This is a genomic window from Anaeromyxobacter sp. SG17, assembly GCF_022690695.1.
GTDB classification, from domain to species: domain Bacteria; phylum Myxococcota; class Myxococcia; order Myxococcales; family Anaeromyxobacteraceae; genus Anaeromyxobacter; species Anaeromyxobacter soli.
Genome location: NZ_JALCYX010000021.1, coordinates 1 through 57,671 on the forward strand (window position 1 = coordinate 1; position 57,671 = coordinate 57,671).

A 57,671-nucleotide genomic window follows, 5' to 3' on the forward strand; every position below is an offset into this window, starting at 1 on the left:
GGCAGCGCGGAGACGGCGAGCTGGCCGGCGACCCAGCGCCGCCGCGGGCCGCCGGGCGCGGGGCGCACGAGCGCGGCGACGAGGCCGGGCAGCGCGCGCCGGTGCTCGCCCCCCGCGATCGCGCGCGCGCTCGCCGTGAGCGGCACGCTCCGCTCGGACTCGGGCGGCATGGGCGCGAGGGAAGGCTTGAGCTTCGCCATCACGACGACGTACGCGATGTAGAGCCCCGCGAGCATGAGGCCGGGGAAGAATGCGCCGGCGTAGAGCTGCACCACCGACACCCCCGCCGTGGCTCCATAGAGGATGAGCATCACCGACGGCGGGATGAGGATGCCGAGGCAGCCGCCGGCCGTGATCGCCCCCGCGGAGAGCTTGATGTCGTAGCCGGAGCGGAGCATCGCGGGGAACGCGAGCAGGCCCATGAGCGTGACCACCGCGCCGACGATCCCGGTGGCGGTGGCGAAGAGCGCGCAGGTGGCGAGCGTCGCGACGGCGAGCGAGCCGGGGATGAACGACATCGCGAGGTGCAGGCTCTTGAAGAGCTTCTCGATGAGGTTCGCCCGCTCGACCATGTAGCCCATGAAGACGAAGAGCGGCACCGCGATGAGGACGTCGTTCGTCATCGTCGCGTAGGTGCGCTGGACCATGAGGTCGAGCGTCTGCTGGACCGCGAGGTCGGGGTTCGTCCAGCGGTAGGCGAGCCACGCGAAGAGGACGCCCATCCCCATGAGCGTGAAGGCGGTGGGGAAGCCCAGCATGATGGCGACCACCACGAGCGAGAGCATGAGCAGCCCGAGGTGGCCCTGCGTCCACTGCGACGGCGGCGGCATCACCACGACCGTCGCGAGGACGAGGAGCCCCATGAGCGTGAGGCCGAAGACGAGCTCCTTCCTCACGGGCGCACCTCCTCGTGCTCCTTGCGGGCCACCACCTCGTCGAGCGCGGCGAGGTCCTCGTCCTTCACGTGGACCATCTCCTTCAGCTTCTCGACGTCCACCTCCTCTACGTCCTCCTGGCGCTGCGGCCACGCCCCGTCCCGGAGCGCGACGACGCAGCGGGCGATCTCGACGAGGCCCTGAAGCAGGAGGAGCGCCCCCGCGACCGGGATGAAGGCCTTGAACGGATAGAGGGGCGGGCCGTCGACCGTGATGGTCGAGTGCTCGCGGATGAGCCAGGACTCCCGCGCGTAGTCCCAGCCCGCCCACACCATCGCGACCGCGCCCGGCAGGAAGAACGCGAGGTAGAGGACGAGGTCGATGGTCGCCTGCAGGCGCACGGGGAAGAAGCCGTAGAGCACGTCGCCCCGCACGTGGCCCCGCTTCGCCAGGGTGTACGCGCCCGCCATCATGAAGAGGACGCCGTACCCCATGATCTGCGCGTCGAACGCCCAGGCGTGCGGAGCGTCGAGGAGCTTCCGCGAGAGCACCTCCCAGGTGATGAGCCCCGTGAGCGCGACGATGAGCCAGGCGAAGAGCTGGCCGACCCGGGTGGAGAGCTTGTCGACCGTGAGGAGGAGCCGCTGCATGAGGGCGCCCTAGCCCTTCTTCGCGGCCTGCTTGCCGAAGAAGTGGTTGTAGGCCATGCGGAAGTCGACGTTGGTGTCGGCCTGCCAGCGGGCGGCGCGCTGCGCGAACTTGCGCTGCGACTCGAGCACCTTCTTGAACATCGGGTTCTCGGCGGCGCGCTTGTCCATCACCTCGTTCCAGATCTCGAGCTGCCGCTTCAGGACCGCGTCGGGCGTCTTGTAGAACTTCACGGCCTGCTTCTGCTGCATCTCCAGGTAGTCCGCGGAGTAGCGGTCGATCGCCTTCCACGACATGTCCGCCGAGGCGGCCTGGACGGCGTAGGAGACGATGTTGCGGAGGTCCTGCGGGAGCGCCTTGTACTTGGCGCCGTTGAACAGGACCTCGAACTGCTCCGAGCACTGATGGAAGCTCTGGAGCATGCAGATCTTGGAGACGTCGGGGAACCCGAGCGCCCGGTCCGACGAGGCGTTGTTGAACTCGGCCGCGTCGAGCAGGCCACGGTCCATCGCGGGCACGATCTCGGCGCCGGGCAGCGCGTTCACCGCCGCGCCCAGCCCGGTGAAGATGTCGATGGAGAGGCCGACCGTCCGGAACTTCAGCCCCTTCATGTCGTCGACCTTGGCGACCGGCTTCTTGAACCAGCCGAGCGGCTGCGTGGGCATCGGCCCGTACAGCATGGAGACGACGTCGAGGTTCAGGGACTTGTAGACCTCCTCCATGAGGTCCTTGCCGCCGCCGTAGTAGTGCCAGGCGAGCAGCATGTTCGGATCCATCCCGAACGCCGGGCCCGAGCCCCACAGCGCGAGGGCGGTGTTCTTCCCGTACCAGTAGGCGACGACGCCGTGGCCGCCGTCGAGCGTGCCCTTCCCGACGGCGTCGAGCAGGTCGAACGCCTTCACCACGGCGCCCGCGGGCAGCACCTCGATCTTGAGGCGGCCTCCCGACATCTCGTTCACCTTCTTCGCGAAGTCGAGGGCGTACTCGTGGAAGATGTCCTTCGTCGGCCACGTGCTCTGGAACCGCAGCGTGGTCGGAGCCTGCGCGACGTGGATGGTCGGGCCGGCCGCGACCGCCGCTCCGGCCGCGCCGAGCGCCGCCCTCCGGAGGAAGTCACGCCGCGTACGCTGCACCTTCGCCTCGGGCGCCGAGCCCTTCGCGTTCTTCTTCATGCCTGCGCTCCTTCTGCCGTGAGCCGGGGTAGGTGGGCTGCTGCAGAGGACTTCGTTGGAAGCGCGTCGAGCGGGCGGCAAGGCATCGGCGGGGCGTGCTGAACGGATTCCGTGCCGCGGCGCGGCCGGCTCCGGATGTGACGGCGAGCGCACATCCACGGCTTGCCGACGACACGGTGCGTCAGGTCATCGACACCACCGGGCGCCCCGACCTAGGCCCGAGCGGAAGAACCTCGGCGCGTCCATCGTTGAGCGGGAGTGCGGGCGTTCGCGGGTTCCGGAGGCCCTCAGCCGGAGCGCGCGGCGCGCGGCGTTTTGCCGCGCAAACGGTGGGGCCGACGCCCTGGCGTCCGCCCCCGCGAAGGAGTGGCGTGATAGCTTCCGGCCGCATGCTCCGCACCCGCTTCCACGCCCGGGCGATCGCAGCCGCGCTGCTCTTCTCGGCGGCGTGCGGCACCACCGAGGTCGCCTCACCTCCCTCCCCCACCACGCCCGGAACGCCGACGAGCGAGGGCACCGGCGGCTCGGTGGGCACGGTCGGGGGCAGCGTGACCGCGCGGGGCGGCGGCCTCGTCGTGGCGGTCCCGGCGGGCGCGATCGGGTCCCCGCTCGACATCACCATCACCGAGATCACGAACCACGCGCCGCACGGCACGGGGACGGCCTACCGGCTCGGCCCCGAGGGCACGAAGTTCTCCGCCCCCGTGGCGCTCATCTTCAAGGTCGATCCCGACGTCTCGGTGTTCGACCTCGGCATCGCGACGCAGGACGCGTCGGGCTACTGGGTCAAGGTCCCCGGCGTCCGCCGCGACCCGGTCGCGCACACCCTCGTCGCCACCACCACGCACTTCAGCGACTGGGCGGTCGTCCCCGCCCCCTCGACGCGCGATCTCTCCGGCGTCTACAACATCACGTCCACCCGCGACGGCGTCACCGCCCACGGCATCTCGCAGCTCCACTTCGAGGACGGCAGCGCGAGCGCGAGCTACTACCTGCAGACCGGCCGGATCACCGCCGACTCGCCCATCACCATCCCGGGCGCCACCTGCAGCCCGACGACCGCGACGCAGGACGTCGGGCCGAACATCACGGAGATCCTCTCGAGCCCCGCGAGCTTCCGCTGGGGCGCGAGCGCCGTCTGGGACACCGCGTGCACGACGGGCACCGGCAGCCAGGTGCCGGGCTTCTCGTACGTCGTCTTCGACAGCTTCGGGATCAACTATCTCCAGTGCGGGCGGTCGTACCTCGAGACGCCCCTCATCCAGACCGACGAGGTGCGCGGGCGGTACCGCATCGACTGCGGCAGCCAGGGCACCATCGACGCCGACTGGCACTTCCAGCGCTGCTACGCCGGGGAGACCTGCCAGACCGCGAACCCCTGCAAGACCGCCGCGATCAGCTGCGACGCGGGCCTCCCCCAGTGCATCGAGAACGGCAACGTCACGAACGGCACGGTCTGCGACGTCAATCCGACCGCGCCTTACGAGGTCTGCGGCGACGGCGTCTGCAACGTCTGCCGGCTCGACTCGGCCTGCACGCCGACCAACCCGTGCCACGTGGGCCGGATCACCTGTGACACGGGTTTCGAGGTCTGCACGGACACCCTGGCGCTCGTCGCGAACGGCACGACGTGCGACGTGAATCCGTCCGCCCCGGAGGTCTGCTACCAGGGCTCCTGCGTCGCCTGCACCGCGGGCGTGGTCTGCGCGACGAACCCGAACAAGTGCGTCGCCGGCACGACCTCCTGCGCCACCGGCCAGGAGGTCTGCGTCGACACGACGACCGCGATCGCCAACGGGACGACCTGCGGGACGAACCAGGTCTGCTTCAACTCCACGTGCGTGGCCTGCACGGCCGGCACGGCCTGCGCGACGAACCCCAACAAGTGCGTCGCCGGCACGACCTCCTGCGCCACCGGCCAGGAGGTCTGCGTCGACACGGCGACCGCGATCGCCAACGGGACGACCTGCGGGACGAACCAGGTCTGCTACAACTCCGCGTGCGTCGCCTGCACGGCCGGCACGGCCTGCGCGACGAACCCCAACAAGTGCGTCGCCGGCACGACCTCCTGCGCCACGGGCCAGGAGGTCTGCGTCGACACCACCACGACCATCGCGAACGGCACGACCTGCGGCACGGATCAGGTCTGCTTCAGCGGCACGTGCACCGCCTGCGCGGCGGGCGGCGCCTGCACGACGAACCCGAACCCCTGCGTCACCGGCGCGTTCTCCTGCGCCACCGGGCAGCAGACCTGCGAGAACACGGCGACGAGCATCGCCGCGGGCACGACCTGCGGCACGAACCAGGTGTGCAACGGCAGCGGCACCTGCATCGCCTGCACGGCGAGCCTGGCCTGCTCGACCAACGCGAACCCCTGCGTCGCTGGCACGACCTCGTGCTCGACGGGCGCGCAGACCTGCGAGAACACCGCCACGAACCTGGCGAACGGCACCGCCTGCGGCACGAACCAGGTCTGCAACGGGGGGACGTGCACCGCCTGCACCGCGGGCACCGCCTGCTCGGATAACCCGAACAAGTGCGTCGCGGGCGTGACCGACTGCTCGACCGGAACCCGCGCCTGCATCGACACGACGACGATCATCGCGAACGGCACGACCTGCGACGTGAACCCGAGCGTCCCGGAGGTCTGCTTCAACGGGACGTGCAGCGCCTGCACCGCGGGCCTCGCCTGCACGGCGAACCCGGGCGCGGCGTGCCTCACGGGCGTGACGTCCTGCTCGACCGGCACCGAAACCTGCGTCGACTCGACGCCCAAGACGAACGGGACGATCTGCGGCACGGATCTCGTCTGCAACGGGGGCACCTGCGTCGCCTGCGCCGCCGGCGGCGCGTGCTCGACGAACCCGGACGTGGCCTGCCACGACGGCGTCTTCTCGTGCAGCACGGGCACGCAGGCCTGCGTCGACGGCGCGGCCAAGGCGAACGGCACGACCTGCGGCACGAACCTGGTCTGCAACGGCGGGGCGTGCTCCGCCTGCACCGCCGGCACCGCCTGCGTCGGGAACCCGGATCCCGCCTGCCACGACGGCGTCACCTCCTGCGCCACCGGCGCCTCGGCGTGCGTCGACGGAGCGGCGAAGGCGAACGGCACCTCCTGCGGCACGAACCTCGTGTGCAGCGCCGGCGTGTGCTCGGCCTGCACGGCAAGCCTCGCCTGCACCACCAACCCGGACCCGGCCTGCCACGACGGCGTCACCTCGTGCGCCACCGGCACCCAGACCTGCATCGACGGCGCCGCGAAGACGAACGGCACCACGTGCGGCTCGAACCTGGTCTGCAACGGCGGGGCGTGCAGCGCCTGCACGGCCAACGCCGCCTGCAACTACAACCCGAGCTCCGCGTGCCTCACGGGCATCACCTCCTGCTCGACGGGGAGCGAGACCTGCCTCGACTCGACGGCCAAGCCCAACGGGACGAGCTGCGGCACGAACCAGGTGTGCAACGGCGGCGTGTGCGCCTCCTGCACGGCGGGCCTCTCCTGCAGCACGAACCCGACGCCGTGCATCCTCGGCGTGACCTCCTGCGCGACGGGCGTGCAGACGTGCGACGACACCGCTCCGGCCCAGCCCGCCCCGAACGGCACCACCTGCGACGTGAACACGAGCGTGCCCGAGGTCTGCCTGAACGGAACGTGCAACGCCTGCACGGCCGGCAGCGCCTGCTCGACGAACTCGAACCCCTGCGTCACCGGCGTCACCTCGTGTGCGACGGGCCAGCAGACCTGTGAGAACACCACCACGCCGATCGCGAACGGCACGACCTGCGGGACGAACCAGGTCTGCAACGCCGGCGCCTGCACCGCCTGCACCGCCGGCACCGCCTGCACCTCGAACCCCGGCGCCGCGTGCCTCACGGGCGTCACCTCCTGCTCGACGGGGACCTCGACCTGCGTCGACTCGACGCCGAAGACGGACGGCACGAGCTGCGGGACGAACATGGTCTGCTCGGGCGGCGTGTGCGGCACCTGCACCGCGGGCCTCGACTGCACGACGAACCCGAGCCCGTGCCTCGGTGGGACGACCTCCTGCTCGACCGGCACGCAGGCCTGCCTGGACGATCCGACGAAGCCGAAGGCGAACGGCCTCGTCTGCGGCGCGAACCAGGTCTGCAGCGGCGGCGTGTGCTCCGCGTGCACCGCGGGGCTCTCCTGCTCCGGGAACCCGAACGCCTGCCTCGCCGGCACGACCTCCTGCTCCACCGGGACGTCCACCTGCGTGGACTCGACGACGGTCCTCGCGAACGGGACGAGCTGCGGCACGAACCTCTTCTGCAGCGCGGGCGTCTGCTCGCCCTGCACCGCGGGCGTCGCCTGCACGACGAACCCGGACCCGTGCCTCACCGGCACGACCTCGTGCTCCACGGGGACGTCCACCTGCGTGAACACGGCCACCGCCGAGCCGAACGGCACGCTCTGCGGCACGAACCTCGTCTGCAACGGCGGCGCCTGCACCGCGTGCACGGCGAACCAAACCTGCGCGACGAACCCCAACAGGTGCCGGGCCGGCACGACCTCCTGCACCACCGGCACCGAGGCCTGCGTCGACAGCGCGACCGTCCTCGCGAACGGGACGACCTGCGGCGTGAACGAGGTGTGCAACGGCGGCGTCTGCTCGACCTGCACGGCGAACCTGCCCTGCGGCACGAACCCGAACCCGTGCGTCGACGGCACGACCTCCTGCTCGACCGGCACCCAGAGCTGCGTGGACACCGCGACGCCGAAGTCGAACGGGACGACCTGCGGCACGAACCTCGTCTGCAACGGCGGCGTGTGCAGCTCGTGCGTCGCCGGCACCGACTGCACGCCCGCGGGCGCCTGCGTCGTGTCGCAGACCTCCTGCTCGACCGGCACCCAGACCTGCGTCGCGACCCCCACGCAGCTCGCGAACGGCACGACCTGCGGCACGAACCAGGTCTGCAGCGGCGGCACCTGCACCGCGTGCACCGCCGGGGCGGCCTGCTCGACCAACACGAACTCGTGCGTCGCGGGCACGACGTCGTGCTCGACCGGCAGCCAGACCTGCGAGAACAGCACGACGAACCTCGCGAACGGCACGAGCTGCGGCACGAACCAGGTCTGCAACGCGGGCGCCTGCGTGGCCTGCGCCGCTGGCGGCGCGTGCTCCACGAACCCGAACCCCTGCGTCGACGGCACCGAGTCCTGCGCGACGGGGGCCCTGACCTGCGCCGACACGAGCACCGTGAAGGCGAACGGCACCTCCTGCGGCACCGACAAGGTGTGCAGCGCAGGGAGCTGCGTGGCGTGCGTCGCGGGCGCCGCGTGCACCACCAACTCGAACGTCTGCGTCGCCGGCGTCACCTCGTGCGCGACGGGCAGCCAGACCTGCGAGAACGGCACGGTCGCGACGAACGAGGGCGCCGCCTGCGGGACGGATCTCGTCTGCAAGGCGGGAGCGTGCCTCCGCGTCGTCACCGGCACGCGGCTCGTGACGCGCTGGACCACCGGCGCCGGCTGCTCGGTCGCCTCCCCGTGCCAGACCACGACGGTCGCGCCCGACGTGGTCTCGCTCACCGCGCAGGTCGAGGCCATCGGGCCGGACGGCACCCGCTACCCCGGCTCGTTCTCGCCGTCGGGCTCGTTCTCCATCTCGGGCGTGCCCCCCGGCGCCTACACCCTCGCGTTCACGGACGGCGCCGGCGTCACGCACTTCTACGAGACGTCGGCCACCTCCTTCGACCTCGGCTACGACGTGCTCGGCCGCGAGGCCACCGCCGCGAGCGCCCCGACCCCCGTGACCCTCACCGTGTCCGGTCTCTCCGGCTGGATCGACAGCGACGAGGTGCAGCTCGCCGCGCCCGACGTCGACGTCTGGGACGCGCCGATCTCCGGCACGGAGCTCGTCGCCGGCGAGGTCGGCGGGAGCGTCGTGGAGGACTGGTCTTCGAGCTCGATCGGGCGAGCCCTGAACCTCGTCGGCGCGACGGACGCCGTGTGGGTGCACCAGCTCGCGACGTCCACGGTGACGAGCGGGATCCGCGCGTTCGCCTACCAGGCCATGACCCGCTACGGCGCGACGACCTTCGGCGCCGACCTGACGAACGGCGTCGCCGCGAGCCTCACCGCGCCGCTCGGCACGACCACGCAGACGGGGACGCTCACGATCGACTGGCGCACGAGCCAGTTCGAGGCGCTGCTCGCGTCCATGGGCCCGGGCGCCCAGCCTGCCGCGAACCCGCACGCGCTCCTGGTCCGCACGCACCCCTACGCCCTCGCGAGCCCCGCCCCGGTCGCCGCCGGCGGCGTGCTCGAGCTGTTCCGCCTCGTCCAGCCCGCCGCCACCGCCGACGTGGATCTCACGGCGCTCACGCCGCCCATCGTCTACGGCCGGTACCTGGACCCGGCGCTCTGGTCGGAGTCGCGGGTGGCCTCGTTCACGGCGCGCGTGAGCTACACCGCCCCCGGCGCGGCCACCTCGCTCGACGCGCTCGCGACGGTGTCCCGGCGCGAGCCCATGCTGCCCGCGCCTCCCTCGCCCATCGTCCCCGCGGTCGGCCCCGTCCAGGCGCCGCTCGTGAACGGGCTCGACGCGCTCGGCACCCTCGGCGCCGTCGGCGCGACGCCGACGATCGGGTGGTCCGCCCCGCTGGTGGGCACGCCCTCGAGCTACGGCGTCACGCTCCGTGAGCTCTACGCGAGCGGTACTGCGAGCGCCACGCGCGTCGTCGCGACGTGGGCCGTCGCCGGTCGCTCGATCACGCTCCCGGCCGGCCTCCTCGTCGCGAACCGGACGTACTACGTCGAGATCACCGCCTTCGCGCGCACCGCCGAGCAGTTCGACACCGCGCCCAACCGCTCCTCCAACGTGGGGAGCGACGCGACGACGCTGACCTCGACGTTCTCGCCGTAAACGGCCGATCAAGCTTCGCGAACAGGCGAGCGAACGGGTGAGCATCACCGGCGGAAGTGGGGCGTAGGGGTTCGGAGGCCGGGAGCACGCGAGCGGCGAGCGTCGCTCTCGCCGCGCGGGCATGCGAACCGGACCTCCGGTTTGATGTTCGGCTAACTCCGGGCCGCCGTAGCGTCACGACGCCCACATCCCCAGCTGCATGACGGGACGCAGAGGCGCCACGTCGGTGCGCGAGAGCGATGTCGGCCCGTCGCCCGCATCGCGGCGAAAGCGGTCCATGTGTTCGCGCCCAAAGGTTTTCTCAGCGTGAAGCAGGTTGTGAGCTCGGCAGGCGAGCCGGAGGTTGTCGATCGTCGACAGTCCCCCGAGGGCGGCGGGTTGGATGTGGTCGAGCTCGAGCCTCCAGCGGCTGTTGCAGCGACAGCCGTCCGGGCCGACCCACGCGCAGCGCCCGCCATCGCGCGTCCACACCGCGCGGCGCACTATCGCCGGGATCGTGGTCCTCGCAGCCGGCGGCTTCGCCGCGGTCTTCTTCGTCGCGGCGGCATTCGTCGTCCCGGCCTGCTTCGCTTCCTTCGTCTTCCGCTCCGGCGCGACAGCGCCTTTGCGCTTGCCGTGCTTTTCGATCGCGCAGCGGATCGCCTCGTGGAGCACCGCCGCGAGGTCGCCGTCCGGGACCTTGTGCGACAGAAGCGACCGGAGCGTCTCGAGGTCCTCCTTGCAGGCGCGGTCGAGGGTGACCCGGAGCGACCAGTGGCTCTCCGAGACGGCGAGCGTCTCGGCCTTGCGCTTCGGCTGTGCGACGGGGGGCGGTGGCGCCGGCAGCGCGCCGGCCGCGGGTCCCGGTTCGAGGGTCGGCTTCGCGGTGCCGGGCTCGGTCGCCGTCTCGGCCTGCCCTGCATCGGAAGCCGGGAGCTGCAGCGCTGCGCTTCCCGCGGCGGGCGCGCGCTCGGCCAGCTTGCGGAGGCCAGCGCGCGGAGCGGTTCGCGCCTGGATGGAGACGACGAGCTGCTCGACCTCGGCGCGCGTCCGGAAGGCGGCGCGAGCGAGGAGGTCGTCCACGTTCTCCTCGGTGAGCACCTGGCCGAGAAGCGCCACCGTGGATAGGCACAAGCGCCCATCGCGCAGCGGAGCCTCGAGGCTCGGGAAGCGGCGCAAGACCCGCATGGCCTGGATGCGCCGGCCGGCGGCGCCTTCCCGCAGGTGGAGCGCCTCCAGGCAATAGGCCCAGAGGGACGCATGGCCGACCTCGACGAAGGCGCGGCGCCGATCAAACTCGTCGAGGTGCAGGAGAAAGTCGACCTGGACGTTCCGTTCCTCTCCGGCGAGCTCGCGCAGGCGCAGGGCGAGGGCGTTCGATTCGAGAGCAGCGGGGGCGAGCGCGGACATGGGGTGACCTCCAGTACACCCTTCGTAACACGCGATTTCCGGAGCTCCGGAGACGCTCCAGGCTCGCGCCTGCGCGGCGTTCTCCGCTGCGCCCTCGTCGGAGCCTCAAACCGATCGGCGCGCGCTTCCCGCGCGAGGTACGTGCGCGAGAGCGACCCTCCCGCGCCTACTCATATGCCGAGCGCGATCGAGGCGAGAAGGCGTCAATGGGAATGTTTCACCCACCGCAACTGGGACGCCGCCCTGAGCGCGAGCGACGCTGCGAAGTTCCGGTGGACTATCGCTGGCGATAGTTGTGACTCTACGTGAACTGCGCGGCGACTCACGCGACGTCCCGGTCCGTGCGCCGGCGCGATCTCCGGAACATGGCCGAAACGCGTGAGTCGCGGCACCGAAGGGGGATCGCGAATCACGGACTGTCGTTTACGCGCGATGCGACCGCCGGCCGCGTGCCCCTCCGGGCCGGCGTCCGCACGGGGGCTCGCACGGACGTCCGCCCCGCTCCCACCTTGGCTCCATGCCGTGGGAGCTCCTCCTCGCCGTCGCGTGCCTCTCGTCGGGACTCGCCTGGGCCTCGCTGGCGGCGCGCCGGGCGGGGGAGATCCGGGGTCTGGCACTTCACTCCCTGTTCGGCGGCGCCGCGGCGTTCGGCTTCGCCGTGATCGCCTACGACCTCCTGGACGGGGCGGGCGTGCGGCTCGAGTGGGAGCGGCTCTCCCACGCCGGGCTCGCCTCCGCCGCGCCCCTCGCGGGGGTCATCGGCCTCGTGGAGGAGGGCGCGAAGCTCGCGGGGCTGCTGCTCGTCGTGGAGCGCGGCTGGCGAACGCGGAGCGTGATGGGCGCCGCGGTCGGCGTCTCGGCCGGGTTCGCGGCGCTCGAGGCGCTCACCACGCTCCAGGGCTGGGACTCGCCGGTCGCGCTCGCGAGGGTGGCGCTCGGCCCGGCCGCGCACGCGCTGCTCGCGCTCCCCCTCGCCCTCGGCGTCGCTGCGTTCGCGCGCGACGCGCGCCGCGCCTGGGGCTCCCTCGCGGGCGGGCTCGCCCTGTCCGCGGCGCTGCACGCGGCGGGAGACCTCAGCCTCGCGTCCGACGCGGGGAAGCTCGGCTACGGCGCGGCGCTCCTCGCGGCGCCGCTGTGGCTCTACCTCCGCGCGCGCCTCCCGCCGCGCGCCGCCCAGGCGCCGGTGCCGGTCGCGCGCTGAACGACGAAGCGGGGGCTGCGCTCACTGCCCGGCGGCCACGTAGGCCGCGACCTCTCGCCAGACGTGCTCGAACTGCGGCCGGTCGAACCCGCTGCCGCTCGTGAGCCAGTCGAAGTGCGGCGGCACGCGCGTCGGGTGGTGGAAGTGGCCGATGACGTCGAGGTGATCGGCCCAGGCCGCGTGGATGACGTCGCCTCGGACCTGGCTCAGGGTCGGGACCATCCCGTCGTTCGCGCGCGCGTCGGTGCGCCACCCGTACGCGCGGCGCAGGACGGCGGCCTGGGCGCGGGTGAGCCGCGGCTGGTGGGCGGCGGGCGTGCGGGAGGCGACGCGGTAGAGCGCCACGTACACCGCGTGCGTCGTCTGGGCGTACGGATCGAGGCCCGCGCCGAGGGCGGAGCGGATCCCCGGCGGCCGCGCCCGGGTCACCACGCAGCCGTAGCGCACCCCCGGGCGGTCGTGCGTCGCCGCGTTGAACACGTCCATCGCGCCGGGGGTGATCTGGCCCACCAGGTCCTGATCCTTGCCGAGGCTCGCGAAGAACGACTCGATCTCCTCGCGGCGATCGCGCGAGAAGTCCGCGAGGAGATCCTTCAGGAGCTGGTCGACGAGGCTGCCCGGCGCCGCGTCGCGACGCCGGAGGATCCGGGCGACGCGCAGCCCGAGGCCGATGGGGAGCCGGCCCGCCCGGATCACGTAGATGGTCAGGACGGAGAGGAGCCGCAGCAGCTGCTGGCCGAGGAGGCTGTTGAAGAGGTGCGCGACCGGCGTGCCGTGGTGCGGGGCCGACACGGTCACGACGGTGCGGATCGCGCGCGCGCAGCGCTCGACGTCGACGGGCGACGGGAGCGACACGTCGGGCGTGACGACGAGGCGCGCGTCGAGGCCGCCGCTCGAGTGGCCGATCACGCTGACGCTGCCGCCCTTCTCGTCGAGGAGCTCGTCGATGGACTCGACGAGCCGGGCCGCCCGGACCCGCAGGGAGGCGGTGGGGATCGTCCTCACCACCCGGACCTCGCCGCGGACCCCGAGGGCGGGCCCGATCTCGGACAGGTACTCGCGGACGTGGCCGAAGTAGGCGAAGTCGCCGAGGCTCGCGAACCCGAAGAAGCCCGGGACCAGCATGAGGTGATGCGGCCCGTTCACCGGGGAAATCTAGCCCCCGCGCGGCCGCCTCCGGACTCCCAGGCGTGGTGCGGCGCGAGCGCACGGGACGAAGCCCCGATCGAGCCGGGCCCGTCACGCACAGACACACCGGACCCACGCGAGCGGCTCCAGCTGCACGCGCTCCGCTCCAGGAGGCCTCGAGCTCGTCTCGCGCGACCGACTTCACGTGACTCGGCGCGCGGCTCGACGAGCCTCTCGCGGGCGGAGGTCCGCGAGAGTCAGACGAGCACGTCGCGCAGCGAGGCGTCGCGATCGAAGACGGCGCGCGCGTACGGGCAGATCGGCACGAAGCGCGTCCCGCTCGCGCGCGCCCAGCTCACGGCCGCGTCCACGAGCTTCCGGGCCACCCCCTGCCCCCGCAGCGCGTCGTTCACCTCGGTGTGCTCGATCACGGCGCGATCTCCGCCCTCGCGCGCGTACGAGAGCTCCGCCATGCGCCGCCCGCCCTGCTCGACGTAGAACGCGCCGCGGCCGCCCTGCTCCTCGTGCCGCACGTCGAGCCCGCCCGCCTCGAGGTTCTCCTCGCTCATGCAGGTGGAGCGTAAGGAGCGATCCGGACGGATGCACGCCGGGAAACGGGGACACGGGCGAGCGGCCCGCGGGCACGAGCTCCCCCGCCCACGAGGCCCCGCGGCGCGCCGCTCTCCGTGGCGGGATCTCACGCCGCCGACGTGACCAATCACCGCGGCAGGACCGCCTCGACCCGCGAGCCGCGATGCCACGCGCGATGCCTGGAGCCGCCACGTCTCATGATCAGCGCACGCCCCAGATTCGCGGGACGGCACGGAATGTGACGGGGACCCACCCCCCGGGTATCATCCGCCCTACACCTGGAGCGGAGGTGTTCCGACGTGCGCAGCGATGGGGGCACCGCAGCGGACGGACTCGTGGACGCGCTCTTCGAGCAGGCCGGGGTCGGCCTGTGCCTCGTGAGCGCCGCGGGCAAGGTGGTCCGCACCAACCCGGAGTGGCTCCGCGTCACCGGCCACCTCGCCGACGAGGCGATCGGGCGCGAGGTGGCGGAGCTCCTCCCCTGGGACCGCGCGCTCACGCGGGCGCTGTGCGAGCCGCTCGCCGCGGGCGAGCGGCGGGAGCTGCCGCGCCGCCCGCGCATCGTGAACGGCCGCGAGGCGTGGTGGGAGGGGCGCGTCACCGCGGTCCCGCTCGAGGGCGGTACCGGCCGGCTCCTCGCGCTGCGCGACGTCACCGCCGAGGCGGCGCCGGGACCCGGCCGCGACGGCGCCCGCTACCGTCGCCTCTTCGACGAGCTGCGCGAGCACGTCCTCATCTACACGGTGGTGCGGGACGGGGCGGGCCGCGTCCTCGACTGGGTGCTCTCGGACGCGAACCGCGAGGCGCTCCGGCTCCTCGGCGCGCCGCTCCAGGAGGTCACCGGCCGGCGCGCGAGCGAACTCTTCGGCGCGGACGTGATCGCGGACGTCCTCGAGGCCTCGCGGGAGGTCATGACGAGCGGCCGCGGCAGCTCGTTCGAGCGCCGCTTCGCGTGGGACGGGCGCCACTACCTCACCTCGCTCTTCCCGCTCGACCACTGGCACCTCGTCCAGGCCGGCGTCGACACCACGGAGCGCGTCGCCGCCGAGGAGGCGCTCCGCGCGGAGGACCGGCGCAAGAGCGAGTTCATCGCGATGCTCTCCCACGAGCTGCGCAACCCGCTCGCGCCGGTGCGCACCGCGCTCGCCGTCCTCGATCGCGCCGTGCCGGGAGGCCCGGAGGCCACCCGCGCGCGCGAGGTCATCCGCCGGCAGAGCGATCACCTCTCGAGGCTCGTGGACGATCTCCTCGACGTGACGCGCGTCGCGCACGGGAAGATCCAGCTCCGGCGCGAGCGCGTCGACCTCGCGGCGCTCGCGCGCCAGACCGCGGCCGATCACGCGGACCTGCTCGCCGCGCACGGCGTCGCGCTCCGGATCGACGGCGGCCACGCGCCGCTCCACGTGGACGGCGATCCGACCCGCCTCGCCCAGGCGATCGGGAACCTGCTCGCGAACGCGGAGAAGTTCACTCACGGCGGCGGCAGCGTGACGGTGGCGCTGCGGCGCGAGGCCGACCGGGCGCTCCTCTCGATCTCCGACGACGGCGAGGGCATCGACCCGGCGCTCCTGCCGCGCCTGTTCGTCCCGTTCGTGCAGGCGGACGGCGGGCTCGACCGCGCGCGCGGCGGGCTCGGGCTCGGGCTCTACCTCGTGCGATCACTCGTCGAGCTGCACGGCGGATCGGTCGAGGTCACGAGCGCCGGCGCGGGGCGCGGGGCGCAGTTCACCCTGGCGCTGCCGCTCGCGGCCGAGGACGCCCCCAGGGCGGAGCCTCGGCGCGACCCGCTCGCGCTCGGCCGGCCACGGCGCGTGCTCGTCATCGAGGACAACGCCGACGCGGCCGAGATGCTGCGCGACCTGCTCTCGGGCGCGGCCCACGAGGTCGCGGTCGCGCCGGATGGGCGGGCCGGCATCGCGCTGGCTCGCGCGACCCGGCCGGATCTCGTCCTGTGCGACATCGGCCTGCCGCTCGTGGACGGCTACGAGGTGGCCCGCGCGCTGCGCGGGGATCCGGAGCTCGCCACGACGCTCCTCGTCGCCCTCTCCGGCTACGCGCTGCCGGACGACGTCGAGAAGGCGGCGCGGGCCGGGTTCGACCGCCACCTCGCGAAGCCCGTCTCGCTCGAGGATCTCGGCGCGGTCCTCGCCGCCTCCGCGCGCGGCGCCTGAGGAGCCCCGCCCGACGGCGCGGCGGGCTCCTCCCGCCCGGCCGCCCGGCCGCTCCAGGCGGGTCGCGCGCGAGGAGAGGCGTCCCACCCGGAAATCGGTTAAACCGGGGGCCCGAACCGTTCGAGGGTCCCCATGAACGTCGCCTTCACCGAGCACCTCCGCGCCCAGCTCCGCCAGCTCGAGGCCGACGGCCTCCTCAAGCGCGAGCGGGTCATCACCACGCCGCAGGGCGCCTGGGTCGAGGCGGACGGCCGGCGCGTCGTGAACCTCTGCGCCAACAACTACCTCGGCCTCGCCGGCCGGCCCGAGCTCGTGAAGGCCGCCCAGGAGGCGCTGCCGCGCCACGGCTTCGGCCTCTCCTCCGTCCGCTTCATCTGCGGCACGCAGGACGTGCACAAGGAGCTCGAGGGGCGCATCGCCCGGTTCCTCGGCTTCGAGGACGCCATCCTGTTCTCGTCGTGCTTCGACGCGAACGGCGGCGTGTTCGAGGCGCTGCTCGGCGAGGAGGACGCGGTCGTCTCGGACGCGCTCAACCACGCCTCCATCATCGACGGCATCCGCCTGTGCAAGGCCCGCCGCTACCGCTACGCGAACGGCGACATGGCGGATCTCGAGGCGAAGCTCGCCGAGGCCGAGGCCGGGGGCGCGCGCTTCAAGCTCGTCGTGACCGACGGCGTGTTCTCGATGGACGGATACCTCGCGAAGCTGCCGGCGATCTGCGAGGCCGCCGAGCGGCACGGCGCGCTCGTCATGGTCGACGACAGCCACGCGGTGGGGTTCATCGGCGAGAAGGGGCGCGGCACGCCCGAGCACTTCGGCGTGATGGGCCGGGTGGACCTCGTCACCGGCACGCTCGGCAAGGCGCTCGGCGGCGCGTCGGGCGGGTACGTGGCCGGCACGCGCGAGGTGGTGGAGTGGCTCCGCCAGAAGGCGCGGCCGTACCTCTTCTCGAACACGCTCGCGCCGGTGATCGCGGCGGTGAGCCTCGAGGTGCTCGACCTCGTGGAGCGGAGCGACGATCTCCGCCGCCGGCTCCGCGAGAACGCCGCGTACTTCCGCGCCGAGCTGACGAGGCTCGGCTTCGAGCTCCTCCCGGGCGAGCACCCGATCATCCCGGTGATGCTGCACGAGGCGCCGCTGGCGCAGGAGTTCGCGCGCCGCCTGCTCGACGAGGGGGTCTACGCGATCGGCTTCTTCTTCCCGGTCGTCCCGAAGGGCCAGGCGCGCATCCGCACGCAGATGAGCGCCGCGCACTCGCGGGACGACCTCGACTTCGCCGTCCGCGCGTTCGCGAAGGTCGGTCGCGCGCTCGGCGTCATCCGCGGCTGAGGGCAAGGGGTAGACATCGATGAAGGCGCTGGTGAAGTCGAAGCGGGCCGAGGGCATCTGGATGGTGCAGGACGCGCCCGTGCCGGAGGTGGGCGTCCACGACGTGCGCATCCGCGTCCGCAAGAGCGCGATCTGCGGGACCGACGTCCACATCTACAACTGGGACGAGTGGAGCCAGCGCACGGTCCCGGTGCCGATGATCGTCGGACACGAGTACGTGGGCGTGGTGGACGCGGTGGGCGCCGAGATCGAGGCGTTCAAGCCGGGCGACCGCGTCTCCGGCGAGGGGCACGTCACCTGCGGGTTCTGCCGGAACTGCCGCGCCGGCCGGCGCCACCTCTGCCGGCACACCGTCGGCGTCGGCGTGAACCGGCCCGGCTCGTTCGCCGAGTACGTGGTGATCCCGGCGAGCAACGTCTACCGGATCCCGGACGACATCCCGGACGAGGTGGCCGCGATCTTCGATCCCTACGGCAACGCCACCCACACCGCGCTCTCGTTCGACCTCGTGGGCGAGGACGTGCTCGTCACGGGCGCCGGCCCCATCGGCGTGATGGCGGTCGCGATCGCGCGCCACGTCGGCGCCCGCCACGTCGTCGTCACCGACGTGAACGACTACCGGCTCGAGCTCGCGCGGAAGATGGGCGCGACGCGGGCGGTGAACGTCGCGCGCGAGGAGCTGCGCGGCGTGATGAAGGACCTCGGGATGAAGGAGGGGTTCGACGTCGGGCTCGAGATGAGCGGCAACGGGCGCGCGTTCCGGCAGATGCTCGAGGTGATGAACCACGGCGCCCGGCTCGCGCTCCTCGGGATCATGCCCGGGGAGGAGGCCATCGACTGGAGCCAGGTCGTCTTCAAGGGGCTCGTGCTGAAGGGCATCTACGGCCGGGAGATGTTCGAGACCTGGTACAAGATGGTCGCGATGCTGCAGAGCGGGCTCGACATCTCGCCCGTCGTCACGCACCGCTTCCCCATCGACGAGTTCCAGCGCGGCTTCGACGTGATGCGGAGCGGGCAGTCCGGCAAGGTCGTGCTCGACTGGGCCGGGTGAGGGCGCGACCGGCTCCGGGGCTTCACTCCTCGGAGCCGGCGACCACCGCCTCGAACGTCAGCGGGCGCTAGCCCGCCAGGGGATCCTCGCCCTCCGTCCACGACGGCAGGACGCGGTCCTCGAGCTGGAAGTTCTCGCCGTCGTGCTCGGTGTACACGACGTAGACGCTGCGCTTCGGCACGCGCCAGATCCGCTCGAGCTCGTCCATGATCGCGAGGGCGAGCCGCCGCTTCTGGTCGGCGGTCCGCCCGCGCCGGATGTCCGCGTCGAGGAAGGCGATGCCCCTCTCCGGCTGCTCCGCGCGCCCGAACACGAGGTCGTCCCGGCCGTAGGAGCGGAGGGTGAGGCCGATGTGATCGGTGCCGGTGTCCATGATCCTCGCGAAGTGGCCGACGACGGCCTCCGCGAAGCGCCGCTTCTCCTCGGCGGTGGGGGCGAAGTTCAGGTCGAAGGAGAGGTGGGGCATCGGCGCGCTCCGGGTCGAGGGGGACCGCGACCGTTGGGTAACGGGCAGCGGGCGCGGGGCGACGGCCCAGGTGGGAGCGGGGGGTCCCGGTATGCGAGCTAGGTGAACGCGTCGATCCCCGTGGCCGCCCTCCCCAGCGCCAGCGTGTGAACGTCGTGGGTCCCCTCGTACGTGTAGACCGACTCCAGGTTGGCCATGTGCCGCATGGGCGGGTGGTCGTCGACGATGCCGGCGGCGCCCAGGATCTCCCGGCAGGTCCGCGCCGCGTCGCGCGCCATCCGCACGTTCGCGCGCTTCGCCATCGAGATCTGCGCCGCGGTCGCGCCGCCCTGACCCTCGAGCTCGCCGAGCCGGAGCGCGAGGAGCTGGCCCTTCACGATCCCCTCCCACACGTCCACGAGCTTCTCCTGAACGAGCTGGAACGACGCGATCGGCCGCCCGAACTGGATCCGCTCGCGCGCATAGGCGCGCGCCGACTCGAAGCAGGCGATCGCCGCGCCCACCGCGCCCCAGGCGATCCCGTAGCGCGCCTTCGACAGGCACGAGAGCGGGGCCCGGAGCCCGAGCCCCTCGGTCCCCGGGAGCACGCTCTCGGCGGGGACGCGCACGCCGTCGAGGTGCAGCTCCGAGGTGATCGACGCGCGGAGCGAGAGCTTGCCCTCGACGTTTCTGGCGGTGAACCCGGGCGTGCCCGTCTCCACGAGGAAGCCGCGGATGGCGCGGGCGTCGTCGCCGTCCACCTTGGCCCAGACGAGCGCGACGTCGGCGAGGCTCCCGTTCGTGATCCACGCCTTCGCGCCGTCGAGGACGTAGGCGTCGCCGTCGCGCACGGCGCGCGTCCGGAGCCCGCCCGGATCGGAGCCGAAGTCCGGCTCGGTCAGCCCGAAGCAGCCGACGATCTCGCCCCGGGCCATGGCCGGGAGGAACCGGGCGCGCTGCGCCTCGGAGCCGTACGCGTGGATGGGATACATGCAGAGCGCCCCCTGCACCGAGGCGAAGCTGCGGAGCGCCGAGTCGCCGCGCTCGAGCTCCTGCATCGCCGCGCCGTAGGCGATCGCCGAGGCGCCCGCGCAGCCGTAGCCCTGGAGCGTCATCCCGAAGATCCCGAGCGCGCCCATCTCGGGGACGAGCTCGAGGGGGAAGGTCCCGGCGCGGAAGTGGCGCTGCACGACCGGCAGGAACCGCTCGTCCACGAACCGGCTCACCGCGCGGCGAACGAGCCGCTCCTCGTCCGACAGCCGGTCCTCTACCTGGAACAGATCGGCGGGGGCTGGTGTTTGGATCTTCATCCCGGCAGCTTGTCGGGGCGCCACCGCGCCGGTCAAGCGCGGTGTCCCGAACCTCGGGGACCTCCGGAGGCAGACGGCCGGGGCCGGGCCCGGATATCCTGTTCGTTCTCATGTGCGGACCCGACACCGCCGCGCCCCCGCCTGGCGCCGTGCCCACCCCCCTCCCCGACGCGCGCCGCGCGGCGCCGGAGCAGGTCCGCCGCGAGATCGAGGCCGCGCGCCGGAGCCCCGTGGTGACGGCCGTGCTCGAGGCCGCCGACGGGGCGATCTTGGTGCTCAACGCCCAGCGCCAGATCGTCGCGGCGAACCCCCGCGCGCACCTCGCGGGCGGGACCGGAGAGCTCTCGGGCCTGCGGATGGGCGAGGCGCTCGGGTGCGTGAACGCGCACGCCTCCGGGTACTGCGGCGCGTCGCCCGCGTGCCGGCAGTGCGGGGCGCTCGCCGCCATCCTGTGCTCCCAGCGCGAGGCGCGCTCGCTCGAGGCGGAGTGCCTGCTGCGCAGCGAGCTCCCCGGCCGCGCCGCCCTCGAGTTCAACGTCCGCGCGACGCCGCTCCCGGTGGACGGCCACGCCTTCACGGCGGTGTCCCTGCGCGACGTCTCCGCGGAGAAGCGGCGCGACGCCCTCGAGCAGCTCTTCCTGCACGACGTCCTCAACACCGTCGCCGGGCTCCGCGGCTGGGCCGCGCGGCTGCGGCGCGGCACCGTCCAGCCGGCGGCCGCCTTCGAGCGGATGGACCAGCTCACCGCCCAGCTCGAGCGCGAGATCCGCGACCACCGCGCCCTCCTGCTCGCCGAGCGCGGCCTGCTCACCCTCGAGCCCAGGCCGGTGCGCGCCGCGGACCTGCTCGCCGAGCTCGACGCGGTGTTCTCGTTCCACGCCGCGGCGCGCGAGCGGCGGCTCGCGATCGGGGCCACGCCCGGCGACCTCGTCGTGGAGACCGACGCCGCGCTCCTCCTCCGCGTGCTCGTGAACATGGTCGTGAACGGGCTCGAGGCGAGCCCGCCCGGCGGCGAGGTCGGGGTCTCGTGCAGCGCCGCGGGCGGCGAGGCGACGCTAGAGGTCCACAACGCGGGCGTCATCCCGCCCGAGGTGCGGGGGCGGATCTTCCAGCGCTCGTTCAGCACCAAGGCCGCGCGCGGCCGCGGCCTCGGGACCTACGGCATGAAGCTCCTCGGCGAGCAGGTCCTCGGTGGCGCGGTGTCGTTCCGCTCCGACCCGGAGCGCGGGACGGTGTTCGAGATCCGGCTGCCGCTCCGGCGGCGGTGAGCGAGCGAACCACCGCTGGCGATGGCTGCCACCCTGGGTGAACGCGGTCGGCCTCCCGGAAGACGCGCTACCTCGCCCCCGAGCGCCTCCCCTCCCCGCGCGCGTCGGCCGTGCCGCGCAGCGGAACCTCCGGCGCCCACGCGTCCGGCACGGCGATCTCGCTGCCCATCACCTCCATCCGCTGCCCGCCCACGCGCAGGCTCACCGCGCCGGCGAGGTTCCAGGCGAGCGCGAGCGTGAGCGCGTCTCCCTGCGCCCGCCCGGTGCCCGAGCCGAGCGTCGCGTCCACGCGCCCGCGCACGTCCTCCTCGTCGAGGTCGAGCGCGCAGCGCTGGCCCGGGGTGAAGGTGAGCTCGCCCTGCGCGCCCGCGCGGGCGGAGAGCTCGCAGGTCTTCCCGCGCGCGGAGAGCCGCACCCGGACCCGCCCCGCCGAGGCCGGGGCGACGACCGCCCGCGCGTCCTCGCGCACCTCGCGATCCAGCACGCCGCCGGCGTGCACGCGCACCGTGGCCGCGACGCGGTAGTCGCCCGCGGGCGGCGCGGCCGCCGCGACGGCGGGGAGGACCGCGCAGAGGGCGGCGACGAAGATCTCGAGGGACGTGCTCCGCATGTTCACCTCACCGTGTACCCTGGCCTCGCCCGCCGCCTCGCCTTCCCGCCGGGCGGGAGCGAACGACGTGAGTACCTGCCGGGTCGCTCCTGTGCGAGAATCGCACGTCCGGACCCGCCGGTCCGCAAAGAGGAGGAAGTCCGTTGAACAAGAACACCGTCATCGCGCTGCTCGTCGGCGTGCTCGCCGGCCTCATCATCGGCTACTCGGTCGGCTCGAGCATGGGGGGCGGCACCCCGCACGCACCGGTCGTCGCCGCGCCCGCCGGCGCGCCCGCGGGCGGGATGCCCGGCGCAATGGGAGGCGTGCCTGGCGCCCCGGGAGGCGTGAACGTCCAGCAGCGGATCGCCATGCTCCAGCAGGCCGTCGCGCAGGATCCCAGGAACGTCCAGGCCTGGACCCAGCTCGGGAACGACTACTTCGACACGAACCAGCCGCAGAAGGCGGTCGAGGCCTACGGCCACGCGCTCGAGGTGCAGCCGGGGAACGCGGACATCCTGACGGACCAGGGCGTCATGTACCGGGCCCTCGGCCAGTTCGACAAGGCGGTCGAGAACTTCAAGAAGGCGAACGAGGCGAACCCGCGCCACCTGCAGAGCCTCTTCAACCTGGGCATCGTCTACGCGTACGACCTCAAGCAGCCGAAGAAGGCGGTGGAGGCGTGGGAGAAGGTCGTCGCCACCGACCCGAGCAGCGGCCAGGCGATCCAGGCCCGCACCCAGCTCGAGCAGCTGAAGAACGCGAAGTAGCGTCCCGCACGGGCGCGCCGCGCGCTGGCGAGCTGGGCGGGCATCCGCGAGAATCGCGGCATGCCCGTCACTGCCCTGCTCGCCTCGGCCCTGGCCGCGGCGCCCGCGCTCCTCTCCCTCCAGGACCCCGGCTTCGAGGCGGGCGCGCCCGGCGCGCCGCCCCCGGCCTGGACCGTCCGCGCGACCGAGGGGGCGCGGGTGGCGGTCACCGACGCCGCGCGCGCCACGGGCGCCCGCGCGCTCGCGATCAACGCGCCGGCGTCGGGCGCGGAGGTCACGGTCGCCTCCGCGCCCGTGCGGCTCGAGGTCGGCAAGCTCTACCGCCTGTCGGCGTGGGTGCGGACGCGCGGCGTCCGCGCCGATCCCCTCGCCCGCTACCCCACCGCGCTCGGCGCGTGCGTGGCGATGGCGAGCACCCCGTTCACGAACTGCTCGCCGCAGGCGCCCTCGAGCGGCGAGGGGCGGCTCTCGCTCCTGTTCTTCGCGCTGGCGCCCGAGGATCGCGTCGCGCTGCACCTCGGCCGCAACGGGCGCGCCACCGGCGAGGCGGTGTTCGACGACGTGCGGCTCGAGCCGGTGGACGACGTCACCGAGTACGTCCCGCTCGAGACCGTGCGCTGGGAGGGCAAGGGGTTCCGCTACGACGACGGCGGCTGGATCTTCGTGCACGTCGAGGGCGAACCGTACGCCCGCGGCGCGCAGTACGGAGCGCTCGTCGCGGACGAGCTCGCGCGCTTCCTCGCGAAGGTCGCCGTCCAGCACGACAAGGCCGACCCGGAGCGCGGCTGGAACGACCTGCGCCGGCTCACCGACGCGCTCATGCTCCGCAAGTTCGACGCGGAGTACCTCGAGGAGATGAAGGGCATCGCCGACGGCGCGGCGAAGGCGGGGGCGCGCTGGAAGGGCCGCCCGCTCGACCTCCTCGACGTGGCCGCGCTCAACTCGGCGGTGGACCTCGGGCAGCTCGACGACGCGCTCCAGGTCTCGCGCACGCCGCTCAGCGGCCGGAGCTTCGTCAAGGCGGAGGACGAGACCGCCCAGGCGGAGGGAGACCGCTGCTCGTCGTTCGTCGCCACCCGGTCGGCCACGCGCAGCGGCCGCTTCGTCATGGGGCAGCTGTTCATGTGGAACGGCTACACCGGCGTGCACTGGGACGTGGTGCTCGACGTCGTGCCGGCGAAGGGCCACCGGCTCGTCATGCAGACCTTCCCGGGCGGCATCCACTCCGGGTCCGACTGGTACCTGAACGGCGCGGGGATGGTGATCGGCGAGACGACCGTGGGGCAGACGCCCTTCGAGCCGGCCGGGACCCCGCAGTCGAACCGGATCCGCAAGGCGGCGCAGTACGGCTCCTCGATCGACGAGGTCGCGGCGCTGCTGCGCGCCGGGAACAACGGGCTCTACTCGAACGACTGGACGATCGCCGACGCCAAGACGGACGAGGGCGCGTGCCTGCTCCTCGGCACGAAGGCGAGCCGCCTGTGGCGCACCGGCGCGCGCGGCCGCCGCGGCGACACGCCGGGCGGGCTCCGCGACTTCGTGTGGGCGAACAACAACGCGCGGGATCCCGCCGTGCGGCGGGAGCTCACCCTCGGTCCGGGCGACGCGCCGGTGGACGTGAACTTCCCCGCCTGGAACCGCGACATCGCCTTCCAGCAGTTCTACCGGGAGCACGGCCGGGGCGGGATCGACCTCGAGGCGGGCGTGAGGCTCTGGGCGTCCTCGCCGCTCAACCGCCCCCACGCCTGCGACGGCAAGCTCACCACCGCGGAGATGGCGGAGAAGCTCGTGTTCCTGGCCCATTACGGGAAGACGACCCTGCGCGAGAAGTGGGTGGGCGGGAGGTGGATCCCGGCCGACCTCCCCGACGCCATCCCGCACCTCACGCTCGGCTACACGACCTTCAGCCCCATCGTCGTGGCGGACGGCCTCGCCCGCGCCCGCGCGGCGCGGGAGGCCCGCCCGGCGTCCGGCGCGGCGGCCGCGCCCGGCGCGAAGCCGAAGCCGGACCTCGCCGGGATCGCCCCGGCGCTCGCCTACGATCCGAAGCTCCTCTGGAAGGACACGGTGTTCCCCGCGACGGACGCGGACGCCTGGTTCACGAGCGGCTCGGCCGCGTACCACGCGCTCCTGGCGAAGCTCCCCGAGGAGCCCGCCAAGGCGCTCGAGGCCCTCCGCGCCGGCCTCGATGACCTGTCCGCGCGCCTCGCCTGGCTCACGCTGCGCGAGGGCGCCGCCGCGCCGGCGCGGCTGTCGCCCGCCTACGATCGCTACGGCCCGTACCAGATCCCCCGCATCCGCGGGACCTTCGCGCTGCACCAGCTTCGGCTGCGCCTCGGGAACGCGGCGTTCGCGAAGGGCATGCGCGCGGTGCACGAGCGGTACGCGGGGAAGCCGATGCGCACCGAGGACTTCCTGCGGACGTTCTCCGCGGCGGCGGGCCAGGACGTCGCGCCGTTCGTGAGGCCGTGGCTCGAGCGCGCCGATCTCCCGGACCCCGTGCTCTCCGCGGTCGCCACGCGCGCGGGCGACCGCTTCCGGCTCGCCGTGGAGATCGCGCAGAGGACGAACCCCTGGCCGTTCGTCTCCACGCTCGCGATCCGGGGCGAGAAGACGATCCGCTACGAGCGGATCGAGGTCCCCGCCGCCGCGACGCGGACGTTCACGTTCGAGCTCTCGGAGCGCCCGCAGCGAGTGGCGCTCGGCGGCGACGCCGCCGTAGGGCGCGACGACGCGTTCGTGCTGCCGAACCTCCTCGACGACTTCCCGGGCGCGCTGTTCGTGTGGGGCTCCTCCCGCCAGGTCGAGGCCGGCCACTCGCTCGCGCTCGTCTGGCGCGACACCGTGGCGGACGCGTTCACCGAGGTCCTCCCCCCGCTGGCGGCGGACGCGGAGGTGTCCGACGCCGACCTCGCCGAGCACGACCTCGTGGTCCTCGGCGGCGCGGCCGACAACGCGCTCGTCGCGCGGCTCGCGCGCGAGGGCAAGCTGCCGTTCGAGGCCGGGCGCGGCTTCTTCCGGTGGGACGGGACGCTGCACGGGCGCGCCGACGAGGGGCTCGCGATCGCCCTGCGGAACCCGTGGAACCCGAGCCGCGGGCTCTACCTGTACCTCGCGAACTCGCGCCTCCAGCTCTGGCAGATGACCCACGCGTGGCAGCGCGGGCTGCCCGGCTGGACGTCGTGGCGCGGCCCCGAGGTGGTCGAGCGCGGTCACCTCGGCACCGAGCGGCTCGAGGTCGCCGTGAAGCTTCAGGACCCGGCCGCAGCGTCGGCCGCGGCGCGCTGACGCGCGCGCCACCCGGGGCGGGGGGAGCGCGCCCGCATCACGCGAGGTGCGGCGTCCCCACCGGACGCGAGCGTCCCTCGCCGGGACGCGCTATCTCTGTGCGGGTGAGCCCGAACCGACTCGTCGCCGCGTCCGCCCTCGCAATCCTCTCCGCGGCCTGCGCCGCGAACCAGAAGCTCTTGCAGGAGCCGATCTCGAAGGAGCGCGCGTGGATGTCCGAGCGCCACCGCGAGCACCCGCTCGTGGGGAAGATCTGGGACGCGCGGGCGGGGCGGCTCGTCGACGAGGCCACGCTCACGAGCGCGGTCGACGGCGCCGAGGTCGTCATGCTCGGCGAGATGCACGACAACCCCGACCACCACGTGCTGCAGGCGCGGCTGGTGCGCGCGATAGGCGCCGCCGGGAAGCGGCCGGCGCTCGCCTTCGAGATGATGGAGGAGGACGACCAGCCTGCCATCGACGCCGCGATCGCCCGCGCCCCGCGCGATCCCGACGCGATCGCCCGGGCCGTCGACTGGAAGCACAGCGGCTGGTACGACTTCGCGATCTACCGGCCCATCTTCGCCGCCGGGCTCGAGGCGGGCATGCCGATCGTCGGCGCGAACCTGCCCGTCCCCCTCGCGAAGGCGATCGCGATGAAGGGCCAGGAGGCGCTCACCCCGGAGCTCCGCGCCGCGCTCCAGAAGGCGGAGCCGCTCCCCCCCGAGGTCGTCGCCTCGCTGCGCGCCGAGATGAAGGCCGCGCACTGCGACGCGCCGATGCCGGACCCGATCCTCGACCGGCTCGCGCTCGCGCAGCGCGCCCGCGACGCGGAGATGGCGCATCGCCTCGCCGCGGCGAGCCAGGCGGCCGGCGGCGCGATCCTCGTGACCGGAAACGGCCACGCCCGCACCGACCGCGGCGTCCCGGCCTCGCTCGAGCGCGAGCTCCCCGGCCGGCGCGTCGTCTCGGTGGGACTGTTCGAGGTCTCGCAGGGAAAGCTCGACCCGGCGCTCTACGCCTCGGAGTTCGGGGTGGGGACGCTCCCGTTCGACTTCGTCGTGTTCACGCCGGCCGCCGAGCGCGAGGACCCGTGCCTCGCGCTGCGCGGGCACGACTTCACGAAGCACAAAGCGCCCTGAACGACAGTTTCGTGATTCGCCGATCACCTTCGGTGATGCGAATCACGCTGTCGTTCAGGCATTTTCGAACGGGGGTTGCGCCCCCGCCCCGCCGACGGCTGGCCGCCGTCGTCGGGGACCCCACCCCTGCTCGCCGGGTCCCGTGCGCCGCCGCGAGCGGCTTCGCCGCTTCCGCGGCGTCGCCCCGGCGGGCTCGCTTTGCTCGCCTGATCGCTAATCACGCTCGGCCGTTCAGGGCAAAAAAGGGCGCCGCCGGCCCGGAGCCCGGCGACGCCCCACCCCCCGTGGCGATGCGGGGGGCGCTGCCAGCTTCGAGGCTAGTTCGTGGCCGTGGCCTTCTGCGGGGCCGCCTTGGCGGTCTTCGCCGCCGCCTTCTTGTCGGCCTTCGCGACCGCCGCCTTGCTCTTCGTCGAGGCCGTCGTCGTCGAGGACGACGCCGTCGTCATCTGCTTGTCGCCGCAGGGGAAGGCGGGCGTCGCGAGGCCCAGGATCGCGAGCGCGGCGGCGGCGCGGAGAACGAGCTTCATGGATCTCTCCTTCGTTCGGGCTCCCGGAGCGGAGCCGCGACGACACATGGCGAGCGCGGCGTCTCGCCGCAACCCTTCGCGGCCGGAGCGGACGTTTGCACCCCGAGCGCGCCGGCGGGGTGCCCCGAGCTGGGTAGACGAGCCCTTGGCGGGGGCCTCTCGGCCGGCGCTCCTCCGAGCTCGCGACCCGCCTCGGCCTGGTCACCCCACCGATGGCGCTCGGCCGTGACGGGCGGATGACGGGCGAGGCGTACACCGCGTGAATGCGTGCGCTCCTCGTGCAGGGTTCCACGCCGCCCACGTACTGGGGCTACGGGCACAGCCTCCCGTTCATCCGCAAGGACGCGGCGCTTCCTCCGCTCGGTCTCGCGACGCTCGCGGCGCATCTGCCCGCGAGCTGGGAGCTCCGGCTCCACGACGAGCACCTCGAGGCGCTGCCGGACGAGCTCCTCCGCTGGGCGGACGCGGTGCTGGTCTCGGGCATGCTCGTGCAGGCGCCGTCGATGCGCGCCGTCCTCGCGCGGGCGCGCGCGCTCGGGAAGGTCACGGTCGCGGGCGGGCCGGCCCCCACCATCGCGCCGGAGCGGTTCCCGGAGGCGGCCCACGTGTTCCAGGGCGAGGCCGAGGGCCGGCTCGAGCGGCTCGTCGCGGCGGTCGAGCGCCCCGGCGCGCACGACCGCGTCCTCTCGCCGTCCGGCGAGGGCCGGCCCGACCTCGCCCTCGCGCGCGTCCCCCGCTTCGACCTCCTCGCCCTGGACCGCTACGCGAGCCACGCGATCCAGGTGTCGCGCGGCTGCCCGTTCAGCTGCGAGTTCTGCGACATCATCGAGGTCTTCGGGCGCGTGCCGCGGGTGAAGTCGGCCGCGCAGGTGCTCGCCGAGCTGGAGGCGCTCCACCGGCTCGGCGCGCGCGGGCCGCTGTTCCTCGTGGACGACAACTTCATCGGCAACCGCCGCGCCGCGGCGCGACTCCTCCCCGAGCTCGCGCGCTGGCAGGCGGAGCACGGCCGGCCGTTCGACCTCTACACCGAGGCGAGCCTCGACCTCGCGACGCTGCCGGAGCTGCTCGCCGCGATGGTCGACGCCGGGTTCTCGGCGGTCTTCGTGGGGATCGAGACGCCCGATCGCGCCGCCCTCCAGGAGGCCGGCAAGCGCCAGAACCTGCGCGTGGATCCGGCGGAGGCGGTGCGGCGCCTCACGGCCGCGGGGCTCGAGGTCTTCGCCGGGTTCATCGTCGGCTTCGACGCGGACGACGCGGGCACGTTCGCGCGCCAGCGCGCGTTCATCCAGGCGCTCCCGATCCCGCGCGCGATGGTAGGGACGCTCACCGCGCTGCCCGGCACGGCCCTCTGGAGGCGGCTCGCGCGCGAGGGCCGGCTTCGCGCCGAGTCCACCGGGGACCAGTTCGGCGAGACCAACTTCGAGCCCGCCATGGGCGATCTGGAGCTCCTCGAGGGCTACCGCCGGCTGCTCGCGGAGCTCTACGACGAGGACGCCTACTTCCGTCGCTGCGCGCTGCACCTCGCGCTCGCGCCGATGCGCCCGAGCCCGCTCAGGCCGGGGTCCCTCGCCACGCTCGCGCGGACCCTGTGGCGCCTCGGCCTGCGCGGCTCGCGCCGCCGCCACTTCTGGCGCCTCGTCGGCCAGGCCCTGCGGCTCGGACCCGCAGCGCTCCCGCGCGCGGTGACGCTCGCCGTGCTCGGCGAGCACCTCGTCCGCTACACGCACGAGGAGGTCCTGCCGCGCCTCGATCGGCAGCTCGCGGCGCTCCGCGCCGCCGGAAAGGTCCCCGGCGCCGGGTCGGCGCGCGCGGCGGCGGCGCCGACCGCCTCCTGACGGCGGCCGGGCGCGCCGCGCGCGCGCAGGAGGGTGCCCGGCGACTACTTCTTGTACGCCCCCGCGACGAGCACCACCCCGTCCACGAGCTCGAAGTACGCCACCTTCTGCTCGACCTTGTTCGTGACGGGGTTGTTGAACTTGTACTGCTGCCAGCCCTTGCCGTGCTTTCGGGCGAGGAGGATCCGCTCCCGGACGAACAACCTCCCGTCGGGATCCTTGTCGCCCATGTTGTTCTTGCCGACACGCTCGGGCTTCGTCGGGTGCGCGAGGCAGTTGCCGGCGAGGTCGTACGCGAAGACGTACAGGTCCCGGTAGATGAACGGACCGTGCGCGTCGTTGAACGTCGCGATCGCCTTCTCCTTGCCCTCCTTCTTCATGAACAGCGCCGCCCGGTGCACGAGCAGCTCGGCGTCCTTGGTGGTGGCGTACGGCTCGGCGGCGGCGGCCTGCCCGAGCGCGCCCAGGACGGCGGCGGCGAGGGCTGCGGCGAGGAGCTTCTTCATGGGTGTTCCTCCGGTGGGGCAGTGCGCGGGTCGGGGGGAAGGCCGGCGCCGGTCAGCGGGCGCCGGCGGCGTGCAGGCGAGGGAGGTCTTCGCGGGGGAGCGCGGGCGGGTGCTCCAGCGCGTCCGCGACGCCACCCTCCCCGCCGACCGTGAAGAAGGCGGCGCGCTCCCGGAGCGCGTCGGCGTGGGTGGAGAGCTCCTCGGCGGTCGCGGACAGCTCCTCCGCGGCGGAGGCGTTCCGCTGCGTGACCTGATCGACGACGGTCATCGCCCTCGAGAGCTGCCCGACCCCGGCCGACTGCTCCTGCGAGGCCGCCGAGACCTCGCGCACCCGCTCGGCGGTGGTCGCGATGGTCGTCACGAGCTCCGCGAGGAGCCCGCCGCTGCGCTCGGCCACGCCGACGGAGCGGGCGGCGAGCTCGCCGATCTCCTTGGCGGCCGCCTGGCTGCGCTCGGCCAGCTTGCGGACCTCGGTCGCCACGACCCCGAAGCCCCGCCCCTGCTCGCCCGCCCGCGCCGCCTCGATGGCGGCGTTCAGGGCGAGGAGGTTCGTCTGGTAGGCGATCTCCTCGACGATCGAGACCCGCTCGGCGATGGCGCGCATCGCGCCCACCGTCTCGGTGACCGCCGCGCCGCTGCGCTCGGCGTTCCTCGCGCCCTCGCTCGCCATCCGCTCCACGTCCCGGCTGCTCGCCGCGTTGGAGCCGATGGACGCGTTCATCTCCTCGAGCAGCGCCGAGGTCTCCTCCACGCTGGAGGCCTGCTCGCCGGTGCCCTGCGAGAGCTGCTGCGAGGTGGCGGAGACCTGGCCCGCGACCGCCGCGAGCGCGGCGGCGCCGGAGCGCACGTCGCCGATGACCTGCGAGAGCTGCCCGCCCATGCGGCGCATCGCGGCCTGCAGGTCGCCGAGTTCGTCCTGGCTCGTCACCTCCACCGCGTCGCGCAGGTCGCCGGCCGCGATCCGCTCCGCGGCCTCCACGACCGAGCGGAGGCCGCGCCGGATGGCGCGGACGAGGAAGGCCCCGGCGGAGGCGAGCGCCGCCGTCGCGAGGAGGAACACGACGGCGATGTCGCGCCGGGCGCCGGCCTCGGCGTCGCGGGCGCGCGCCGCGCTCGCGTCGGCGGCGGTGCGGGTCGCCACGGCGCTCGCGTCCACCACCTCGAGGAGCCGCTGCGCGTCCACGCGGAGGCGCTCGAACGCGTCCGTCACGTCGTGCTGGGCCCCCGCCTCCTCCGCGAACTGGCCCGCCGCGCCTGCGTCCCGCCTCGCCCGCGCGGCGGAGTCGAGCTGCGCGAGGTCCTGCTTCCACCGATCGAGCGCGGGCGCGATCTGGCTCGCCCCCGCGTCCCGTCCCCCGCGCTCGAAGGCGCGCTCGGCGTCCACCGCCTCGCGGAGCTGGCCGGCGATGAGCGCGAGCGCCGCCTCGTGCACCTCCGGCTCGAGGGTGCCGTTCTCCACCGCCGACGCCGCGCCGGTGGCGCGCCCCACCGCCGTGGCGAGTCGCGACACCGCGACGAGCTGGGGCACCTTCGCGCCTGCGTAGTCGCCGACCACGCCGGCCATCGAGGCCGTCGCGACGAGACCGGCGCCGCCGACCAGCGCGACGAAGATCACCGCCACGACGAGGAGTCCCAGCACCTTCCCGCTGAGCCGCAGCTTCATCACGTTCACCTACCCTTGCAGGACGTACCCTCAGTCACCGGGATGCAGGACGGAGGCCGCCTGCGGCGCAGGCGCGCACTTCAGAGGCGCGGGGCCCAACCTGCCGCTTTTCCTGGCGCCCTGCCCGGCTCGAGCGGCGCGGGTGAGGTCGGGGCTCGGTGCGGGCCGCGCGACCCGGGTCGAGAGCACCCGCGAGGCGCGACCCGGGCGCGCCGATCCCTTATGTTCCCTCGGCGACCTGCCGTGACACTCGCCGACCTCATCGACCTCGAGGCCCAGCTCGCCCGCGATCGGGACGCGCCCGCGGGCGCGCTCGAGCGGCGCGACCGCGAGGCGATGCGTGGAGCGTCCCTCGCCGGTGACCGGGGGGACGTGCTCGCCCGCTGGCTCGCCCAGCTCCGCGAGCGCGAGCCGAGCCTCCTCTTCCCCGGCCGCACGGTGTCCCGCGCCCTGGCCGGCGTCCGGCTGGCGCTCGCGGCGATCGGGCTCGCGCTCGGCTGGGGCGCCGCGACGGCGCTCCTCGGCTACACCGGCGAGCACCCGGTGAACGTCTGGGACGTGCTGCTCGTCCTCGTCGGCGCGCAGGTGCTCCTGCTCCTGTTCCTCCTCGCCGCGTTCCTCTTCCCGCTCGCGACGCTGGGCGCGCCGCTCGTGGGCGTCTTCCGCGAGGCGATCGGCGCCCTCTACCCGCGCCTCGCCGGACGCGCGGCGGGGCAGGCGCGCGCGGAGGAGTGGCGCGCGCTCTGGCACCGGCTGCGCAGCCGGCGCTCGCTGTACCACTCCGTGGAGCCGTGGCTCCTGCTCGGCGCGACGCAGACCTTCGGCGTCGCCTTCAACGTCGGGGCGCTCCTCGGGTGCCTGCGCCTCGTCGTGTTCTCCGACATCGCCTTCGCGTGGAGCACGACGCTCGTGGACCTCGACGCGCCGCGCTTCCACGCCCTCGTCTCGACGCTGGCGCGGCCCTGGGCGTCGCTCTGGCCGGACGCCGCGCCCTCGCTCGCGCTGGTGGAGGCGACGCGCTACTCGCGGCTCGAGGGCGCCTACCTCCACGCCGGGGCCGGCCGTGCCGCGGACCCGGCGCTCGTCGGCGAGTGGTGGCGCTTCCTCCTCGCGGCCGTCGCGACCTACGGCCTCCTCCCGCGCGCCGTCGCGCTCGCGGTCGCGCGCCTGCGCGCGGCGAGGCTGCTCGCCCGCCTTCCGCTCGACGACGCGGAGATCGCGCGCGTCCTCGCCCGGCTCGCCGAGCCGCACGTCGAGACCGGGGCCGTCCTCCCCGAGGCCGCGCCGCCTGCGGTGATTCCGGCGACGGTCCCGGGCGTCGCGCCGCCCGCGGGCACGCGCTGCGCGGTGGTGCTCTGGCGCGACGTCCCGGCGCACCCCGCCCTCGAGGCGGCCATCGCCCGCCAGGTCCAGCGCGAGATCGCGAGCGTCCACGCCGCCGGCGGGCGCGACGGGCGCGACGAGCTCGGCGCGAGGTGGCTCGCCGCGGTGGACGGGGCGGAGCCGGTGGTGGTGGTCGCCGAGGGATTCGAGGCGCCGGATCGGGCGGCCTTGAGGCTCGTGCGCGAGCTGCGCGGCGCCCTGGGCCCGCGGCGGCACCTGCTCGTGCTCGTGGCGGAGGTGAGGGAGGACCGCGTCGGTCCGGCCACGGAGGCGAGCGTGCGCACCTGGCGAGACGGGCTCGCCCGGCTCGAGGACCCGTACCTCGCGGTCGAGCCTCTCCAGGGGGCGCCGTGACCCCGGAGGTCCCGCGCTTCGCGGTCGTCGGCCGCGTGAACAAGGGCAAGTCGAGCATCGTCGCGACGCTCGCCGAGGACGACTCGGTGCGCATCGACCCGCGCCCGGGGACCACCACCGAGGTGCGCGAGTTCCCCGTCCGCGTGGACGGGCGGACCCTGTTCGTGCTCGTCGACACGCCCGGGTTCGAGGACGCTCCGCGCGCCCTCGCCTGGCTGCGCGCTCGCGAGGTGAGCGCGGCGGAGCGGCCCGCGCGCGTCGCCGAGCTCGTGCGTGCCTTCGAGGGCACCTCCGAGCTCGTCGAGGAGTGCCGCCTGCTCGCGCCGATCCTGGCGGGCGCGAGCGTGCTCTACGTCGTCGACGGCACGCACCCGTATCGGCCGAACTACGACGCCGAGATGGAGATCCTCCGCTGGACGGGCCGGCCCGGGATGGCGCTCGTCAACCGCATCGGCGCAGAGGACCACGCGGCCGAGTGGCACCGCGCGCTCGACCAGCACTTCAAGATCGTGCGCGACTTCGACGCGTTCTCGGTCTCGTTCGAGGAGCGGGTGAACCTCCTGCAGGTCTTCCGGGAGCTGCGGCCCGACTGGCGCGCGGCGGTGGACGAGGCGGTCGCCGCGCTCGTCGCCCAGCGTGGCCGGCGCCGGGCGGAGGCGGCCGCCCTCGTCTCCGGCCTCCTCGTGGACGCGCTCACGCACACCGAGGAGCTCGCGGTCGAGGACGAGGCCGCGATCGAGGAGCAGCGCGACCGCCTCGAGCGGAGCTTCCACGACGCGCTCCGCGCCCGCGAGGAGGAGGCGCGCCGCCGCGTCGAGGCGCTGTACGGCCACCGCGAGGCGCGGTTCGAGGAGGGCCCCGGCCTCGAGCGGCCCGTGTACCGCCAGGATCTCTTCGCCGAGGAGGCCTGGAAGCTGCTCGGGCTCTCTCCCGCGCAGCTCGTCGCCGCCGGCGCGCTGGCCGGCGCGGCCATCGGCGGCGCGGTGGACGCGGCGGTCGGGGGCGCGAGCATCTTCGCGGGCACCGTCCTCGGCGGCGCGCTCGGCGGCGGCGGCGCGCTGTACGGCGTGGGGAGGCGCTACGCGCGCGTCCGCTCGATCGGCGCGCCCGGCATCCCCGGCCTCCTCCTCGACGTCCAGCGCTACTGGTCCGGCGCGCGCCGCTTCCGCATCGGTCCGCACGCGCAGCCGAACTTCCCGTGGGTCCTCCTCGATCGCGCGCTCCTCCACTACGACAGCGTGGTCCGCCGCACGCACGCGCGGCGCGGGCCCATCGCGGTCGAGACGGCCGGCGCGGGGGGTGGCCGAGCCGGCCTCGTCGCGGAGTTCGCGCGCGGCGAGCGGCGCGGCCTCGAGTCGCTCTTCCGCCGGCTCCGGCGCGACCCCTACGACCCGCCGCGCTGGGTGCGGGACGAGCTCGAGCGCGCGATCGGCCGGATCCTCCGCCGGGTCGATCCCATCCCGGGCGAGGAGCCCTCAGCGGAAGCTCTCCCTCACGGTCCGTGAGCGGCCGAGGTCCGCCCGCGCGTCGACGCGCCGGCGCCATGCGGGGCAGTGAGGGCCTCAGGGTCGGGTTCTGCTCGAGGCGCCTCGCCTACGCGCTCCCCACCAGCGCCGCGAGCTCGCCCTGCACGTCGCTGCCGACGTTCAGCTCCACCAGCCGGCGGAGGTGGGCGATGCTCTCGAGGTCGATCGCGTACCAGCGCACGCCGACGCGCCTCCCCTCGCGATGCGCGATGGCACCGTCCATCCGGATCACCACCTCACCGCCTTCCAGCCGGAGCGCCAGCGCGCACGGGTCGCCGCGCTCGACGTCGAGCCCCTCGCCCACCTCGACGAGCGCGCCCTTGAGGCCGATGTCGAGGAGTCGCGCGGGCGCGGTGCCGCGCTCCACGTGCAGCTCCACGCCCGCGTGGAAGGGGATGCGCGAGAACCGCCGCCGGTCGGGTGCGTCCATCAGGCCCTCCACGGCCGCCGGAGCGGCCCGCCACTCGATCGACGAACGTCGCCCGACGGATCAGCGAGGCGCAACGGGCGGCTCGGGGCGTGCGCGAGCGCGCACCTCCACGTGCGCGCCCGCCACCATCACCGGCCGCAGCCGCGCGCCCGCGAGCGCCTCGAAGATCGCCCGCGAGACGACGCCGGGATCCTGCAGCAGGTCGGCGACCACGGAGGCGGGGAAGACCTCGCACGTCCCGGCGTCCTCGGGGCGGCGATGGGGCTGGAAGCCGGAGCGCCGGAGCAGGTCGAAGGCCGCGCGGTACGGCGCAGGATCCGCTCCCGAGAGCGCGAAACGAATGACGGTCCACATGACCCTTGCGGCCAACCTCCGTCACGGCAGACGAGCCACCAAGTGCCCCAAGGGGAGCCGCCTCCGGGTGCGGCGAGGTGGGCGCACCCTGCCCGCCTGGGTTGCAGCCGCCGGCGGTGGCGTGGTCTGTTCCGTGCTCGTTTGCGAACGCTCGAAGAGCTCGTCGAATTCGTCCGGGAGCGCACTGCGCCCGCGCCCGTGCCCCTCGCGCCCGAGATCATGATTCACCAGGCGAGCGAGCTGACGCCGCTGTGGCATGCGACGGCGGCCGAGCTGGCGGGCTGGGACGACTCGCCGTTCTGGGCGTTCCCGTGGGCGGGGGGCCAGGCGCTCGCGCGCCACGCGCTCGACCACCCCGACCTCGTTCGCGGACGCTCGGTGGCGGACTTCGCGACGGGCAGCGGTCTCGTCGCCATCGCGGCCCTGCGCGCCGGCGCGGCGCGGGTCCTCGCGCTCGACCTCGACCCGTTCTGCGAGGCGGCCGTGCGGGTGAACGCGGCGCTGAACGGGGTCGCGCCGGAGTTCCGCGCGGGCGATGCGATCGAGGCGCCGCTCCCCGGCGTCGAGGTGGTGCTCGCGGGCGACGTCTTCTACGAGCGGTCGCTCGCCGCCAGGAGCCTCGCGTGGTTCCGCCGGCTCGCCGCGCGCGGCGTGAGCGTCCTCGCCGGCGACGCGGGCCGCACCTACGCTCCGCGCGAGGGCTTCGCCGTCCGGGCGTCCTACGACGTCCCCACGACGGTGGAGATCGAGGACGGCCCGCTCCGGCACGCGCGCGTGCTCGAGATCTTGCCCTGACCCGCGTCCGCTCGCCGGTACGGCGGCCCGGGCCGACGATCGACGGCGCGTGACCTGGCACGCGGCGGACGGGTCGCGCGGCGCCGCTCGCGTGGCCGCGACCGCCGGGACGGGTGGTACGCTCCGTCGCGATGCTCGACCTGCCCACCTCCGCGGCGCGGCCGGCCGCCGTCGTCTGCGGCCACGTGACGCTCGACCGTGTCGCCGGGCGGCTCGTCCCGGGGGGCTCGGCGTGGTACGCGGCGCACACGTTCCGCGCGCTCGGCGCTCGGGCGCGCGTACTCACGGCCGCCGGCGCCGACTATCCGGAGCGCGCGCTCGCCGGGGTGGAGTCCATCATCGCGCGAGCGGCGCGCACGACCCTCTTCGTGAACTTGCACGCGCCGGGAGGCGCCCGCCGGCAGCGGGTCGAGGCCTCCGCCCCGCCGCTCGATCCGGCCGCCCTCCCCGTGGCCTGGCGCGGCGCGGACGTGCTCCACCTCGCGCCCGTCCTCGGCGAGGTGGCGCCGCGTGCGTTCGCCGACGTCGCCGGCGCACGGGTGGTGGGGCTGGGCGTCCAGGGGCTCGTGCGCGCCGTGGCGGCGGACGGCACCGTCGTGCAGCCGCGCTGGTCCTTCGCGCCCGCCGAGCTCGCCGGCGTGACCGCCGCGTTCGTCGGAGAGGACGACCTCGCCGGCCAGGACGACCTCCTCGCGCGCCTCGCCGCGGCGGTGCCGATCGTCGTCTTCACGCGGGGCGCCGCCGGCTGCACGGTGACGACGCGCGACCGCACGTTCGTCGTGGGGGTGTTCCCCACGCGAGAGGTCGATCCGACCGGGGCCGGCGACGTGTTCGCGGCCGCCTTCCTGCTCGCGCTCGCCGGCGGTGACGACCCGGTCGAGGCCGCGCGCCTCGGCGCGGCCGCGGCGTCGATCGTGGTCGAGGGAGTGGGAGGGGAGACGCTGCCGCGGATCGGCGAGGCGGCGGAGCGCGCGAGGAGGGTGCCGGTGGGGACGTGAGACCGAGACCCCGACCTACCCCTCTCCCCTCCCCAGCGTCCGCAGCGCCGCCGACCACAGCCTCGCCTCCCGCTGCGTGAGCCGGGCGCGCCGCAGGGGAGCGACGAGGTCGCGCACCGCGTGCCGCTCCGGTCCCGCGAGGAATCCGCCCGCCCGCAGCGCCGCGCGCAGCGCCGCCTCGAGGCTCCCGAGCTCCGCGTCCGTCGCGCCCGCGGGAGCGGACGTGGGAGCCCGCGCGTGCGCCTCGAGCGCCGCCCGCCTGAGCTCGTAGGCATAGAGGAGCACCGCCTGGGCGAGGTTCACCGAGGGTTGCGCCTCGTCCGTCGGGATGGAGGACAGGTCGTGACAGCGGAGGACCTCGTCGTTCGTGAGACCGCTGCGCTCGTCGCCGAAGACGATCGCCGTCCGCCCCGCCGGGGCGCGCTCGAGCGCCTCGCGCGCGACCGCCGCGGGGGCGAGGCGCCGCTTGCCGCGCACCCTCCGGGAGCTGGTGCCGACGACCCACGCGCAGTCGGCGACCGCCTCGTCGAGCGTCCGGACGAGCCGAGGCCTGTCGAGGAGGTCCTCCGCGTGCACCGCCACCCTGCGGGCCGTCGCGAAGTCGTGCGTCCCGAGCTCCGCGATGGCCCAGTCGGCGAGCCCGAAGTTCTTCATCGCGCGCGCGACGGCGCCGAGGTTCTCGGGGTTCCGCGGCCGGAGCAGGACGATCCGCACCGGCGCGGGGACGACGGGCATCGCTTCGGGCATGGGCCATCGTACGACGGCTCCTCGCCCGCTCGCTCGCCCGGCGGGGCGGGCGGGGCCGCGGCGCGTTGCCCGCCTCGACCGGAGCGCCCCGACGGTCCCCCTCGCGCCACGCGACCGCGTGAGGTTCGATGCACGAGGAGGTAGACGATGCGCGTGCGCGAGGTGATGACCCGGAACGCCGCGACCATCGGCGTGGACGAGACGCTGGTCGCGGCCGCCCGGAAGATGAAGGAGCTCGGCGTCGGCGCCCTCCCCGTGCTCGAGGACGGCACGCTCTCGGGGATCGTGACCGATCGGGACATCGCCGTGCGGGCGACCGCGGCGGGCGCAGACCCGAGACGCACCCGCGTCCGGGAGGCCATGACGCCCCAGGTCGTCGCCTGCACCGAGGAGGACGAGCTCGCCGAGGCGGCGCACGCGATGGAGGCGTGCGCGGTGCGGCGGCTCATCGTGCTCGACGGCGCCGGGCACCTCTCCGGCATGCTCTCCGTCGAGGACATCGCGAACGCGAGCACCGCGCTCGCCGCGGAGGTGCTCCGCCACGCGCGCGACCCGATGCTCGGCGCCCTCTGACCGCGCGCTCCACCTCCGCCGACGTGCTAAGTAGCTCGCGTGCTGCGCGGCGGCTTCCATCTCCCCATCGCCTTCGACGTCGCCGCCTCGTTCCTGTTCGCGGTGACGGGGGCGATCTCCGCGGTCCGCAAGCGCTACGATCTCGTCGGCATCCTCGTGCTCTCGATCGCGACGGGGCTCGGCGGAGCGCTCCTCCGCGACGGGCTGTTCCTCCAGCAGGGGCCACCCGCCGTGCTCACCGACGGGCGCTACCTGCTCGGCGTGCTCGGCGGCGGCCTCGCCGGCGCGTTCTTCGGGCGGCACTTCCAGCGCGCCCGGCTCGCGATCGTGGTCATCGACGCGCTCGGGCTCGGCGTGTACGGGGTGGTGGGCGCGCAGAAATCGCTCGCCGCGGGCCTCCCGCTCGTCTCCGTGGCGCTCGTCGGCTGCGTGAACGCGGTGGGCGGCGGGATGCTGCGCGACGTCCTCGTCCGCGAGGAGCCGCTCATCTTCAAGCCCGGCGAGGCCTACGCCCTCGCCGCCCTCACCGGCGTGCTGTGCTTCATCGCCCTCGCGGCCGGCCTCCGCCTGCCGGAGGAGACGGCGGCGTTCGCGGGGATAAGTCTCGCGTTCATGGTACGTCTGCTCTCCATCCGGCTCGGCTGGCGCACCGGTGCGTTCGAGCCCGACCACGGCCCCTGATCCGAGCGCTCGCCCGGTTGCTCTCCATCAAGGCAGCCAGGCGACCCGTTTGCGTACAGTCCGCGCGCTTTCGCACCCATCGAGGGTGTCAACCCGCGGTACGCATCAGGAGCTTCACATGAACGGCGTTCGAATCCTCGTCCTCTCCCTCGCGGCCGCGCTGCCCATCTCCGCGTTCGCCTTCGGCGGGCACGACGGCGTCGGCTGCAACGGCTGCCACGGCATCCACACGGCGAAGGGCGATGTCATCTTCGCCGTGGCGCCGAACAAGGTGGCGCAGAACCCCCGCACGAAGGCTGCATACACCGGCTCGACGGCGCTCTGCCTCGGCTGCCACGAGGAGACCTCGAAGGGCGGCCAGGGTTACGCCCCGGTGTCCGGCCACATGAGCCACCCCTACGGCCTCACCTCGGTGAACCCGAAGGTCGCGAACGTCCCCGGCGACCTCCTCCGCGACGGCCGGTTCGAGTGCGTCGGCTGCCACGACCCGCACCCGTCGAACGCCAACTACAAGTACCTCCGCGTCGACACGGCGAAGGGCCAGAGCATGGACGCGTTCTGCGCCGTCTGCCACTCGGCCAAGGCCGACGGGAAGGTCGTGGCGAAGAAGGCGGTCATCTTCACCTCGATGGATCAGCGCGCCGGCGGCGCTGCGCCCGCGGCGGCCGCGCCCGCGAAGCCCGCGGCCGCGCCCGCGAAGAAGTAGCATCCGCTCTTTCGTGAGCCGTTCGAGGCCCTCCGGCGCGACGCGCCGGGGGGCCTCGTCGTCTGCGGGGCGGTCGCCGTCAGGGGTACTGCGCGTGCTGCGCGCCCTCGGGCCTGGGCCGCCAGATCTCGAGCATGCCGCTCGCCGAGTGGGCGATGGGCTCGTAGCGCGACCGCAGGTCGAGCGCCATCCGCGCGCCGCACGGGCTCGCGAGCGCGTCGGGGGTGACGCCGTACACGAGGACGTAGTCCACCTGCGCCGCCACGGCCGCGCGCAGGTCGATGCACGGGGGCGTCCCTTCCATCTTCGCGAGCGAGCCGGCGAGCATGAGGAACGGGTTGTGATCGTCGGGGAACCGCAGCGGACAGTGATCGGTGAATGCCTGGCTGTTCTTGAGGTCCACCCCGCCGTTGCGCGCCACCACCCAGCCGGTCGCGTGCAGGAGCGGCTTCACGCGGTAGCCGAGGTTGCGGCCGTTCTCGTCGACGGGGCCGTAGGGCGAGATGGCGACCGGCAGGAGCACGCGGTCCGGGCCGAGGCCGGCCGCCGCCGCGACGTACTCCTCGACGTAGGCGGAGATCTGGCGCTGCTTCTCGTAGCGGAGGCCCGTCGCCACCACCGCGATCCCCGCGAGCGCCAGGGCGAGGCGCCGCACGGCGATGGCGGGCGCCGCGCCGGTGGCGATCCAGGCGGCCACGCAGAGGAAGGTGAACAGCGCGAACCGGTCGGACACGTGCGCGCCCGCCGCCACGACCTCCGGGACCGCGAAGTACGCGATCGCGAACGCCACCGCGGCGAGGAGCCAGCCGTCGTGCGGCCGGAACGCGCGCGTCGAGGTGGCGCGCACGAGGGCGAGGTGCACCACGCCGATGAACAGGACGAGCGACACCAGGCACGCGAGGAGGATCTCGCGCCGGTCGATCGAGACGAGCGCGTACGCGGTCGCGAGCTTGGCCGCGAGCTCGTAGATCGGGAGGCGCGAGGACGCGCGATCCGAGTGCGCGACGAGCCAGGCGCCGAGCAGGGCCGCCCCGGGCAGCGCCGCGAGCGCGACGGCGCCGGCGCGCACCGCGTAGCCGCGCACGACGAGCCGGCGGCGCGCCGCGTGCCCGCGGGAGCGGCGGACCGCGAGGGCGAGGCGCCAGGCCAGGAGGACCCCGATGGCGAGGCCCGCGCCCGCGAACGCGACCGAGTGGGCGAGGAAGAGCAGCACCGAGAGGAGCGCGAGCACGAGCCAGCGCGAGGGCCCGAGCCGGCCCCGGCTCCGCAGCCAGAAGCCTACCGTGAGGAGCGCCAGCGCGAGCCCGTAGCAGAAGTTCCAGAAGCCCATCTGGAAGGGGAACGCGTGCACGAACGGGAACGCGGCGAGCGCGGCCCACCAGCCGTCGCGACCCGGCGGTAGCAGGGCCCGGAAGCCCAGCGGGAAGAGCACCGTGTAGCCGGTCAGCACGAGCTTCTCGCCCGTGAGCGGGCCGACGACCTGCAGGAGCCCGGCGAGGAGCGCCTGCGTGAGCCAGTTCGGCTGCGCGCCCCAGTTCGCGAGGTACCAGTGCTGCAGGAGCGGCGAGTGACGGTAGCGCATGAGCGAGAGGACGTTCTCGACGTGCAGCGGTCCGTCCTGGGTCGGGAAGTAGTGAACGAGCCAGATCGGCAGGATGTGCAGGACGAGGATCCCGGCGAAGATCGTCGGGGCGATCCAGGCCCCCGGTCGCCGCAGCGACAGCGCCGGACGCGGCGCGCCCGCCCCGGGCGGCCCCCACGCGAAGCGGAGGCTCCCGAGGTAGTTCGCCGCGAAGGCGAGGGCGATGCCCGCGCTCTGGGCGAGGTACCGCAGGCCCCCGAGCTCCGCCCGGCCGAGGGTCCGCATGAGCGCCAGCGCGGCGAGCCCGAAGACCACGAGCTGCACCACTCCGCCCGCCAGGCTCACCGCGTGGTAGCGCACGAGGCGGCTCACCACCCCCGCGCCGAGCTCGCGGCGATCGCGGAACGTGAACGCGTCGTTCAGCAGGAAGTTCGTGACGATGCTCGTCTCGATTGCGAGGGCGGAGGCGACGACCTCCTGGATCCCGAGCACGCCGGCGAAGAGGTGCAGCGCGGCGAGGTTCACCCCGACCCCGGACAGCCCCACCAGGGCGAACCGCGCGAGACGACCCTTCATCGGGGATTCCCCTCCCGGTGCTCACGCTGGGAGCGACGCTCCCGAAGGGCATGCCCGTAACGGGGCGTCAAGCCCAATGAGGGTTTCTCGGCAGCAGCGCGAGCGTTCGCGCGGCGCGCACGGGCCGACGTCGCTCGCGTCTGCGACCGCCGTGCGCTCGCTCAGGCGCGATCGGGATCGCAGAGCGACAGCACGAGCGCGAGCACGTCGTCGACGTCGAAGGGCGTGGGCCCCCTACGGTGGGGCCCGTCGCCGGCCATCGTGATGACCGGGACGTCGGCGTAGCGCGGATCGGCGCGGATCGCCCGCATGAACGCGTCGCCCCCGCGGCGTGGCGGGTGAAGACCGAGGAGCACCACCGCCGGCGCTTCGCCGCAGGCGAGCCTGGCGAGCCCGTCCTCGCCGTCGCTCGCGACGACGACCTCCGCCCCGCGCCCGGTGAGCGCCGTGGAGAGCGACGCGCGCACCGCGGCGTCTTGCTCGATGAGGAGGACTCGCCTGCTCGAGGGCATCGACTCGCGAGCCTACCCCGCGCGCGCGCGCGGGCCGGTCGCGCGACCGAGGTACGGCGCAGGCGTGCCGGTGAGGCGATGTCGGGCGACACGCCACCGCGCGCGGAGTGCGCCGGCCCGGGCGGGCCGGTGCCGCACCGGCGGGGCGGGTCGCAGCCCCCGTTGAAGCTGACTCAGTTCAGATAGCCGCCGCGCGGCCGCTCGCCGGAGAGGCCGAGCAGCTCGAGGCCCTGGCGCGTGAGCAGGTACCGGACCGTCCCGGCGCCGCGCTCGGTGTCGAGCTTCGCCTCGAACGCGGGACCCGTGATCGCGCCGAGCTGCATCGTCCGCTTCAGGTTGACGACCCGGCCGTTCGCGAGATCGCCCGCGACCTGCCCCACGGAGTCGTCGCGCCGGTACAGCTCCACCGCCGCGTCGTGCAGCGCCGCGGCGAGCGAATCGGAGAGCGGGATGGACGAGAAGAGGACGGAGATGAGGGTCCAGGACGCGGCGGCATCGGCGGGCATCGAGAGGATTGTACCCGGTCGTCCGGCCCGGCGCCCGGCCGGGGCTCCGCGCGCGGTGCGCCGGAGCCGGCGCGGTGTAGTCTGGCGCTCCCGTGAACCTCCTCCTCCTCGAGCCCTCCGAGCTTGCGGCGGACGGCGTCGCCCGCCTGTCCGGCCGCCGCGCGCTGCACGTCCGCGAGGTCCTGCGCGCCGTCGCGGGCGATCGGATCCAGGCGGGCGTCGTCGGCGGTCGCATGGGAGAGGCGGAGGTGCTCCACGCCTCCGGCACCGAGGTGGTGATCGCGCCGCGCCTCGACCGCGCCCCGCCGCCGCCCGCGAAGGTGACGCTCCTCGCGGCGGTGCCGCGCCCGAAGATTCTCCGCCGCGTCCTGCAGGCGGTCGCCTCCATGGGCGTGAAGCGGCTCGTGCTCCTCGGCAGCTACCGCGTCGAGAAGAGCTACTTCGGCTCGCCGGTCCTCGCGCCCGAGGCGATCCGCGCGGAGCTCGTCCTCGGCCTCGAGCAGGGGAAGGACACGATCCTCCCCGAGGTGTCGCTCCGGCGCTTCTTCAAGCCGTTCGTGGAGGACGAGCTCGACGCGACGTTCCCCGAGCGGTCGCGGCTCCTCGCGCATCCGGCCGGGAGCGCGCCGCTCGAGACGCTCACGCCGCTCTCCGAGCGGGCCTGCGTCGCCATCGGTCCGGAGGGCGGCTGGACGCCCTACGAGGCCGAGGCGCTCCGCGCGCGCGGCTTCGAGCCGTTCTCGCTCGGGCCTCGCGTGCTGCGCGTCGACGCGGCGGTGCCCTACGCGGTGGGACAGGTGGAGCTCTGGCTGCGGGGCGGATGATCCACCCCGCGGTCGGACCCGAGCGCGAGAGCCCGCTCCGCCGGCCGCGCGCGTGCGCCCCTCCCCCGGCCGGACGATCGGGCCCGCAGAGCCCCCATGACCCCTGGGCCGCGAATCTCCCGCTGGTGTATCTGTATCCGATTCGCGCTCTCGAAGAGGCGCGCGCCGCTCGCCGCCGCGCGCCCGCAACCACGAGGTCCCCGACATGAACGTCCCCGAGCTGTCGCCGCCCGCCCGCCTCCTCCTCGGCCCCGGGCCGAGCCCCGTCCACCCGCGCGTGCTGCGCGCCATGTCGACGCCGCTGCTCGGTCACCTCGACCCGAAGTTCCTGGAGATCATGAACGAGGTCCAGGGCCAGCTCCGCGCCGCGTTCCGGACCCAGAACCCGTTCACGATCGCCCTGTCGGGCACCGGGTCCGCCGGCATGGAGGCTGCGCTCGTGAACGTCGTCGAGCCCGGCGACACGGTCGTCGTCGTCGCGGCTGGCGTCTTCGGCAACCGCATGGCCGACATCGTCGGCCGCTGCGGCGCGAAGCTCGTGAAGATCGAGATCCCGTGGGGCCAGACCTGCGACCTCGGACGGGTCGAGGAGGCGCTGAAGAAGGAGCAGGTGAAGGCCGTCGGCATCGTCCACGCCGAGACCTCGACCGGCGCGCACCAGCCGCTCGAGGGGCTCGGCAAGCTCTGCCACGCCCACGGCGCGCTCCTCGTCGCGGACACCGTCACCTCGCTGGGCGGCGTGCCGGTGGAGGTGGACGCGTGGGAGATCGACGCGTGCTACTCCGGCACCCAGAAGTGCCTCTCCTGCCCGCCCGGGCTCGCGCCGCTCACCCTCTCGCCGCGCGCGCTCGACGCGCTCCGCGCGCGCAAGACCAAGGTGCAGAGCTGGTACCTCGACGCGTCGATGATCGCGGACTACTGGGCGGAGGGGAAGCGCGCCTACCACCACACCGCGCCCATCAGCATGGTCTACGCGCTCCGCGAGGCGCTCCGGATCGTCCACGAGGAGGGGCTCGAGGCGCGCTTCGCGCGCCACCGCCGCCACTCGGCCGCGCTGATGGCGGGCCTCGCCGCGCTGGGGTGCTCGCCGCAGGCACAGGAGGGGCGCCGGCTCCCGACGCTGAACTGCGTGCAGGTCCCCGCCGGGATCGAGGAGGCAGCGGTCCGCAAGTCCCTCCTCGCCGACCACGGCATCGAGATCGGCGGCGGCCTCGGCCCGCTCGCGGGCAAGGTGTGGCGCATCGGCCTCATGGGCGAGGGCTCGCGGCAGGAGAGCGTCCTCGTGGTCCTCGCCGCGATCGAGCAGGCCCTCGCGAAGCAGGGCAAGGGTCCGAAGCCGGGCACCGCGACGTCCGCCGCGCTCGAGGTCTACGCGCGCGGGTAGCTCGGCCCATTCGCGACGAACGATCGCCCCCGCCCGGCTGGCTCGGGTCGGGGGCGTACGCTTCCGGGCATCGGGGTCGCGATCGAACGCCGCCGTCCCCCGCTCTCCCCGCCCGTCGTCCCCCTTCCCGCCGACCCTGAAGCGACCGCCCGCCCGTTCCCCTAGTTCCCATGGCACCAGGCGGGCGCTCGCAGTGAACCTGGCAGAGCGAGGATACCGGCAAGCCCCCGTCACAGGCCCGAGCGATCGGCCGCGCGGGCACGCGAGGGGTGAGCTCCTCCGATTCTCCTTGCGCCGCAGCGATCATTTCGTCTTCGCGCGTCGCGCTCCGAAGCGCTCGCGCGGGCAAGGGCACGCTCGGTTTTTGCCCCCTCCCGCGCCGCCCGTACGTCTCTCCACCGAGCCCCTCCAGGCTCGCCCCGCCGGGTTGGCTTCCAGGGCTCGCTTGCCCTCCATAGGTTCGGCGACGGGTGGGGAACGGAGGCATCGAGTCCATGCACGTCGGTGACGACAACGTCGGCCTCGTGGCGGAGTTCAAGCGGCGGAAGGGTCCGGCCTGGCGCCGAGCGCTCGACCTCGCCCTCGAGGCGTCGCGGCGGCGCGCCGCAGCCCGCGCCGCGGCGAAGATGCCGAAGCCGCTGCCCGACGTGAAGGTCTCGCGGTCGCGGCTCGACGTCGCGGTCGAGGCGCGCCTCGCGGTCCGCTCGGGTGTCCGGCTCGAGGACTTCCTCCGCAACCGCCTCGCGAAGTACGCCTCGCGGCTCCCCGTCACGCTCGAGGACCTGCCGGTCGTCGTCGACGTGGAGGGCGGCGAGCCGGTGGTGCGCGCCCGCGTCCACGCGGCACCCGCCATCCCGGCCACCTACGGCGCGTCGTACGCCGCGTCGTACGCCGCGCAGCCCCGCACGGACGACCAGACCCGCTGGATGAAGGCCCTCGTCGAGCGCGAGGGCCCGTTCGCGGCGCAGGAGATCCGCGAGGCGCTGGCCGCGCTCGCCGCGCTCGACGCGCGCGCCGAGGCCGCGCGCTCTCGCGCCGACACGCTCGCGCGCGCCCTCGCCGACGATCTCGCCGCGGGCAAGGTGCCCGCCCCCGCCACCGTGGACGCGACCCCCGAGCAGCTCGGACGGCCGCCCGTCCCGTCTCCAGCGCCCGCCGCGATCCTGCGGGGCTTCGTGCTGGCGCTGGTGGTCGCCGAGGCCTTCTTCTTCTCCGGCCCGATCCTGTCCGCGCAAGGTGTCGACCCGGCGAGCATCGTCGAGGCGTTGAACGCGTCGCCCGTCCCGGTGGGCATGGCGCTCGTCTTCGCGCTCGGCGCCGCCGCCGCCGTGTTCGCGTTCGCGGCCGTCTCGCTCGACCGCGCCGCCCAGCTCGATCGCCCGGACGGCGCGAGCCGGCGGGGCCTCGGCGGCACCGCGGCGCTCCTCGCGGCGCTCCTCGCCGGAGGCGTCGCCGCCGCCGCGACCGCGCCCAACCGGCTCGCCCATGTGGCGCTCCTCGCCATCGTCCCCTTCGCGGGCGCCCTCCTCGTCCGAATCGCGGCGCGGCTCCAGGCCACCCGCGACGCCGCCCTCGACGCGGCCCTCGCCTGGGATCGCGCCCTCGCCCGCGACGTCTCCGAGCGCGCGCGCCGGGTCGAGATCGTCGAGCAGGCCCGCGCCGACCTGGAGCGGATCGAGTCCGACCGCGCCGACGCCCGCCGCCGCATCCGCGCCCTCGAGCAGAGCGCGGTGAATGCCGAGCGGGCCTCCAGCGAGCGCAGCCGGCTCGAGGCGCGGCGCCTCGAGCGGCTCGCCGAGTCGCTCGCGGGCGCGCTCGAGCTCGACCGCTACGCCTTCCTGCGGCTCGCCACCGGCGCGACGCACGACGCGCTCGTCCGTCCGGTGCGCCGGCTCGAGCGCTCGTCCGAGCGGTTCGGCGTGGCGGGCTAGCGGGCCCTCGCGGCCTGCTGGCCGCCCCAGCCTGGCTCGGGCCGTCCGGGCGGCCCGAGCGTCTCGCGCGCTCCGGTATTGAGCTTGATCGAAATCAGGACAACCTTTCGATCAGGAGGAGCCTCCCGGATGCCCACCCCCGAGACCCCGCCGCTCGATCTTCCGCCCGGCATGGAGATCCGCGGCGCCCTGCCGCGACGCGCCCAGGAGGTGCTCACGCGCGAGGCGCTCGCGCTCGTCGCGGACCTCGTGCGCCGCTTTCGCCCGCGCGTGGAGCAGCTGCTCGAGCGGCGCCGCGAGCTGCAGCGCCGCTACGACGCCGGCGAGCGGCCGAGCTTCCTCTCCGCCACCGAGGACGTCCGCGCGGGCGACTGGACCGTCGCGCCGCTCCCGGCCGATCTGCAGGACCGTCGGGTCGAGATCACCGGCCCGCTGGACCGCAAGACGATCATCGACGCGCTCGGCTCCGGCGCGAACGTCTTCGTGGCGGACTTCGAGGACTCGAGCTCCCCCACCTGGCGCAACGTCGTCGAGGGCCAGGTGAACCTCCGGGACGCGGTCGAGGGCACGATCGAGCACGACGCCCCCGAGACCGCCGAGCGCCACCGGCTCGGGGACCGGACCGCCGTCCTCATGGTGCGCCCGCGGGGCTGGCACCTGCTCGAGAAGCACGTGCGCGTGGACGGGAGGCCCGTCAGCGCCGCGCTGTGGGACTTCGGCATCTACCTCTCGAGCGCCGCGCGGCGGCTCCTCGCGAAGGGCTCCGGCCCGTACTTCTACTGCCCGAAGCTCGAGAGCCACCTCGAGGCGCGCCTGTGGAACGAGGTGTTCACCCTCGGCGAGGAGCGGCTCGGCCTCCCGAGGGGATCGATCAAGGCCACCTGCCTCATCGAGACCCTCCCCGCGGCGTTCGAGATGGACGAGATCCTGTGGGAGCTGCGCGAGCGCTCCGCGGGCCTCAACTGCGGGCGCTGGGACTACATCTTCTCGACCATCAAGCGCTTCCGCGCGGACGCGAAGCACGTCATGCCGGACCGCGCGCACATCACGATGGACAAGGGGTTCTTGCGCGCGTACGTGCAGCTCCTCATCCAGACGTGCCACCGGCGCAACGTCCACGCCATGGGCGGCATGGCCGCGCAGATCCCGATCGAGGACGATGCGGCGGCGAACGAGGCCGCGCTCGCCGAGGTGCGCGCCGACAAGCTCCGCGAGGTGACCGACGGCCACGACGGCACCTGGGTGGCGCACCCCGGCCTCGTGCCCATCGCCAGGGCGATCTTCGACCAGCACATGAAGACGCCGAACCAGCTCCACCGCAAGCGCGAGGACGTGCGCGTGACGGCGCGCGACCTGCTCGACGTGCCCGAGGGCCCGCGCACCGAGGCGGGCCTCCGCCACGACCTCCGCGTCTCGGTCCAGTACCTCGAGGCCTGGCTCCGCGGGACCGGCTGCGTCCCGATCTACGGCCTCATGGAGGACGCCGCGACGGTGGAGATCTCCCGCTCGCTCGCGTGGCAGTGGATCCACCACGGCGCGACGCTCGACGACGGCGCGCCGCTCACGGTCGAGCGGTTCCGCACCGTGCTCGCCGACGAGATGGAGCGGATCCGCCTCGAGGTCGGGGACGCCGCGTTCCAGGGCGGCCGCTTCGAGGAGGCGCGCGCGCTGTTCGAGCGCATCAGCACGCAGGGGGACTTCGTCGAGTTCATCACCCTCCCCTCCTACGAGCTGCTCGAGGCCGAGGGCGAGGAGAAGGCGCGCATGCTCGCCGGCGGCACGGAGGGCCTCGCCGACTCGCCCGCGCCGCACCACCCCGACCCGCGCCGCTGGGAGGGCATCGTCCGCCGCTACACGCGGGAGGACGTCGAGAAGCTCCGCGGCTCCGTGCGCATCGAGTACACGCTCGCGCAGCTCGGCGCGAACCGCCTGTGGGACCTCCTCCACGGCGAGCCGTACGTGAACGCGCTCGGCGCGCTCACCGGCAACCAGGCCGTGCAGATGGTGAAGGCGGGCCTCCGGGCCATCTACCTCTCGGGCTGGCAGGTCGCGGCCGACGCCAACTCCGCCGGTCAGACCTACCCGGACCAGAGCCTCTACCCGGCGAACTCGGTCCCGGAGGTGGTCCGGCGCATCAACCGTGCCCTCCAGCGCGCCGACCAGATCGAGCACTGCGAGGGGAAGGACGGAACGTACTGGTTCGCCCCCATCGTCGCCGACGCCGAGGCCGGCTTCGGCGGCCCCCTCAACGCCTTCGAGCTCATGAAGGCGATGATCGAGGCGGGCGCCGCCGGGGTGCACTTCGAGGATCAGGTCGCCTCCGAGAAGAAGTGCGGCCACCTGGGCGGCAAGGTGCTCGTGCCGACCTCGACGTTCGTCCGCACGCTCAACGCGGCGCGCCTCGCGGCCGACGTCATGGGGGTGCCGACGATCCTCGTGGCGCGCACCGACGCCGAGGGCGCGAAGCTCGTCATGAGCGACGTCGACCCCTACGACGCGCCGTTCATCGAGAAGGGCGAGCGCACCGCGGAGGGGTTCTACCGGATGAGGCCCGGCGTCGACACGGCCATCGCCCGCGGCCTGGCCTACGCGCCGTACGCGGACCTCATCTGGTGCGAGACCCAGACGCCGGACCTGCACGAGGCGCGGCGCTTCGCGGAGGGGATCCACCAGAAGTTCCCGGGCAAGCTGCTCGCCTACAACTGCTCGCCCTCCTTCAACTGGAAGAAGAACCTCGACGACGCGACCATCGCGAGGTTCCAGCGCGAGCTCGGCGCGATGGGCTACCGGTTCCAGTTCGTCACCCTCGCCGGGTTCCACGCCCTGAACCACGGGATGTTCCAGCTCGCCCGCGGCTACCGCGAGCGCGGCATGTCGGCCTACACCGAGCTGCAGCAGGCCGAGTTCGCCTCGGAGCGGCACGGCTACACCGCGACGCGCCACCAGCGCGAGGTCGGCACCGGCTACTTCGACCTCGTCGCGAGCGCGGTGTCGGGCGGCACCGCGTCGACGCTCGCCCTGGAGGGCTCCACCGAGGCGGCGCAGTTCACCGCCGCGGGCAGGACCGGCGCGACCCACGCCGCCGAGCAGGTCCAGGCGGCCCTCCACGAGGACCACGGGCGGATCGAGGCGGTGGTGGACCGGCTCGGCGAGGCGAAGGACGTCGCCGCCATCACCGCCGCCCTCGAGTCGCTGGCGGAGCTCCTCACCGAGCACTTCGCGCACGAGGAGCACCAGAAGGGCTTCTACGGGCTCCTCGCCGCCTCGCCCGAGTACCGCGCCGAGGTGCTGCGCATGACCGACGAGCACCGGGAGCTCATCGCCGCGCTCCAGCAGGTCCGCGAGCGCGCGAAGGGCCAGGCGACGGCGTCGGACCTGGCGCCGCTCACCGGCGCCCTCGGCGGCCGGATCCGCGACCACGAGGCGCGCGAGATGGTGCTCGCCCGGGCGCTACATTAGGGGCCGCCGGCGCCCGGCGTCCGGGCGCCCCTCCGGACGCCCGAACTTGGCGCGCGACGATCCCGCCGGAGGGGTTACCTTGTCTCTCGTGCTCGAGCCGTCGTCGCGTCCCAGCGAGCCCTCCGGGCCCGACGTGGTCGTCGGCGTGCCGGCCGAGCCGGACCGCATGGCGGCCACCGAGGCCGCGATCGCGCTGGAGACCGGCCTCAAGGAGGCCTACCCCGGGCGGCCCGCGCTGGCCGTCGTCCTCACCGGCGATCCGAGCGGCGCGGCGACGCCGGAGACGGTGCTCGCGCTCGCCGAGCGGGATCACCCCCCGGCGATCTACACGGGAGGTCACACCGGCCCGCAGGCCGCCCTGCCCACCCTGCTCGAGATCGCGGTCGCCCGCGACGCGCCCGCCTGCGCGCTCCTCCAGCCCCTGCCCCGCCCGAGCGACCCGCGCTGGCTCCGCGCGCTGCTCGAGCCGGTGCTCACGGGCGGGTTCGACCTCGTGGTCCCGTCCTACGCGCGCGGCCGGCTCGACGGCGTGCTCGTCACCGGCATCGTCTACCCGCTCACGCGCGCCCTGTTCGGGCAACGCCTGCGGCAGCCGCTCGGGCGCGAGCTGGTGCTCTCGCGCCGCCTCGCCCGGCACCTGCTGTCGGACACCGAGTGGCGGACGGATCCGGCGCACGCGGGCGAGGACCTGTGGTGCGTGACGAAGGCGCTCGCGCGCGAGGTGCGCATCGCGCAGGTGTTCATCGGTCCCCGGCCCCGCCCGGCGCCCCAGCCCTCCGACGTGTCCCAGGCCCTCGCCGGCGTGCTCGACACCCTCTTCCACGAGATGGAGGTGCACGCGCACTACTGGCAGCGGGTGATCGGCTCGCAGGTGGTCGCGACCTTCGGGGAGGAGCGGCTCGCGGAGGAGCCCGCGAACGCGCCGGCGGTGGCGCCACTCGTGGACGCCTTCGCCCTCGGCTGGCGCGACCTGCGACCGCTGTGGAGCAGCGTCCTGCCGCCGCACACCCTGCTCGCGCTGCAGCGGATCCCGCGCGCGCCCCCGGAGGCGTTCCGCATGCCGGACGCGATCTGGGCGCGCGTGCTTTACGACTTCGCGGTGGCGTGGCGCTTCAAGCTGATGGAGCGCCGCCAGCTCCTGCGCTCGCTCACGCCCATCTACCTGGGCTGGGTCGCGAGCTACGTGAACGAGGTGGGACCGCTCGGACCGGACGCGGCGGACGAGCGCGTCGAGCGGCTCTGCTCCGCGTTCGAGGACGAGAAGCGGTACCTCATCTCGCGCTGGCGCTGGCCGGACCGCTTCAACCCGTGAGGACGAGGCCATGTGGGAACAGGTACGAGCAGTGCTGGGTGAGGCGTTCGAGCGGCTCGGGGCGGTGATCGCGGCGGACCTGCCGGGCATCGTGGCGATGCTCATCGTGCTCGTGTCCACGACCGTCGCGGCGTTCGTCATCCGGGCGATCCTGCGGGCGGTGCTCGGGCGCACCGGCTTCGATCGGCGCGCGCGAGAGTGGGGCGTGACCACCGGCCGGGACCTCGGGCCGCGCCAGGAGCCCTCCGCGATCGTCTCGCGCTTCGCGTTCTGGCTCGTGGTGGTGGCCGGCATCGCCCTCGCGCTCGAGGTGCTCGGCGCGAGCACGGTGAGCGCGTTCGGCCTCTCCCTGCTCGTGTTCCTCCCGAAGCTCGTGGTCGGGGCCATCATCCTGCTCGTCGGCATCGGCGCCGCCCGCTTCCTCGAGCGGAGCACGCTCATCAGCGCGGTGAACCAGCAGATCCGCCAGGCGCGCCTCATCGCGCTCGCGGTGAAGTGGCTCGTCCTCGTCCTCGCGGCGGCGATGGCCCTCGAGCACGTCGGCATCGGCGGAGAGCTCCCCACGCTCGCGTTCGCGCTCGTGGTCGGCGGCATCGTGCTCTCCGTCGCCCTCGCCGTGGGGCTCGGGGCGCGCGACGCCGTGTCGCGCGCGCTCGACCGGGAGACCCGCGGGGAGCCGCGGCCGGGCGAGCCAGGGCCGACCGGCCCCGAGGACAAGGTCCAGCACCTCTAGCCCGAGCGCCCCTTGCCCCGCGACCGCCGCAGCGGAATCCTGCTCCACCCGACCTCGCTCCCCGCCCCGCACGGCGTGGGCGATCTCGGCGCCGGGGCCCATCGCTTCGCCGCCTGGCTCGCCGAGGCGGGCCAGCGGCTGTGGCAGGTCCTCCCGCTCGGCCCGACCGGCTTCGGTGACTCGCCCTACCAGGCGCTCTCGTCGCGCGCCGGCAACACCCTGCTCGTCTCGCTGGAGACGCTCCGCAACGAGGGCTGGCTCGACGACGGCGACCTCGCCGGCGCGCCCGCCGCCGATCCCGAGCGCGCCGCGTACGACGAGGCGGGGCCCTGGAAGCGCGAGCGGCTCGAGCGGGCCGCGCAGGCCTTCGGGGCGCGCGCGGGCGCGGAGGCGCGCGCCGAGCTCGAGGCGTTCCGCGCCCGCGAGGCGGGGTGGCTCGAGGACTGGGCGCTGTTCTGGGTCCTGAAGCAGGCGCACGAGGGGCGGCCCTGGACCGCCTGGGCGGAGCCGCTCGCCCGCCGCGACCCGCGCGCGCTCGACGCCGCCCGGGCCCGCTACGCGCGGGCGATCTTCGCGGAGGTGTTCGCGCAGTGGTGCTTCGCGCGGCAGTGGGACGCGCTCCGCGCGCGCTGCCGCGCCCTCGGGATCGCGCTCCTCGGCGACGTCCCCATCTACGTCGCGCACGACTCGGTCGAGGTCTGGTCGCGCCGCGAGCTGTTCCGGCTCGACGCCGCGGGACGGCCCGCCGCCGTCGCGGGGGTGCCGCCCGACTACTTCAGCGCCACCGGCCAGCTGTGGGGGAACCCGCTCTGGGACTGGGACGCCGTCGCGCGCGAGGGCTTCGCGAGCTGGATCGCGCGCGTCCGCGGCGCGCTCGCCCTCGTGGACCGGATCCGACTCGATCACTTCCGCGGCTTCGAGGCGTACTGGGAGATCCCCGCCGGCGCGTCCACCGCCGAGGAGGGCCGGTGGGTCCCGGGGCCGGGCGCGCGGCTGTTCGAGGCGCTCGAGGCCGCGCTCGGGGCGCTGCCGTTCGTGGCCGAGAACCTGGGCGTCATCACCCCCGAGGTGGAGGCGCTGCGGCGGCGCTTCCGCCTGCCCGGCATGGCGGTGCTCCAGTTCGCCTTCGGCATCGATCCCCAGGCGCCCACGTTCCTGCCGCACAACTACGAGCGCGACACCGCCGCGTACACCGGGACGCACGACAACGACACGGTGACGGGCTGGTGGGCGGGCGGCGCCGGCGACAGCGTCCGCACCCCGGAGGACGTCGCGCGGGAGAAGGCGCACGCGCGCGCGTACCTCGCGACGGACGGTCGGGACATGAGCTGGGTGATGATCCGCGCGGTCCTCTCCTCGGTGGCGGACACCGCGATCGCGCCGATGCAGGACGTGCTCGGGCTCGGCTCGCCGGCGCGCATGAACACGCCCGCGACCCTCGGCGGCAACTGGCGCTGGCGAATGCGGGAGGAGGCGCTCGGGCCGGAGCGCGCGGCGCGCCTCGCGGAGCTCACCCGGCTCTACGGCCGGTGAGGCCTCCGCCGCGCCGGCTACCCCGCGCGGAAGGTCCGGACGCCCAGGAGCGCCGACACGAGCCAGGACAGGACGGTGAGCGCGAGCGCGACGAGGAGCGCCCGCCAGAACCCGATCCCGTACGCGCCCATGATCACCGCGAGCCAGATCATCGCGTAGAAGAGCCACGGCAGGAGCAGGAACCAGAGGAACTTCGCGAGCGTGACGTAGTACGCGATCGAGAGGACGACCGAGACCGCCACCGCGCGCCCGAAGGTGTTCGCCGGGTTCGCCGGAGACACCCAGGCGACGGCGAGCCAGAGGACGCCGGCGGAGAGGACGAGGCGGAGCAGGAACGCGACGAGGTGGGCCATGGTCAGTGCGGTTTCCTGAGCTCGAACCAGTAGAAGCCGTACGGGCCGAGGGTGAGGAAGTAGGGGAGCTTGCCGATCCGCGGAAACTCCGTGTAGCCCAGCATCTCCACCGGGACGTAGCCCTCGAAGGCCGCGAGGTCGAGCTCCGCCGGCTGCGCGGAGCGGGACACGTTCGCGACGCACAGGATGACGTCCTCCTCCCAGCGCCGGACGTAGGCGAGCACCTTCCGGTTCGCGACCTGCAGGAACTCCATCGTCCCCCGCCCGAAGGCCTTGAAGAGCTTGCGGAGCGCGATGGTGTTCCGCATCCACTGGAGGAGCGAGGACGGATCGCGCGACTGCCCCTCCACGTTCACGGCCTGGTAGCCGTAGACGGCGTCGGAGATGGGCGCGCTGTAGAGGCGGCTCGGGTCGGCGCGCGAGAAGCCGGCGTTGCGGTCGGGGGTCCACTGCATGGGCGTCCGCACGCCGTTGCGGTCGTGGAGGTAGATGTTGTCGCCCATGCCGATCTCGTCGCCGTAGTAGACGACCGGCGTGCCGGGGAACGAGAACAGCAGGCTGTTCAGGAGCTCCATGCGCCGGCGGCTGTTCTCGACGAGCGGCATGAGGCGGCGGCGGATCCCGACGTTGAGCTTCATGCGCGGGTCCTGGCCGTACGCGAGGTACATGTAGTCCCGCTCGTCGCTCGTCACCATCTCGAGCGTCAGCTCGTCGTGGTTGCGCAGGAAGAGCGCCCACTGGGCGGTGTCCGGGATGGGCGGCGTGCGCCGCATGATCTCGACGATCGGCTCCACGTCCTCGAGCCGCAGCGCCATGAAGATGCGCGGCATGAGCGGGAAGTGGAACGCCATGTGGCACTCGTCGCCGTCGCCGAAGTACGGGCGGACGTCGTCGGGCCACTGGTTCGCCTCCGCGAGGAGCATGCGGCCTGGGAAGTGCTCGTCCACGTGGCGCCGGATCTGCTTGATCACCTGGTGCGTGCCGGGGAGGTTCTCGCAGTTCGTCCCGTCCTGCTCGATGAGGTACGGCACGGCGTCGAGCCGGAACGCGTCGACGCCCAGCTCCGCCCAGAAGCTCAGGGCGTCGAGCACCTCCTGGAGGACCGCCGGGTTCTCGAAGTTGAGGTCCGGCTGGTGGCTGAAGAACCGGTGCCAGTAGTACTGCTTCGCCTCGGGATCCCAGGTCCAGTTCGACTTCTCGGTGTCGGTGAAGATGATGCGCGCGTCGCGGTACTTCTGATCGGTGTCGCTCCACACGTAGAACGCGCGCTCGGACGAGCCCGGCAGCGCGCGCCGCGCCCGCTGGAACCAGGGGTGCTGGTCCGAGGTGTGGTTCACCACGAGCTCGATGAGGACCCGGATGCCGCGCGCGTGCGCCGCCGCGACGAGCTGGCGGAAGTCGTCCATCGTCCCGTAGTCGGGGTGGACGCCGCGGTAGTCGGCGATGTCGTAGCCGTCGTCCTTGAGCGGCGACGGGAAGAGCGGCAGCAGCCAGAGGCAGTTGATGCCGAGGTCCTGGAGGTAGTCGAGCTTCTCCACGAGGCCGCGCAGATCGCCGATCCCGTCGCCGTTGGAGTCGTAGAACGACTTCACGTGCGTCTCGTAGATGACCGCGTCCTTGTACCAGAGCGGATCCTGGCCGCGCCTTCGCTGGAAGATTGCCATCCGGCGTCCGTGACCTCCTGCCAGTTCTAAGATCGCACCGGGCACCCGCAAGCGGAGGATTCCGCGAGGGGTCCCGGATCCCGCGCGCTCCCGTGTATACGCCCGGACGGGCGGACGGGCGAGGGACCGCCGTCCCGGTTCTCGGAGCGTGAACGGGGCGGGGGCGGCCCGGCCGGGCGCGGGCCACGATGGGCCGGGGCGTTCGCGGCGGAGGTGGCGAGTCCTAGCTTCAGACGTGGTCGCTGCGCGGGGCGGGGGCATCGTGCGGATCTGGGCGGCGGCGATCGCGGCGGCGCTGTGCCTCGGCGCGTGCGAGCCCTGGCACTGCGACTTCTACGTCCGCGACGCGTGCATCGAGTTCGTGAACGATCCGGCCGATCTGGCCGACGCGGAGCAGCGGGTCTCCTCCCTGCTCGACCGCGAGCTTCCGTTCTGGGGGCTCGCGAACCTGGGCGGCTGGCGCATCCAGTTCCGCGAGGACGCCGAGTACGCCTGCTACCTCGCGTCGCACAACGACGGCTGCACCGACTACCTGGAGAAGACCCTCTCGGTGCGGGTGCCGCCGGACGCGGAGGGCTGCTTCGAGGCGTCGGAGCTCCTCCACGAGCTCGGACACTACAAGCTCGGCGACCCCATGCACTCGAACTCGCGCTGGGAGCAGGTGGACGCGCAGTTCGCGCCGATGGTGTGGGACCGTCCCGACGCCGCCCCCTCCTGCGTTCGGCGCTACACCGGGGTCGAGCGCGGGATGTGGCCGGTGCGGATCGACAAGTTCTGAGCGTCACGCACGCGGCGCCGCCCCGGGTCCCTCGCGGGCAAGCCCCGCTTTTTCCACGCTGCGTCGCGGCGCCTCGCCCCGCCCGCTCGTTACGGACCCATCCTCCCCAGAGAGGAGCGGCGCATGGCCTCGATCCACAAGCACGTGACCCGCGACGTCGTGGCGCTCGACGCCACGGCCCCCATCCGCCAGGCGGCGCAGCTCATGGCCGAT

The 57,671-nt window shown here is 73.9% G+C and carries 46 protein-coding genes (1 of these 46 running past the window's edge); 26 read left to right on the forward strand and 20 right to left on the reverse strand.

What is annotated here, in order from left to right; genetic code table 11:
- The 3 genes from MNY60_RS10320 to MNY60_RS10330 form a co-directional block, all read right to left on the reverse strand.
- Positions 1-896, reverse strand: an 896-nt coding sequence (locus MNY60_RS10320; protein WP_242360581.1) for a TRAP transporter large permease subunit, incomplete at its 3' end; no start/stop codon positions are given.
- Positions 893-1,525, reverse strand: a complete 633-nt coding sequence (locus MNY60_RS10325; RefSeq protein ID WP_242340669.1) for a TRAP transporter small permease subunit — start codon at positions 1,523-1,525, stop codon at positions 893-895. The genes MNY60_RS10320 and MNY60_RS10325, both read right to left, overlap by 4 nt.
- Positions 1,526-1,534: 9 nt before the next feature.
- On the reverse strand, positions 1,535-2,695 hold the full coding sequence (locus MNY60_RS10330) for a TRAP transporter substrate-binding protein (protein ID WP_242340668.1): 1,161 nt from the start codon (positions 2,693-2,695) through the stop codon (positions 1,535-1,537).
- A 389-nt stretch (positions 2,696-3,084) separates the two neighbouring features.
- Here MNY60_RS10330 and MNY60_RS10335 point away from each other — a divergent pair, with 389 nt between their 5' ends.
- The gene (locus MNY60_RS10335) at positions 3,085-9,582 is read left to right on the forward strand and encodes a hypothetical protein (protein WP_242352838.1); all 6,498 of its coding nucleotides are present in this window, start codon (positions 3,085-3,087) and stop codon (positions 9,580-9,582) included.
- Between the two features lie 174 nt (positions 9,583-9,756).
- Here the strand turns inward: MNY60_RS10335 and MNY60_RS10340 are convergent, their stop codons facing one another.
- Complete coding sequence (locus tag MNY60_RS10340; RefSeq protein WP_242360582.1) at positions 9,757-10,971, reverse strand: HNH endonuclease; 1,215 nt, start codon at positions 10,969-10,971, stop codon at positions 9,757-9,759.
- Between the two features lie 517 nt (positions 10,972-11,488).
- Here MNY60_RS10340 and MNY60_RS10345 point away from each other — a divergent pair.
- Entirely contained in the window at positions 11,489-12,172 is a 684-nt protein-coding gene (locus MNY60_RS10345; RefSeq protein ID WP_242334799.1) for a PrsW family glutamic-type intramembrane protease, read from the forward strand.
- Between the two features lie 21 nt (positions 12,173-12,193).
- Here the strand turns inward: MNY60_RS10345 and MNY60_RS10350 are convergent, their stop codons facing one another.
- Complete coding sequence (locus tag MNY60_RS10350; RefSeq protein WP_242334802.1) at positions 12,194-13,318, reverse strand: triacylglycerol lipase; 1,125 nt, start codon at positions 13,316-13,318, stop codon at positions 12,194-12,196.
- A 239-nt stretch (positions 13,319-13,557) separates the two neighbouring features.
- Entirely contained in the window at positions 13,558-13,869 is a 312-nt protein-coding gene (locus MNY60_RS10355; protein ID WP_242334805.1) for a GNAT family N-acetyltransferase, read from the reverse strand.
- A gap of 321 nt (positions 13,870-14,190) precedes the next feature.
- Between MNY60_RS10355 and MNY60_RS10360 the strand changes: the two genes are divergently transcribed.
- From MNY60_RS10360 to tdh, 3 genes are all read left to right on the forward strand, one after another.
- On the forward strand, positions 14,191-16,062 hold the full coding sequence (locus tag MNY60_RS10360; RefSeq protein WP_242334808.1) for an ATP-binding protein: 1,872 nt from the start codon (positions 14,191-14,193) through the stop codon (positions 16,060-16,062).
- A 132-nt stretch (positions 16,063-16,194) separates the two neighbouring features.
- The gene (locus MNY60_RS10365) at positions 16,195-17,391 is read left to right on the forward strand and encodes a glycine C-acetyltransferase (RefSeq protein ID WP_242334811.1); all 1,197 of its coding nucleotides are present in this window, start codon (positions 16,195-16,197) and stop codon (positions 17,389-17,391) included.
- 19 nt (positions 17,392-17,410) lie between these two features.
- Complete coding sequence (tdh, locus tag MNY60_RS10370; protein WP_242360583.1) at positions 17,411-18,442, forward strand: L-threonine 3-dehydrogenase; 1,032 nt, start codon at positions 17,411-17,413, stop codon at positions 18,440-18,442.
- A gap of 67 nt (positions 18,443-18,509) precedes the next feature.
- Here tdh and MNY60_RS10375 read toward each other — a convergent pair whose 3' ends face one another.
- Together MNY60_RS10375 and MNY60_RS10380 are read right to left on the reverse strand one after the other, a co-directional pair.
- Positions 18,510-18,908 carry a tautomerase family protein gene (locus tag MNY60_RS10375; protein ID WP_242360584.1) on the reverse strand — a complete coding sequence of 133 codons (399 nt, stop codon included), beginning with the start codon at positions 18,906-18,908 and terminating at the stop codon, positions 18,510-18,512.
- Between the two features lie 98 nt (positions 18,909-19,006).
- A complete protein-coding gene (locus MNY60_RS10380) occupies positions 19,007-20,197 on the reverse strand; it encodes an acyl-CoA dehydrogenase family protein (RefSeq protein ID WP_242360585.1) in 1,191 nt (396 codons plus the stop codon).
- Positions 20,198-20,346: 149 nt separating this feature from the next.
- Between MNY60_RS10380 and MNY60_RS24240 the strand changes: the two genes are divergently transcribed.
- Complete coding sequence (locus MNY60_RS24240; protein ID WP_242360586.1) at positions 20,347-21,465, forward strand: sensor histidine kinase KdpD; 1,119 nt, start codon at positions 20,347-20,349, stop codon at positions 21,463-21,465.
- Positions 21,466-21,532: 67 nt separating this feature from the next.
- On the opposite strand, the gene MNY60_RS10390 is transcribed toward MNY60_RS24240, so the two are convergent.
- Complete coding sequence (locus MNY60_RS10390; protein WP_242334825.1) at positions 21,533-22,075, reverse strand: hypothetical protein; 543 nt, start codon at positions 22,073-22,075, stop codon at positions 21,533-21,535.
- Positions 22,076-22,218: 143 nt separating this feature from the next.
- On the opposite strand from MNY60_RS10390, the gene MNY60_RS10395 reads away from it, so the two are divergent.
- The 3 genes from MNY60_RS10395 to MNY60_RS10405 all read left to right on the forward strand — a co-directional run bounded on the left by MNY60_RS10395 (position 22,219) and on the right by MNY60_RS10405 (position 27,233).
- Positions 22,219-22,824 (forward strand): tetratricopeptide repeat protein, encoded by a 606-nt coding sequence (locus tag MNY60_RS10395; RefSeq protein WP_242334828.1) that lies wholly within the window; start codon positions 22,219-22,221, stop codon positions 22,822-22,824.
- A 60-nt stretch (positions 22,825-22,884) separates the two neighbouring features.
- Entirely contained in the window at positions 22,885-26,112 is a 3,228-nt protein-coding gene (locus MNY60_RS10400) for a C45 family autoproteolytic acyltransferase/hydolase (RefSeq protein ID WP_242360587.1), read from the forward strand.
- Positions 26,113-26,216: 104 nt separating this feature from the next.
- On the forward strand, positions 26,217-27,233 hold the full coding sequence (locus MNY60_RS10405) for a ChaN family lipoprotein (RefSeq protein WP_242360588.1): 1,017 nt from the start codon (positions 26,217-26,219) through the stop codon (positions 27,231-27,233).
- Between the two features lie 317 nt (positions 27,234-27,550).
- On the opposite strand, the gene MNY60_RS10410 is transcribed toward MNY60_RS10405, so the two are convergent.
- Positions 27,551-27,760: a hypothetical protein gene (locus MNY60_RS10410; protein ID WP_242360589.1), complete on the reverse strand. Its 210-nt coding sequence runs from the start codon at positions 27,758-27,760 to the stop codon at positions 27,551-27,553.
- Between the two features lie 263 nt (positions 27,761-28,023).
- On the opposite strand from MNY60_RS10410, the gene MNY60_RS10415 reads away from it, so the two are divergent.
- Positions 28,024-29,595, forward strand: coding sequence for a B12-binding domain-containing radical SAM protein (locus tag MNY60_RS10415; protein WP_242334839.1), 1,572 nt, complete (start codon positions 28,024-28,026; stop codon positions 29,593-29,595).
- Between the two features lie 44 nt (positions 29,596-29,639).
- Here MNY60_RS10415 and MNY60_RS10420 read toward each other — a convergent pair whose 3' ends face one another.
- Complete coding sequence (locus tag MNY60_RS10420) at positions 29,640-30,101, reverse strand: cache domain-containing protein (RefSeq protein ID WP_242334842.1); 462 nt, start codon at positions 30,099-30,101, stop codon at positions 29,640-29,642.
- A 52-nt stretch (positions 30,102-30,153) separates the two neighbouring features.
- A complete protein-coding gene (locus MNY60_RS10425) occupies positions 30,154-31,764 on the reverse strand; it encodes a methyl-accepting chemotaxis protein (protein WP_242334845.1) in 1,611 nt (536 codons plus the stop codon).
- A gap of 243 nt (positions 31,765-32,007) precedes the next feature.
- Between MNY60_RS10425 and MNY60_RS10430 the strand changes: the two genes are divergently transcribed.
- On the forward strand, positions 32,008-33,501 hold the full coding sequence (locus MNY60_RS10430; protein ID WP_242360590.1) for a DUF2868 domain-containing protein: 1,494 nt from the start codon (positions 32,008-32,010) through the stop codon (positions 33,499-33,501).
- Positions 33,498-35,006, forward strand: a complete 1,509-nt coding sequence (locus MNY60_RS10435; protein ID WP_242334850.1) for a DUF3482 domain-containing protein — start codon at positions 33,498-33,500, stop codon at positions 35,004-35,006. The genes MNY60_RS10430 and MNY60_RS10435 overlap by 4 nt, the downstream gene beginning before the upstream one ends.
- A gap of 88 nt (positions 35,007-35,094) precedes the next feature.
- Here MNY60_RS10435 and MNY60_RS10440 read toward each other — a convergent pair whose 3' ends face one another.
- Positions 35,095-35,457: a PilZ domain-containing protein gene (locus MNY60_RS10440; RefSeq protein ID WP_242334853.1), complete on the reverse strand. Its 363-nt coding sequence runs from the start codon at positions 35,455-35,457 to the stop codon at positions 35,095-35,097.
- Positions 35,458-35,517: 60 nt separating this feature from the next.
- Complete coding sequence (locus MNY60_RS10445; RefSeq protein WP_242334856.1) at positions 35,518-35,811, reverse strand: hypothetical protein; 294 nt, start codon at positions 35,809-35,811, stop codon at positions 35,518-35,520.
- Positions 35,812-36,009: 198 nt separating this feature from the next.
- Here MNY60_RS10445 and MNY60_RS10450 point away from each other — a divergent pair, with 198 nt between their 5' ends.
- Positions 36,010-36,606, forward strand: coding sequence for a methyltransferase (locus MNY60_RS10450; protein WP_242360591.1), 597 nt, complete (start codon positions 36,010-36,012; stop codon positions 36,604-36,606).
- Between the two features lie 131 nt (positions 36,607-36,737).
- On the forward strand, positions 36,738-37,604 hold the full coding sequence (locus MNY60_RS10455; protein WP_242360592.1) for a PfkB family carbohydrate kinase: 867 nt from the start codon (positions 36,738-36,740) through the stop codon (positions 37,602-37,604).
- 15 nt (positions 37,605-37,619) lie between these two features.
- Here MNY60_RS10455 and MNY60_RS10460 read toward each other — a convergent pair whose 3' ends face one another.
- Complete coding sequence (locus tag MNY60_RS10460) at positions 37,620-38,351, reverse strand: RNA methyltransferase (protein WP_242360593.1); 732 nt, start codon at positions 38,349-38,351, stop codon at positions 37,620-37,622.
- 147 nt (positions 38,352-38,498) lie between these two features.
- Between MNY60_RS10460 and MNY60_RS10465 the strand changes: the two genes are divergently transcribed.
- From MNY60_RS10465 to MNY60_RS10475, 3 genes are all read left to right on the forward strand, one after another.
- Positions 38,499-38,924, forward strand: a complete 426-nt coding sequence (locus MNY60_RS10465; protein ID WP_242334867.1) for a CBS domain-containing protein — start codon at positions 38,499-38,501, stop codon at positions 38,922-38,924.
- A 39-nt stretch (positions 38,925-38,963) separates the two neighbouring features.
- The gene (locus MNY60_RS10470) at positions 38,964-39,605 is read left to right on the forward strand and encodes a trimeric intracellular cation channel family protein (protein WP_242334869.1); all 642 of its coding nucleotides are present in this window, start codon (positions 38,964-38,966) and stop codon (positions 39,603-39,605) included.
- Between the two features lie 118 nt (positions 39,606-39,723).
- Positions 39,724-40,311, forward strand: coding sequence for a cytochrome c3 family protein (locus tag MNY60_RS10475; protein ID WP_242360594.1), 588 nt, complete (start codon positions 39,724-39,726; stop codon positions 40,309-40,311).
- 79 nt (positions 40,312-40,390) lie between these two features.
- Here the strand turns inward: MNY60_RS10475 and MNY60_RS10480 are convergent, their stop codons facing one another.
- The 3 genes from MNY60_RS10480 to MNY60_RS10490 form a co-directional block, all read right to left on the reverse strand.
- Complete coding sequence (locus tag MNY60_RS10480; protein WP_242334871.1) at positions 40,391-42,469, reverse strand: GtrA family protein; 2,079 nt, start codon at positions 42,467-42,469, stop codon at positions 40,391-40,393.
- A 161-nt stretch (positions 42,470-42,630) separates the two neighbouring features.
- Positions 42,631-42,981, reverse strand: coding sequence for a response regulator (locus MNY60_RS10485; protein WP_242360595.1), 351 nt, complete (start codon positions 42,979-42,981; stop codon positions 42,631-42,633).
- Positions 42,982-43,154: 173 nt separating this feature from the next.
- A complete protein-coding gene (locus tag MNY60_RS10490) occupies positions 43,155-43,487 on the reverse strand; it encodes a hypothetical protein (RefSeq protein WP_242334893.1) in 333 nt (110 codons plus the stop codon).
- Between the two features lie 92 nt (positions 43,488-43,579).
- On the opposite strand from MNY60_RS10490, the gene MNY60_RS10495 reads away from it, so the two are divergent.
- The 7 genes from MNY60_RS10495 to malQ all read left to right on the forward strand — a co-directional run bounded on the left by MNY60_RS10495 (position 43,580) and on the right by malQ (position 54,663).
- A complete protein-coding gene (locus tag MNY60_RS10495) occupies positions 43,580-44,311 on the forward strand; it encodes a 16S rRNA (uracil(1498)-N(3))-methyltransferase (RefSeq protein ID WP_242334896.1) in 732 nt (243 codons plus the stop codon).
- 205 nt (positions 44,312-44,516) lie between these two features.
- Positions 44,517-45,695 (forward strand): alanine--glyoxylate aminotransferase family protein, encoded by a 1,179-nt coding sequence (locus MNY60_RS10500; RefSeq protein WP_242334899.1) that lies wholly within the window; start codon positions 44,517-44,519, stop codon positions 45,693-45,695.
- A 470-nt stretch (positions 45,696-46,165) separates the two neighbouring features.
- The gene (locus tag MNY60_RS10505) at positions 46,166-47,626 is read left to right on the forward strand and encodes a hypothetical protein (RefSeq protein ID WP_242360596.1); all 1,461 of its coding nucleotides are present in this window, start codon (positions 46,166-46,168) and stop codon (positions 47,624-47,626) included.
- A gap of 129 nt (positions 47,627-47,755) precedes the next feature.
- A complete protein-coding gene (gene aceB, locus MNY60_RS24245; RefSeq protein ID WP_374109401.1) occupies positions 47,756-51,085 on the forward strand; it encodes a malate synthase A in 3,330 nt (1,109 codons plus the stop codon).
- A gap of 88 nt (positions 51,086-51,173) precedes the next feature.
- Positions 51,174-52,397 carry a hypothetical protein gene (locus MNY60_RS10520; protein ID WP_242360608.1) on the forward strand — a complete coding sequence of 408 codons (1,224 nt, stop codon included), beginning with the start codon at positions 51,174-51,176 and terminating at the stop codon, positions 52,395-52,397.
- Between the two features lie 10 nt (positions 52,398-52,407).
- The gene (locus MNY60_RS10525; protein WP_242334905.1) at positions 52,408-53,130 is read left to right on the forward strand and encodes a hypothetical protein; all 723 of its coding nucleotides are present in this window, start codon (positions 52,408-52,410) and stop codon (positions 53,128-53,130) included.
- A gap of 12 nt (positions 53,131-53,142) precedes the next feature.
- Complete coding sequence (gene malQ, locus MNY60_RS10530) at positions 53,143-54,663, forward strand: 4-alpha-glucanotransferase (RefSeq protein ID WP_242360597.1); 1,521 nt, start codon at positions 53,143-53,145, stop codon at positions 54,661-54,663.
- Between the two features lie 17 nt (positions 54,664-54,680).
- Here malQ and MNY60_RS10535 read toward each other — a convergent pair whose 3' ends face one another.
- Complete coding sequence (locus MNY60_RS10535; RefSeq protein WP_242334911.1) at positions 54,681-55,016, reverse strand: hypothetical protein; 336 nt, start codon at positions 55,014-55,016, stop codon at positions 54,681-54,683.
- A 2-nt stretch (positions 55,017-55,018) separates the two neighbouring features.
- Positions 55,019-56,680 carry a maltose alpha-D-glucosyltransferase gene (gene treS / locus MNY60_RS10540; protein ID WP_242334914.1) on the reverse strand — a complete coding sequence of 554 codons (1,662 nt, stop codon included), beginning with the start codon at positions 56,678-56,680 and terminating at the stop codon, positions 55,019-55,021.
- A 235-nt stretch (positions 56,681-56,915) separates the two neighbouring features.
- Between treS and MNY60_RS10545 the strand changes: the two genes are divergently transcribed.
- Both MNY60_RS10545 and MNY60_RS10550 read left to right on the forward strand, forming a co-directional pair.
- Positions 56,916-57,458 (forward strand): hypothetical protein, encoded by a 543-nt coding sequence (locus MNY60_RS10545; RefSeq protein WP_242334917.1) that lies wholly within the window; start codon positions 56,916-56,918, stop codon positions 57,456-57,458.
- 123 nt (positions 57,459-57,581) lie between these two features.
- Positions 57,582-57,671 carry the start of a cyclic nucleotide-binding/CBS domain-containing protein gene (locus tag MNY60_RS10550; protein ID WP_242360598.1) on the forward strand. 330 nt of this gene lie beyond the right edge of the window, so 90 of the gene's 420 nt are visible here — the first part of the coding sequence; the start codon lies at positions 57,582-57,584; its stop codon lies beyond the right edge, outside the window.

Coding starts and splice junctions, on each gene's coding strand:
- MNY60_RS10380 (WP_242360585.1), bottom strand. CDS start 20,197: ATGAAGATCCAAACACCAGCCCCCGCCGATCTGTTCCAGGTAGAGGAC.
- MNY60_RS10500 (WP_242334899.1), top strand. CDS start 44,517: ATGAACGTCCCCGAGCTGTCGCCGCCCGCCCGCCTCCTCCTCGGCCCC.
- MNY60_RS10425 (WP_242334845.1), bottom strand. CDS start 31,764: ATGAAGCTGCGGCTCAGCGGGAAGGTGCTGGGACTCCTCGTCGTGGCG.
- MNY60_RS10440 (WP_242334853.1), bottom strand. CDS start 35,457: ATGGACGCACCCGACCGGCGGCGGTTCTCGCGCATCCCCTTCCACGCG.
- treS (WP_242334914.1), bottom strand. CDS start 56,680: ATGGCAATCTTCCAGCGAAGGCGCGGCCAGGATCCGCTCTGGTACAAG.
- MNY60_RS10345 (WP_242334799.1), top strand. CDS start 11,489: ATGCCGTGGGAGCTCCTCCTCGCCGTCGCGTGCCTCTCGTCGGGACTC.
- MNY60_RS10325 (WP_242340669.1), bottom strand. CDS start 1,525: ATGCAGCGGCTCCTCCTCACGGTCGACAAGCTCTCCACCCGGGTCGGC.
- MNY60_RS10525 (WP_242334905.1), top strand. CDS start 52,408: ATGTGGGAACAGGTACGAGCAGTGCTGGGTGAGGCGTTCGAGCGGCTC.
- MNY60_RS10465 (WP_242334867.1), top strand. CDS start 38,499: ATGCGCGTGCGCGAGGTGATGACCCGGAACGCCGCGACCATCGGCGTG.
- MNY60_RS10455 (WP_242360592.1), top strand. CDS start 36,738: ATGCTCGACCTGCCCACCTCCGCGGCGCGGCCGGCCGCCGTCGTCTGC.
- MNY60_RS10445 (WP_242334856.1), bottom strand. CDS start 35,811: ATGTGGACCGTCATTCGTTTCGCGCTCTCGGGAGCGGATCCTGCGCCG.
- MNY60_RS10415 (WP_242334839.1), top strand. CDS start 28,024: ATGCGTGCGCTCCTCGTGCAGGGTTCCACGCCGCCCACGTACTGGGGC.
- MNY60_RS10390 (WP_242334825.1), bottom strand. CDS start 22,075: ATGCGGAGCACGTCCCTCGAGATCTTCGTCGCCGCCCTCTGCGCGGTC.
- MNY60_RS10480 (WP_242334871.1), bottom strand. CDS start 42,469: ATGAAGGGTCGTCTCGCGCGGTTCGCCCTGGTGGGGCTGTCCGGGGTC.
- MNY60_RS10365 (WP_242334811.1), top strand. CDS start 16,195: ATGAACGTCGCCTTCACCGAGCACCTCCGCGCCCAGCTCCGCCAGCTC.
- tdh (WP_242360583.1), top strand. CDS start 17,411: ATGAAGGCGCTGGTGAAGTCGAAGCGGGCCGAGGGCATCTGGATGGTG.
- MNY60_RS10340 (WP_242360582.1), bottom strand. CDS start 10,971: ATGTCCGCGCTCGCCCCCGCTGCTCTCGAATCGAACGCCCTCGCCCTG.
- MNY60_RS10420 (WP_242334842.1), bottom strand. CDS start 30,101: ATGAAGAAGCTCCTCGCCGCAGCCCTCGCCGCCGCCGTCCTGGGCGCG.
- MNY60_RS10475 (WP_242360594.1), top strand. CDS start 39,724: ATGAACGGCGTTCGAATCCTCGTCCTCTCCCTCGCGGCCGCGCTGCCC.
- MNY60_RS10410 (WP_242360589.1), bottom strand. CDS start 27,760: ATGAAGCTCGTTCTCCGCGCCGCCGCCGCGCTCGCGATCCTGGGCCTC.
- MNY60_RS10330 (WP_242340668.1), bottom strand. CDS start 2,695: ATGAAGAAGAACGCGAAGGGCTCGGCGCCCGAGGCGAAGGTGCAGCGT.
- MNY60_RS10485 (WP_242360595.1), bottom strand. CDS start 42,981: ATGCCCTCGAGCAGGCGAGTCCTCCTCATCGAGCAAGACGCCGCGGTG.
- MNY60_RS10400 (WP_242360587.1), top strand. CDS start 22,885: ATGCCCGTCACTGCCCTGCTCGCCTCGGCCCTGGCCGCGGCGCCCGCG.
- MNY60_RS10355 (WP_242334805.1), bottom strand. CDS start 13,869: ATGAGCGAGGAGAACCTCGAGGCGGGCGGGCTCGACGTGCGGCACGAG.
- MNY60_RS10535 (WP_242334911.1), bottom strand. CDS start 55,016: ATGGCCCACCTCGTCGCGTTCCTGCTCCGCCTCGTCCTCTCCGCCGGC.
- MNY60_RS10375 (WP_242360584.1), bottom strand. CDS start 18,908: ATGCCCCACCTCTCCTTCGACCTGAACTTCGCCCCCACCGCCGAGGAG.
- aceB (WP_374109401.1), top strand. CDS start 47,756: ATGCCCACCCCCGAGACCCCGCCGCTCGATCTTCCGCCCGGCATGGAG.
- MNY60_RS10490 (WP_242334893.1), bottom strand. CDS start 43,487: ATGCCCGCCGATGCCGCCGCGTCCTGGACCCTCATCTCCGTCCTCTTC.
- MNY60_RS10460 (WP_242360593.1), bottom strand. CDS start 38,351: ATGCCCGAAGCGATGCCCGTCGTCCCCGCGCCGGTGCGGATCGTCCTG.
- MNY60_RS10335 (WP_242352838.1), top strand. CDS start 3,085: ATGCTCCGCACCCGCTTCCACGCCCGGGCGATCGCAGCCGCGCTGCTC.